This window comes from Metallosphaera sedula DSM 5348, assembly GCF_000016605.1.
Lineage (GTDB): Archaea > Thermoproteota > Thermoprotei_A > Sulfolobales > Sulfolobaceae > Metallosphaera > Metallosphaera sedula.
Map to the genome: position 1 here is coordinate 2,105,304 of NC_009440.1, position 55,915 is coordinate 2,161,218.

Consider the following 55,915-nt stretch of genomic DNA (forward strand, 5'->3'; position numbering starts at 1 on the left):
AATCATTAATGGACTCAGTACCTCCTCCGTAGGGTATATAGAAGGACTGAGAGCCAGAGACCTCGTTAGATGTCGGAGTTATGGTTAGATTGCCAGCGTTCCATGTCCTTCCCACCGTGTAATTTGCCAGGCCGAGACTGTCATGTGTCGTTATCTTATAGGAATTCGTGAACGGGAGGGAGCTCCAGATCGTATACCAGGGAGTTACCTGGAAATTGTTGAGGCCAGTATTGTATGAGTAGGACTTGCCAACTATCGAGGTAGAGGGGGAGGTCCCGTTGTACACCTCTATCCTGAGAGGTAGGCTCACGTTGTACTCGTACCAGGTGTCGCTCACCGTATCCGCGATGGAGTGTATCGAAGGATAGTACGTGTTTACCGTGTAAGTGTAATGGCACTCGTGTCTCACCCAATAGCATCGAGTTATTGTTGTGTTTCCCTCGTGATAGTGATGACACACACGCGTATAGTAAACGTACACTCCCGATCCGCTGGATACCGAGTGTCCGGGGCTCCAGGAGAGGCCTACAGTAGCGCTCACGGTTTCAGGTACTCCAGGAGGAACTGTCACCGTGTCTGAAGCGGTGTGAGAGATCTGTCCGCTGCTGTCGTAGGAGAGCGATAGAGTTCCCTTGTATTGGTCTAGAAACGTAGTGGTTCCGTTCTGGTCCACGAAGTATCTGAAATTGTAGTTCACTTGATCATCGTAGTATTGATAATATGTGACGTGGCCCGAACAGAAGCTCCCTGTACTATATGAGTTCACCAGTTGCTGACTAACGGATATAATAGGATCGACCTGAGTGTTCACGTTGTAAGAGTTTATGATACTGTAATTCATACCATAGTTGAGATTATCCGAAGGCGGATAACTCCATCCCCTCTGAAAGCTATTAGGAACCTCGAAGTTTTTAGCGTACTTTACAATTATCTCAGCTTTACTATAATTCTCTGTATCGTTCTGATTAAGCGGAAACGGTTGTAAAGTAGTATTACCGTAATTGATAATGTTAACATATGCTGAAGATCCAACGCTGAGCAAAGCCCCATATGGACCTGGTGCTATTTGGCTCGCGTTCCAGGCCAATGCGTTAAGCAACAGCTGTAGCATATTACTTGATGGAGTTGAGAAGTTGAATAAGATGTAAGCTTCTGGGGAAATATTGTAGTAGGGTGCTAGAAGATTACTATAGCTTCCCCTAACGTAAGCTAAGTCTTGAATATCTGGAGCTAATGTTATTGTTTTATTGTAAATATATTTATACGGTATAGTTTCAGTGTATTGCTCGTTCTGCGTCGATGTCCCAACTTGAACAGAAGTGTTCTGCTGAGGTGTTTTTATATTTGCAAAACTTGCTACAAATGATAGAATTATTATTATCGCTATGAAGAGAACGCTAAATCTCTTTATGTCCATTCCGAAGACGTTACTCACTTCTTTTCCCCATCATTTGCTTTTTAAAAAGCAGAATCTCAGGTGGAAAAATGATCCCATTCGAGGTCTTAATAAAGATAATGTTATTGATTCCTTCGATAGTTTTCCTGTTCTATAGCGCAGTGTATATTCTGCTATTCGAGCTCAACGTGCAACCGAGTCTATCTAAGACATATAGAAACCTTTCAATTATTCTTATAGGAGGTGGGGCGATATTACTTTCGATATATTTGATAGTGTAGAATCGATAATGCTGACCATCCTAGCTAATGCCGACATGAAAACAGCAAGAGAAATTTCAAATGAGACCGGAATTAAGGAGGAACTCGTATATCACGTCCTGGAGGTTCTGAGACGTTTCGAGCTCGTTCAGGTAGTTGATGGAAAATATTACTCGGAGTATTCTGAAGTCGCGAAGTTACTCCTGGATTTGAAAAATCTTCCTGACGGTTATACAATAACGAATTAGTATTTCCTCAGCGCATCGAGAAGGTCCTTAAGCAGCTCAACCCCGGAATTCACCTCGTTTTCCAGTGATCTTTTGAGAGGAAGTATCCTGGTGGTCTCAAACGTGAGATGTACACCCGTATCGTCGTCTACCGTATATAGAAATACCTTAATTTTGTCCCTCAACTTATCGTTTTTCGAGTAGACCTCCCAAATTATGTCGGTATTACTAAAGTAAACTATGGCGTTGTACTTCTTGTTAACTAGATAACTCAGGTGTCCAGTCTTCTCCAGGCTTTTAACGTCGTAGAAGAGCCTGAGGACCCCCTGGGTGAGGAAGAAGGCCCTTATCTTCCTAGGGTGGATGGGGAGTACAGTGTGGAGTTGGATGGTCTTCATCAACTTTTGGGTTTTTAAAAAGCGCATCTGCCGATGAGACTGGTCACCCATTACGTCTTCACTATGGGGTTGCTTTCCCTGATTATGAGTATGTTCACACCTTACTACTTGGTTTTGTCTGGAGTGGTAGCAATTGCAGGGAACTTGATCATAGACGGGCTGGGGCACAAGGAGGTACAAACCAGGAGAGGTATTACAATACCTACAAGGACTCCGTTGACTCACACCTATCCCCGTTCAGTGGTGTGGGGCTTCCTGCCCGTGATACCCTTCCTAGCCTTTGGGTTCATGTACGGGGACTTCCCGTGGTGGCTCCTCCTAGCAGGCGTCCTAGTGGGTCCTTCTCACATGTTCTTAGATATGTTCACTGAGGCAGGGGTATACGTGAGAAGGAGAGGGAAGTGGAGGAGGTACGCTTTAGCTCACTTCAGGTATAACAACCCTCTAGCTAACGGGGTGGCTATCCTCCTGGGGTTCCTCATGTTGGTCCTTTCCCTGCATGGAAGCTATCATTATTATCATCATTATGAGTATCATGATTACGACTGGCCTTTTTAAAAGGCCATAGTTTGAGGTGAAGTGATTTGGAACCAATCGTAATTGGTAAAAACGAAGATGAGAATCCAGTTTTTTTAGATCTTGAAAGACATGCCATCTTAATGGGAGAGACTGGAGTCGGAAAAACGATAGCATTAAAAACAATCGTAAAAAAGGCACAAAATAAAGCGAAAATAATAATCGATGCTGACGGCGATATAATCAAAGAAAACGGCAATAAATACCCAGTCGTAACGATGACGGAAGAAGAATTAGAAAGTCTAAATGAAAAATTGAAAAAGGCGTATATAGAAGGCAATGTTCCAGACCTGGAGGAAAAGGTAGGAAAGCTGAACGGCATAATTTTAGTAGATGCTTCGACGGAAGGGAGAGGATTTACGTTCTCTGAGAAGCTAATAGAACTCTGGACAAAATGGGTTATAGAATACGCTTTCTGGAATAAAATCAGAGGAATATTATTGGCAATAGATACAGTCAGATATATCGATAATAAAGGTGATTTAGAAGAAATGGTCATGGCTAGGAAGGCTGGAGTTAATGTAGTTTTAACAACGAGAGAGTTTGAAGTGTTTAAAGAAATACACATTGACTTCGGGACTAACATACTAATGAGAACAGACAATAGGGCTTATCGTTACGTGGCTGATTATTTCCACGAATTCAAAAATACATTACCTAATATATTATCAGAATTGAAACCTAGAGAAGCTGTAGTCGTTAAACTGCAGCAGAGAGAATATGAGTATGTGAAGGTTGATAAGGAGGAGTTATAATGGAGCCCTTCTATTTCAAATCGTATAACAAAGTAATAGGAGTCGCTCATGATGTAAAAGAATTGGAAAAAGAGATAGAAAGACTGTCTAAAGAGGATCCTGCCGCACTTCAATACCACTTGAAAGAAGGACATATAGTATCCTGGCTGAATTACCTGGGTGAAAACGGTCTTGCAGAGATGCTGAAAGGAGTAACTGAACCCGAAGAGGCTTTAGCGAGGATAAAGGAGTACGAGGTGCTGAAGAATTCAGCACAACCAATTAAAACTAAGGCAAAAAGATCTAGAAGAAAGAAATAGCAGAACTATTATTCCTAATGCGATATTAAACTAAAAGAGAAAGATTTTTAAATATACATTCTATTTCTTTTATTGTGTTTTGCAAGAAGTGGGAGATAAAGTTCATGATGAGGAAAGTTAAGGAAGCTAGAGATTTAGCTAAATTCGTTGCTAGAGAATTTTCTAATTTAGAATATTTGATGCTAATTGTTGATAAACTAGAATTGTTAAAAGAAGACCCCGTTATAGGGGGCGGGCATGAGGTAATATCATGGAAGTGCTAACTGTTAACGAGGTAACCCTCTACGTCCCAATAAGGGAGCTCGTAGAGGGACCTGGGAAGATATCCCTCACGCTCGTCCCCAAGATATTACCCGATGACGCGTTAAACAAATCGGTCCGGGAGATCGAGAGGATGGCCTTGGAGGCTGAGAGGGTGAGTCCCAACTACGAGAGGGATAAGGAGGTGAGGAGGAAGGGTTACACGAGATATAGGTTCCTGAAGGGGTTCAAGATCGTGATGGACGGGAGGGAGACTAGGTACGAGTTGGAGTGGATCTCGGTGAAGCTGCCGGTGCTTTACGGGAAAGGGAGGGTGAGGACGCAGGTCTAGGAGGCATTGCCGAGGGAGGAGAGGAAGGTCTTCGCGTCCTTGATGCTGATCTACTCGGTTAAGGGAGGTAAGTTGAACGCTAAGCTCTGGATGCCCGAGATTGAAACGGGCGGCGACTTCAAGTACGTGATAGTTGACGGGAAGTACGTGAAGCTCAAGAGGCGAAAGGCAGTGCTCTTGGTTATTGGCGTGACCCAGGAAGGAAACAGGGCGGTCCTCGAGGTCATCATGAGCGAGGCTGAGGACGCAATCTATTGGAGTCTCCTGGTCAGGGTCTGGAAGAAGACGAGCTTCGTCCTGGTCGTGGCTGACGGGATTAAGGCTTTGGATAAGGCGATCTCCCTCGCTGAACTTCGCGTGGAAAGGCAGGGCTGCCTGGTCCACCTCAAGCGTCGCGCGACCAAGGAGGAAAGGGAGGCTTTAGACGCGATCACCTCGTCAGCGGAGCTCGGAAAGATCAAGCCAGAGACCAACCCAACCCTTCTAAGCTACCTCATCGCCGACAAGAAGCTCTGGAAATGGCTCAAGTCCAACAACCTGGTCGAGTCCTTCAACTCCCTCCTGGAGAGGAGGAGGTTCGGGTTGTTTCACTCTCCCTGGAGGATACTCCAGATCGCGCGGGCAATAGCCCTCTACTACAACCTATTAACCTGTTTTCTCGTTACTGTAATAATATTACAGTCTCCTTCATCACTCTCACTTTCATCGAAATATACCCAATAATTTATACATTGGATAAATGTAATTCAGAGCTCGAAAATACAATTCGCAATTGACTCCTGAGCCGCCCTAATCCTGCCTGGATCCCCGATTTTTTCGTAGAAAGAGCTGGCTCTTGCGATAATGACGACAAACCTAACACTTTGTTAATCCTGATATACCCGGGTCAGGAAGCCAATTTTTGAGTCCTTCAATGGAGGTAACACTTTGTTAAGCCTAGTTAAGGTTTAATAAGGAGAAATTTCCAATACAATTTTATGGAGAGCAAGATTGAGAAACACAAGAAACGCTTCACAATCACACAGATCGTTTTGATGGTAATGGCAAAAGCCCCGGGGAGTTGCTGCAGTTTGGAGTATCTCAGTGAGAAAACGTCTGTAGACAAGGACGAGTTGTTGGTCTATCTATCCAGGTTGGCACAGAGGGGGATAATAGAGAGGAAGTGGCATAAGGGAAGGGCAGGGAAAGAGAGGATGTATTGCTTAAAGTATAAGGATGAGTTGTTATGAGTGCATACAAGAATCCACTGCAAATTGACATCATGCGAGTTTCTAGTGGAGCAAGAGGTTTCCTTATCTCTTTAGCTTTCAAAAACACGGATCGACGCAACAGTATTGAGATATGGTTTCCTATAGATGGATATCTTGACCTACAAAGAAACGAGAAAAATGGATATATAAGGAATGAGTACGTTTGCAGGATTTTAGAAACCAACTCTAATATCAAAAAGATAGAATTAGACGATTATCTCTTAGCACCGAACCAGATCAAATACAGTACTTTCCTTTGTAATGTTGAACCTCATATTGTCCATAGGCTGTATAATTATACTAATAACATCAATATGAACAATATCACCTTTAATTTAAGGCTCCTCTTCAGTGCTTTAATCAACGCAGGTACACCTTATCAAAAAACGAAGAAAGTGATGTCATCTATTCCTTTTAGCTTTAAAAAGAATGCACTTAGAGGTTTTATTAATCAATGGTATACGTCTTATATGGAAGCTGAAAATCTACCCGGTAATATTCCTTCCGATATAGCTGATAACTATTTCGAAGCAGTTAGGAGCTTTAATGCTAATGCGTATAGAGCATCTGTAGTAATGGCTAGGAGAACCTTAGAATTAGCATTGCTTAGAAAAGGATTAATAAAAGAAAAAGAGGCTATAGCAAGTTTTATACAAGGTGAAAAGGAAAAGAAAAAGTCTTCTGAGCAAAGGGTACTTAGTGATAAAGTGTTTGATCTATTAAATGCTATTAGGGTGTTCGGTAATTATGGAGCACATGTGTCTGATGACATGCTGAATGATATAACTGAAGAAGATGCAATACTAACAATAGTAATCTCAAAGAAGGCCCTAAGTGAGCTATTCAGTAAATAATAGTATCTATTGCGTAAACCGGGGAGTTAACTTGAAACGCCTAACGTATTCTACTACTTCACTATTCTACTTTTCTTTTATAGTTTGATTCTATTTCTGCTTCTACGTGCAACATAAAACGATTCTGATAGTCGTTTCATTGAAACAGTAACTAGCCTTTCGAGCCCGTGACCCGGGTTCAAATCCCGGCCGCGGCATTGATTTTATTTCTGGATCTATAAGACTTACAACCTCTTACGAAATTCAGAGTTTGGAATAAAGTTCATAGGTTAGACGGACTTCTCGCTATTAGGCCTTTACTGTTCTGGAGAATTAAATAGATATATTTCTCTTGATAGAATTTGCTCATGTCCAGTGTTTCTTCTTTTTTAAAATATAAATCTCCAAAGCAAGTAAACCTTAAAAAGGTTCAAAATGAGTAAAACGTGATTGATATGTATAAAGCCAAAAGGATTAAATTCTCAAGAGCTCTTTCAAGAACTGCGGCTATAGCTATTGCAATTATCATCATTATTGCAGCGATAGCGGGAATATATCTTCTCACTTCCACGCATAAAAGTGTTACTGTCCAAGCAATTTCCCTTGCTCCTACGAGCTTTGCTAGTGAACAAGGCAACACAATAACCTTTACTATATACGGAGTAACTCCTGGTTCCAACGTAGTTCTATACCTTGGTGATGGTCACGAGATTAACGAAACTGCGACATCTAACACCCTTGAGGTCTCTTATACATACAACCAGCCTGGAACATACCTGGTTTACGCGGTTGAATACCTCAATGGGAAACCTGTACAAAACACAAGTACCTCTCTTCTACAGATTCAGGTTCTAGGCGTCCTAAACTCCACTGCGACCCAATTTCTCTCTATTCCGGTAATCTCCTTTGACACTGCCAAGAACCCCTCAGCACCTATTGTTCAAGCTGGAACCCCAGTGTTTTTCTACGGCGGTTATCTACAACCCCCCTCCGGACAAAACATAACCATCTCAAAGTACATATGGAACTTTGGAAATGGCCAGACCCTCACCGTGAATGCTAATTCTTCGACCTTAGACCCTGAGATCAACCCTGTCAACACCACCTACACTACCCCAGGTCTCTACACGGTTACCCTTACCCTAGTTACTCAGAACACTTCCTCTGGTACTACATACGAGTACACCACATATCAATCAATAGCAGTCACAGGTTCAGGTGTCTCCTTTGCCCTTAAACTCTTTAATGGTACCGTGCCAAATCCAGGTGTTATAACAGTTGCTGAAAACGTACCAGGAGGTCCTTATTCCTTCGATCCTCAGATTGACTATGAGAGCGTCGGATTTGAAGTGGTATCAAATATTTTCATGACACTCGTACTGTACAACGGCTCTAGCACAACTTCCTTTATACCCTTTGCTGCCACAGAAATTCCCACGGTGCAAAACGGAGGAATCCAGGACAACTACACAGTATACACATTCCACATCAGGAGTGGACTCCATTTCAGCAACGGTGATAATCTAACCGCCTACGATGTCTGGTACTCCACGATAAGGGCCTTACTCTTCGTTGGAGGATCTCCAGGCACTCCTGATTGGATCTTGGCCCAATATCTAGTACCAGGAGCTACCATAGGCGTACCCATAGTCACATCGTCCAACATGAATCAGACCTTCCAGGAAATCATGAACGCTGTTACCTACAATAACCAAACCAACACAGTCACGTTCCATCTAGTTAAGCCCACTCCACCTCAGTTATTCTTCACTGCGGTGGCTGACCCACTAGGCTCAGGTATAGTTGATGCCAAGTGGCTAGAACAGGTAGGTGCTGGGATCACATTCACACCCCAAGGGTTCCTTCAATATGAACAATACGCAAACGAGGGTAACTATAACACACAGGTTCAGAATAATCCCGTCGCATCCGGTCCCTACATGATAAAGACCTATGTCCCTGGACAATACATTGTTCTAGTACCAAACCCATACTTCCATGGTGTTCCTGGAGTTCCTGCACCTAATGACACTGTCATCATCAACTGGGTCAAGGATCCGCAGACTGCTTACGAATTATTCACTTCCGGAAAGGCTGACATAGTCACAGAGCTTCCTACCAACTACTTCCCCTCCCTGAAACAGCTTGAGGCCCAAGGACAGGCTAACATTTATCAGTTCCCGACTCTGTCCGAGTTCTTCTTCGTATTTAACATCAATATCAGCAACTCAAGCCTTAAGACCTTGGGATCTCAGTATCATATTCCCTCAGATTACTTTGCGAACTTATACGTGAGAGAAGCCTTCGCGTATGCCTTCAATTACACAAACTACATTGACAATATAGTAGGGAACGAGAAGTACGGGTTTGATTTCGCATCGCCCTACGCCGGCGTAATAATACCGGGTTTACCCTACTACGTGCCACCCAGCGAGCTAAGTAATGTACCGACTTTCAATTTAACATATGCTAAGGAGCTGCTAATCAAGTCTGGCATGTATAATGTATCAATTAATATTCCAATAATAGTCTCATCAGGAGACACTGTAGATTACGCGGCAGCCCAAATGTGGGCACAGGCGCTAAACCAGATAGATCCCAACATACAGGCCCAACCACTTTACCTACCGTTCTCTGAAATTATAGGTCTTGAAGTTCCTGGGCAAAACCCAATGCCCATCTATTACCTAGGATGGATAGCAGACTATCCATATCCCTCAGACTTCGTTAATGCCATGTACCTTGAGAACGGGACCTATCCAGCACCAGACGGATGGACAGTTCAATACCTGCAATCATTGGGTCACACTAACCAGGCCCGCCTATACCAAGAACTTAACACTTACATAGAGGAGGCCGACAACACTGCAAATGCGACTCAGGCAGCTTACTACTACAAACAGGCAGAACAGATAGCAATAGATCTGTATATGTACGTATATACCCAACAGCCCAACGCGTTCTGGGTTGTTAAGCCATACATGACAGGATATCAAGGTCATATTTCGTATGAAGAGAACCCCATGATTGGAGGGGCTGGAGACAGCCTATACTTCTGGTGGGTTAAGGGATAAGTTATTTTTTAATTTTATTTTCTTACTATTCTTAAGAGGTGATAATTATCAAACTATGGATGTTCGTTTTGAGAAGGATTGCTATCCTTATCCCGACATTGATCGGACTTACCCTTCTTGTGTTCGTACTAATCCATCTTCAGGGTAATAATTTAATTCTTTCTGAATATCTAAATCCTAGATTAACCGGTCAGGCAAGAGAACTCGCTATTCAAAGATTAACTCAAGAATTTCACCTGAATCAACCGGTGTATATACAGTACTTTTATTGGTTAGCGCAAGTTTTTAGCGGGAACTTTGGCTACACCAACACTCCCATATTTAGCGGACCAGTCTCGACTGCAATTGTACTTTTCCTCCCAAACACGGTAATATTATCCCTCTTTGCTGCCCTGCTGATCTGGCTGATTGGGATTCCCCTTGGCGTATTCTCGGCAGTGAATAGGGACTCGGCAGCTGATCAGGGAATAAGAGTTTTCTCCTTCACTCTCTACTCTATGCCAATTTACTTGATCGCTATTGCCCTAATCCTTATCCTTGGGGTGTATACGGGTATATTACCCTTCAGCGGAGAAGTCTCTCCTCAACTTGTTTCCGGTCTACCCTGGTACGTTAACGGAATATCTTATCCCACCCATGTCCTTCTAATTGACGCAATCATACACGGGGATTTCGCAGTAGCATGGAACGCATTCCTACATCTAATAATGCCAGCCCTTACATTAGCCTTGGCGGTTATGGCTGGGATTATCAGAATATTGAGAGCCAGCATGCTTGAAACTCTAGAGCAGGACTACATTAAACTGGCCAGAGCTAAGGGTGTGCCTGAAAAGGTCGTTAACAATCTTCACGCAAGAAAGAGCGCAATGCTTCCAGTAGTTACGTCGTTTGGATACACAGTCGCAGGGTTACTGGGAGGGGTAGTAGTGGTTGAGACGGTATTCGATTTTCCTGGAATCGGGTATTGGACAACGCAAGCATTGTTGAACGATGACGTAGGCGGCGTCATGGCATCAACCCTAATATTCGGTATAATACTGGTAGTAACGACTTTAGTGCTGGACATCATCTACGCAATCATAGATCCAAGGATTAGATATTGAGGTGAATCACATGGAAAAACAGATCCAAGAGGAAGAGGAGAAGAGATTTTACAACTTGAAATTATCATTAAAGGTCTTCTTTTCCAATAGGACCGCTGTAGCTGGCTTAATTATCTTCCTAGGTTATGTTGCTGACGCTCTACTGATGCAGTTTTACCCTGAGATTGTGGGCGTTAGAAATCCAAATACCTTGATTTACAACTTCATTAATCCTGTTCCCCAACCGCCTTCGGCTAAGTATCCCCTTGGAACAACTTATCCTGGTGTAAATCTACTGCAGGCAATAATGGAGGCCATAAGGATAGATCTAGGATTCTCGTTGCTGATTGTGGTTAGCGGTGCATTAATCGGAGCAGTCATAGGAGTACTAGCGGCGTACGTGGGAGGGTACTTGGATGAGGTTCTAATGAGAATCACTGATATTTTCTTTAGCGTACCCTTCCTAGTCTTGGCTCTCGCGGTAGGCTTTGTTCTAGGACGCAGTCTAAACAGCATGGTAATAGCACTGATCATAGTATGGTGGCCCATTTACGCTAGATATTCCAGGAGTCTTACTCTGAGCCTCAGGGAGAGCATGTTCATTGAGGCTGCTAAGGCGTCAGGTGCCAGTAACGCTAGAATTATGTTCAGGCATATCCTTCCCAACACCTTACCACCAATCCTAGTACAGATCTCGTTAGATCTAGGATCAGTTGTGGGCATATTCGCCACTCTCGCGTTTATAGGGTTCATCCCAAACGCAAACATACCTGAACTTGGATACCTGACAAGTTTAGGCCTAAACTACATACAATCTGCTCCCTGGACTGTGATATTTCCAGGATTAGCCATAACCTTATTCGCTCTCTCTGTGAATCTAATGGGAGATGGTCTTAGAGACGTCATAGATCCCAGGAGGAGAAGCTGATGTCTCAAGTAAAAACTAGGGAAAAGGTACTAGAGGTCCAGAACCTCAGGTTGAGCTTTTACACGAGAAGAGGAGTCTACAAGGCACTGAGGGGGCCTACCCTTAATCTCTACTCAGGAGAAGTACTTGGGATTGCAGGTGAAAGCGGATCTGGTAAATCCACACTGGGACTGGCAATAATGGGGCTTCTACCGAGAAACGCTAGGGTAGAGGATGGAACAGTTCTTCTAGATGGAATGGACATGATTAAGCCCCTAAGGGACTACGGTTCTCAAGGCTCTAGGTTTAGCGTAAAGAAAAATGAGAAAATTATCAAGAGGCTCAACAAGACACTCCAAACCGTAAGGGGAAAGAAGATATCCATGGTATTTCAGGAGCCGTTAACAGCACTTAACCCAGTACTGCCCGTTGGATATCAGATAGCTGAAGCCGTTTACTTCCACGATCCAGAAAGGCTAATCAGAAGGGCATTGAGCAGGCAGAAGGTTACTCATGAGGAACTTCGTGAGCTCTTGAACGTTCTTAAGGCTCAAGGAGAGGAGAGATTGCTAGAGGAAATTGAGAGGAAAGGCTTACAGGGATTAGATGAGCAAATTCTCTCCATCTGGAGACGCAGGGATATACATGAAGCCAGAAAAGAGAAAATGATCCTAAACCTAGCTAACGTAAAGTTATCCAGGACGGACTTGATGGGTATCTCCCTTTATCAAAGAAACATGGGGAAGTTTCCACTAGCGTCTAGGTTCGCAAAAAATGCACTAATTAGGGAAGGTTACAGACTAGCTGTCGAATTGTTAACATTTCTAGGTATACCTCACCCCGAGAAAGTAGTGAGACTATATCCTCACGAGTTATCAGGCGGAATGAGACAGAGGATAGTTATTGCTATAGCTCTTGCCAACAACCCGAAAGTCGTGATAATGGACGAACCCACAAGCGCCCTAGACGTCACAATACAGGCTCAGATCTTGGATCTGGTGAAGGATCTGAAATCCGATTTCAATACCTCATTCATATTTATATCCCATGACCTATCCGTCCTCGCTGAAGTTTCAGACAGAATTGGGATCATGTATGCTGGACAAATAGTCGAGATCGGTTCAGCAAAGGAAATCTTCCAGGAGCCTCTTCATCCTTACACTAAGATGCTGATGGAGGCCATACCAACCATGGATAAGACTGTCCTGAAAACAGTTCCAGGCTCAGTCCCAGACATGAGAAATCCACCTCCAGGTTGTGCCTTCTCACCAAGGTGTCCCTTTGCCATGGAGGAATGCAGGACAAACGAGCCAAGAATGGTGGAGGTAAATGATGAGCACTCCGTGGCGTGTTTCCTTGTGAGGAAGGGTGATAAGAAGTGATTGGGGCATTCAATCTAAAGAAATACTTTCCTGTGAGAGGTTCTGCCCTAAAGAGCCTCTACGTTAAGGCTGTAGATAATGTCTCCATAAAAGTAAACAGGGGTGAGGTCCTAGGAATAGTTGGGGAAAGTGGTTCAGGCAAATCGACCCTGGGAAGATTACTCATACGCTTACTAGAACCGACTGCCGGAGAGATACTCTTCGATGCACCAGAAGAAGAATTGAAAAGATACGAGGATGCTCTCCTAACTAACGACGAAAAAACCATGAAGGAGATATCTACCCGGTATTCCCTTCTATCGAAAAAGGGGTCAGAACTCAGAAAACTAAGAACAAGAATGAACATGGTTTTTCAGGATCCCTATTCGTCAATAGACCCCAGATATAGGATTCTTGACGTGATAATGGAGCCCATGATATCAACCGGATACCTTAAAGGGGAAGAAGCAAGGAGAAAGGTCTATGACCTTCTAGAGGAAGTTGGTCTACCTAGAAACTTTGCCATGAGATACCCGCACGAACTATCGGGAGGACAAAGACAAAGAGTTGCTATAGCCCGTGCTCTTGCCACCGATCCTGACCTACTCATTCTTGATGAACCCACAAGTGCCTTAGATGTATCGGTTCAAGCTCAGATACTGAACCTACTCAACGAGTTAAGGAGGAAGAAAAACATAACCATGGTCCTAATAACGCATAACATCGCTGTAGTAAGTTACATGGCAAATAGGGTTGCAGTCATGTACTCTGGACGACTTATGGAGATTGGGGATAAGGAGAGCGTATTAAACAACCCGAAGCACCCTTACACGATGGCACTTATCTCCTCTGTCCCAAGGCCTGAGCCAGGATCCACTAGAAAAAGAATAATTCTGAAGGGAGATCCACCCAACCTAATAAATCCACCAAGAGGATGCGTCTTTCACCCTAGATGTCCCATGGCATTTGAGAAGTGTGGATGGAGCGTCGACGAGATAATGGAAGATATGAACTACCTTCTACAAGGAAAGTATTATAACCTGTTTGAGAAGGCTAGCGTCATTATCGAGGGGACTAAGATGTACGTAAGAAACGCAAATATTGAACTGCTAAGGAAAGTCATTAATGAGGAAAAGGACAAAATAAGATCTCTTACCTCTATCGTAGATGTGACGGAAGACGGAGAAGTGAGGATATCTGAGTTCGAGGAACCTAAGCTCTTCAAGGAAAACGATAACAGGGAAGTAGCTTGCCTCCTTTTCAAGTAGCTAGGGTACAAGATACCCTGCTACCCTAGGTTTTCCCTGTTTTATGTTCACATTTAAAATCACTACCCTTTTAGGTATGGGAATAGGCTGATTAAGTATCACCCTGAATTCCTCTCCATTTCTTTGCAATGAACCAGTAACTGAGACGCCATACGCTACGAAATGAAACTGGCCCTCAGATGCCTGACTCCAAGGAAACATTGCCCCTTTACCTGTAAATTCTTTCTGAACCTTCAAGCCAGGTTTCACCATAAGGTATGAATCCTTTACCTCCTCTTCCTTTACGTTCCTCAATGCTAACCCAACCCTGACACCAGGACCCACGGCCTCCTGATCTTCATCCAAAACCTGAATACTCTTGACCTCGGTTTCCTTCATTGATGGAAGGAGTAATAGCTTGTCGTGGACCTTTATACCTGTCATGGAAAATCCAGTTACAACAACACCCACTCCCTTCACTACGAAGGCCTTGTCTATGTACACGACTCCACTATCTTCCATAACATTTTCCTCATCTGCGGGTTCCTGAACTATGGGTGAAGTTTCAAGAGAAGTACCCTTGAAAATCTTCCTAATTTCCGCCTCCTGTCTATTCGTTACAATGGAGGTAGGTAAGCCTGAGGCCGTGGATAGGAGAGCTAACTCGCCTTCAACCCAGGATAGATTTTCCCCTATATACACGAAGAGCTTGGAGGAAAGGGTTACTATCTCAGCAATGTTCAACACCTTTTCAGGGTATTCTGTAGACGATAGAACCGATCTAATATAATCTCCATTTCTCCTATAGAATATCCTTATTTTCCCATCTTCATGAAGTTTTCCCAATTTCTCAGCGATGCTCCTTGCCGTCTCCTTATTCCCAGCTAGAACGGACATAATGTTGCCCTTGTACAAGTTTAGTCACCAATATTAGGGAGATCAGTGAGTCTGATATTATGAGGTTAACCATTGCGGGGATTATTCTAATCTTTGCCGGATTCATTTTGCTCTTTGCAAGCGCATTTTCGTCTACTCAACCGTCAAATACCACTGTGGGTGGCATTGTTCTGATAGGCCCTGTTCCCATAATATTTGGAAAAGGTTATTCAAGCGAGCTTGTCCCACTAATGATAATAGGTGTGATCTTCACTATTATCGCTATTATATTCTTCTTTGGATCCATTCTCCTGTTCAGAAGGCCAAGGAGCGAAACTTAATTACAAGAAATCTCGATACCATCTCTCTTTACATAGACGGCTTACAAGGTCGCCCTTCTATCAAGTACGTACTTATAGAAAAGCTTATATAGTAGTGAAAGTAAAATTTATAAATGCTTTTGTCTCGGTTCAGGTTTTCCACATGGTGAACCTCATGAGTAAGGAAAATTCATCTGATACTCAATGCCCCCCTGATAAAATAATTTTCGACGCTGACAGGGGGGAGTACATATGCTCTGAAACTGGTGAAGTTATAGAGGAAAGGATAGTAGACCAAGGTCCAGAGTGGAGAGCCTTCACTCCGGAGGAAAAGGAGAAAAGGAGCAGGGTTGGTGGACCCCTCAATCAGACCATACATGATCGCGGGTTGTCCACACTGATTGACTGGAAGGATAAGGATGCCATAGGAAGAAACCTTGACCCAAAGAGGAGATTGGAAGTACTGAGATGGAGAAAGTGGCAGATTAGGGCCAGGATTCAGAGTTCCATAGATAGGAACCTCGCCCAAGCCATGAATGAGCTGGAAAGGATTGGCAACCTGCTAGGTCTTCCAAAATCCGTAAAGGATGAGGGCGCTCTCATTTACAGGAAGGCAGTTGAGAAGGGTCTAGTCAGAGGAAGATCAATAGAGAGCGTCGTAGCTGCGGCAATCTACGCTTCCTGTAGACGTATGAAAATTGCTAGAACTTTGGATGAAATAGCGCAATACACAAAGGCAAACAGAAAGGAAGTGGCCAGGTGTTATAGGCTTCTATTGAGGGAACTTAACGTTGATGTTCCAGTTAGTGATCCAAAGGACTACGTTACCAGAATAGGATCCTTACTTGGGCTCAGCGGAGCATCCATGAAGCTTGCCGCAGAGATATTGGAGAAGGCCAAGAATGTTGGGTTAACAGCTGGAAAAGATCCAGCAGGACTGGCTGCAGCTGCAATTTACATTGCTGCACTCCTCAACGAGGAGAGAAGAACCCAGAAAGAGATAGCTCAGGTCGCTGGAGTAACCGAAGTGACTGTCAGAAACAGATACAAAGAACTTATCCAAGAGCTAAAGATTGAAATACAAAATCAATAATTCTTTTTTCTTTCTTATTGTTTAGTAGCTTATTCTATTACCATTATGTTAGACTCTGGGAAACCTAACTTTACCAGAAGATCTCTCGCCCTTTCCCTATGATCTCCTTGTATCTCTATGCGTCCATTTTTGACAGTACCTCCTGCAGCCAGTTTAGACTTAAGTTCAGAAGCGATTTTCTTCAGATCAGCATCGTCCCCTAAACCCTCTATAACAGTTACCTCTTTTCCATACCTTCTCTTTTCCAGTTTTATCTTAATAAACTGTTCTTCTTTATTTAACTGCTCACATACTTCCGGTGGAAGTCCTCCACACAAATTGTCTGCCATTTTGTAACTTCATATTATGAAAGGGCCTTTTTAGGCTTTTCTATCGAGGATAAGATTTAAAACGCCGTAGTAAAATCTGAACTGGACTGAAATGGGAGATCTGTTTAGATGTGGTAAATGTTGGAAAACCTTCGATAGCGATAAGCTCAGAGTACTACCTGGAGTAAGGTGCCCCTATTGCGGATATAACATTATTTACATGATTAGGAAGCCAACTATCAAGGCAGTTAAGGCAATTTAGTTTTCAATTTTGCAGCAGTCTCTAGTATTAATTTTGCTCCAAGTACTGAGGTTATTTCAGACGGGTCGTAAGAAGGGGATACCTCAACTACGTCAAATCCCACTACCCTTCTGTCCACTACAAGGTTCATTATGTCCAAGACCGTCGATGGATCAAGACCCTCGGGTTCAGGCGTCGCAACTCCTGGTGCATAGGCGGGATCTATTGCATCCATATCATACGTAATATATATCCTGTTACAGGGCTTAAGGAAGTTTATAGCTCTCATTGCAACTTCCCTGGGACCTAGTAGCTTTACCTCGTGTGACGTTATGAAGGGAACGTTACTGGCCTTAGCATACTCTATTTCATCTCTTCCCATAGCTCTATTTCCTATTTCCATTATTTTTACGCCTCTTTCGCTCAACCTTCTTTGGACGCATGCATGATCGTACTTGTATCCCATATACTCGTCCCTAAGATCTAGGTGAGCGTCGAAACTGAGCACGCAATCGGCTCTAGCTCCAATAACAGTCCCTACAGTGACCGTATGCTCACCACCTATGGATACAACGATCTTACCTTGATCAGAAATGTAGCTCACTACCTGAGATATTCTCTCCACATTTTCCTCGACGTCCGATGGATGCAATATCACGTCGCCATAGTCTTGGAATCCTATCTCTGACATATCCACGCCAGACCTTATGGAAAGAAACTCAATGAATTGAGACACATGCCTTATTTTCTGTGGTGCGAATCTGCTCCCTGGCCTAAAACTGCTGGTTATATCCATGGGAATTCCCAGGATAGCGAATGGGGAGTTAGCCTTGAAGACACCAAATTTTTGCACAGTCTCGTTTAAATATAGCAACCTTGGGTCGGACATAACTAAAGGATAACTAAGGAAGTTTATAAGCTCGGCTTTATGAAAAGGTCCCATGCCAGAGTCTGACAAAGTGATCGAGTTAGCGAAGAGGAGAGGGATATTCTGGCCCTCCTATGAGATATATGGTGGAGTAGCTGGGTTGTATGATATAGGACCTGTTGGTGCAAGAATTAAGAACAAAATAATTAATACTTGGAGGAAAATATTTGTTGAAGAGAACAGCGAATTTGTTGTAGAAATTGAAACTCCCATGATAACTCCATCTAAAGTGCTTGAGGCCAGCGGACATGTGGAGAACTTCACTGACCCCATAGTGGAGTGTACTAAGTGTCACAAAATATACAGGGCCGACCATTTGGTGGAGGAAATGTTAAAGATCAATGTGGAGAGACTTAAACCATCTGAGCTGACTTCCCTCATATCTGAGAAGGGACTTAAGTGTCCATCATGCGGAGGCGATTTAGGAGAAGTTAGAAGTTTCAATCTTCTCTTTGCGACCAACATAGGTCCCTACTCTGGTACGACCGGATATCTAAGGCCAGAGACAGCTCAGGGCATGTTTACCTCCTTTAAGAGGGTTTATGAGGCTACGAGGCAGAGGTTACCCCTTGGGATAGCCCAAGTGGGAAGGGTAGCTAGGAACGAGATCTCCCCGAGGCAAGGTTTAGTTAGAATGAGGGAGTTTACCATCATGGAGGTGGAATTTTTCATTGACCCCGATGACAGGAATGTTCCCTGGTTAGATAGATACTACAATGAGGAGTTTAGAGTTCTATTTGGGGATGCTAAGGTAAAGGGTCTGAAACCGGCTACGATGAAGGTAAAGGAAATGATTGAGGAGGGTCTGCTCGTAAATCCGTGGATGGGCTTTTGGATGGCATCAGCGTCCAGGTTTGTCCAGGCACTGGGTATATCTAAGGATAGTTTCTATTTCGAAGAGAAATTACCTGAGGAAAGGGCTCACTACTCATCGCAAACCTTTGATCAGATAGTCGAGATCATGGGGGAGAAGGTGGAAATATCGGGGCATGCGTACAGGGGAAACTATGACCTGAGCAGGCACTCAAAGTTCAGTAACGAAGATCTAACTGTTTTCAAGAAGTTCGATCAACCTAGGACAGTGGTAAAGAAGACCGTCATAGTGAACAGGGATAGGTTCAAGGATAATCCAGAACTTCAGAAGGAAGTCATGATGCTGGTGTCTGGAAAATCGCCAGAGCAAGTTGAGGAGTTGCTAAATAAACAGGTCCAGGTTGCTGGAAGACCGCTGTCTGAGTTTGTCCGGATTATGAACAGGGAAGAGAAGGAACACGGAATTAAGTTCTACCCACATGTGGTTGAACCGTCATTTGGGGTAGAAAGATGTCTCTACCTAAGCGTGCTTTCAGCTTACAGAGAGAAGAAGGATCGAGTGGTATTGGCCTTACCTAAGGATTTAGCTCCCTATCAAGTCGCAGTATTTCCGCTTTTAGAGAGGGATGAACTCATAAAGAAGGCTAGGGAGATATATAATCTCCTTTCCGGGAAGTATGAGGTCCTATTTGATGACGCAGGAAGCATAGGAAAGAGATATGCAAGAGTGGATGAGATTGGTGTACCATACGCAGTCACGGTTGACCCACAGACATTGTCTGATGATTCTGTGACCATTAGGGACAGGGACTCTTGGAGCCAAATTAGAATCAAAACATCCGATCTGGAATCTGTTATGGACAAGTTATTTAGTGGGCAAGATTTTAGTATGTTAACAGGAGAGGCGAAAAGATGAATCCGGAGAATTCGGAGGAAGAGAAGAAACCGGACATTAAGTCCCTAGTCAATATAATTCCTCCGGCTTCAGCCCTAAGGGGTAGAGAAAAGGAAACTATCAAAGAGAAGAGGGTCAAGGTCAGGAAAAGACCTGAGGTGAAAAGTGGTACTGTTCTTGTGTCCTCAAAGCTTGTCAAGGACATGGGGATAAAGGGGGAAGTAGAGATATCAGTGAAGGGAAAGAGAGCTAGGTTCAAGGCACTCACGCAGGACAGTCTGCCCGAGATCGAGATATGGGCTAGTCCAGAGGACATGTTGAAATTGGGAATCGAGGATAATAGCACAGTGACCATGAGGTCTGTATAATGGATGGAGAGCAGAAAATTAGGGATGTACTGGTTAAGTTCGAAGAGATCATTGAAAATCACTCGAATAATCTCAATCAATTAGAGAATTTGGTTGCAATAAACCGACCGGATATAGAGAGATGCCATAGAATAGTCAAGCGGATAAGAAGAACGCGCAAGGAGTTATATGATGGTCTCAAGATAATAATTGAATATTACCCTTCTTTGAAGGACGAAAAAGTAAAACAGGAAACGTTAGGGATAGTGAGTTACCTTAATCTAATCGGGTTTACGGACGAAATGCAACTTCTCAAAAGCGCGGAGGATCTTTTAAAAAGGGCAGGGGTTTCATTGGATATAGAGACAGACTTAACACAGTTAGAAGAGTTAGTGAAGATGACTTCCAAGCTTAGTTTTTAAACCATTATTACACTAACATGTCAATGAGTATCGCCCACATGAACCTTGAGGAGAGACTACAACAGATATCGCTTAAGGTCATTGATCAGGTCAGAATACTTTATGAATTAATGAAATCCGAGGATAATGTTACGCCGATGCAGGTTTACTCCAAGATTAACGGAATAAAGAATAGTGTTGAGACTGATAAATTCATGCTAGGGGAGTATATTATCAGGGTAAAGGAAGGGATACAGGATAAGGAACTTTACATTGATATTTTGAACAACCTGGAAAAGATTTCCCAGAATCTGGACGCTGCCTCCTACAGGCTTAGCGTTCTGATCTCCAGAGGAACTCAGATTGATGAATTGATGTATAAATTGATTACTGTTATAGCGGAGAAGCTTCTCGCGTCATTAATGCATTTAGTGGAATCGCTTAGGTTACTTTCAGTTAATGCACAAAAATCAGTTGAGGCTGCAAGAAATATAATAAAACTGGAGGAGGAAGTAGACGATTTGTACAGAAGCCTGGAACTTAAGCTATTTGAGAAAAAGTATGATGACCTGATCTACGTTATGTTAATGAAGGATGTAGCTGATAGACTAGAGGATAGCGAGGACATGGTGAGGGATTCGGCGACTTCTATAACCTATATAGCCTTCGGGAGAATATAATGAAAATTTCTGGAGAGTTGTTGGGAGATAAAATAGTAATTTTCAACTTAGATGAGGCAAGAACCCTTTACCAGATGGGTTTCTATGGGAAACCATTAACCATTTCCAAACCTAAGTCTGCCAAGGATATAAACAAACCACTGGAACTTTCATTGATTGAGGGCTTATACTTATCTGAGCAGGGGATTCTAGAGGTTAGACACTTAGGTGAAGTTCTAGATATAGCGCGACTGGAGAATTACGCTACCTCTGTTGTAGCTAAGTTCAAACCCATTTATCTGGTTTACAAGGATCTGAAGAGAAGAGGTTTCATAGTCAGATCTGGCATAAAGTTTGGTTCAGATTTCGCAATTTACACCTTAGGACCTGGAGTGGAACATGCACCATTTGTAGTATCTGTAATAGACTCGTCTGAGAGACTTTCTGTAAACGAACTGATGAGTTATGGAAGAGTTTCACACAGCACGAGGAAAAAATTGGTGTTAGCTATTGTCAACACTCAACTAAATGAGATCAAGTACATAATGTTTAAATGGGTGAAGCTATGAAATTAAATGTGTAATCACGACTATTGGGGGTTCAGCTACTTTGAGGGATGATTTTGAACAAAGGAGGGAACAGCCCAGGGATAGGAGGAGTAGACCGACTGATGGTGAGCCTAGACCACTTCCCCTTGGGGATAAATGTAACTACTTGTGCCCCTATTTCAGGTGCAACAAGAGAGCCCTAATGATCCAGACAAGATACGTGAAGGGTAATCCACAGAAGGTAGGTTTCTGTAGATGGGTTGGAGATACCTGCATTACCGGCGAATGCCAGTACGCATATTGTGAGAAAAGGGCTCTATTGCCTGGAAATAAGTGCGCTTTTGCTATCAACAGGAACAATGGGGGAGATGATGTGGAGAGGGATCTTAAACAGGACGAACTATATGAGGACGATAAGGTTAAGGAGATAATTTCCAAGAAATTTGGCAAGAGGGATCTGGATCTTATCTAGTCCATCGCCTGTAAATATCATGCTCTATCTCCAAGGCATCTAAGGTTTTTCCCACTACGAAGTTTATCATGTCCTCTATGGTCTTAGGTTTTGTGTAAAATCCTGGAGATGCAGGTAGAATTATGCCACCAGCAACAGAGACTTTGAGAGCATTTTCTAATTCTATGGTTCCAAGCGGCGTCTCTCTCACGACCAAAACTAGCCTTTTCTTGAGTCTAAGCATGTTTATGGCAGTTCTGGAGACCAAGTTTGAGGATATCCCCGCAGCAATCTGTGCCAATGTTCTGATACTACAAGGTATAATAGCCATTCCCAGAGTCTTCACTAACGCACTAGAACTTGATGGAGGAGCATCCATCTCGTTTTCGAGGTAAACTTCCTTGGCTATGTCCCTTACCGCACCGATCAGATCTATTCCTTGCTCCGCTTTAGCTACCTTCAGAGCGCCCTTACTAACTATAACAACAGGTTCAAGTCCCAAGGAAACGAGGATTTTAATCATTGATATTCCGTAGATGACCCCGCTTGCACCCGTGACACCAACTACAACTTTCCTTTTTGCCTTGTCTGCTCCTGTTTCCTTAGCCAATCTCTCATCCATATAGTGTAACACCTGTTGCTACAGAATGTCCATGGTCTATTATTACAACATGTTTTAACCACTATTGGTTTAGTCTTTATAATCGCATTACAAACGTCGCATCGCAGCGACCTAGTTGCGGTATTTAACTCGAGTGGCATAGGTAAGTTTTACAAATAACTTTAATATCGATTCTCATCGTCACCTATTTATAACTTAGTTTATAAGTGAGTTAAATGAAGATTTTGTCATGAACATAAAGCAAGTAGATGAGATCAAAATAACAAGATATATTCTAAAGGCCACATTTGAGGATTGGATGGATTTTTCAGTTAATGATGTAGTAATTGTAGGAGCAGGTCCCTCTGGGCTAGCTGCTGCATATTATTCAGCCAAGGCTGGGCTAAAAACTACGGTGTTTGAGAGAAGGCTTAGTTTTGGTGGGGGTATCGGAGGAGGGGCAATGTTATTCCATAAGATAGTGATTGAAAGTCCTGCAGACGAGATATTGAGGGAAATAGGAGTGAAATTACAAAAGTTTGAGGAAGGTGTTTACGTTGTGGATAGCTCTGAATTTATGGCTAAACTAGCGGCAGCTACTATTGATGCAGGAGCTAAAATTATTCACGGGGTAACAGTAGATGATGTGATATTCAGGGAAAATCCCCTTAGGGTGACAGGTGTAGCCGTGGAATGGACAGCTACTCAGATGGCAAGTCTTCACGTAGATCCTCTTTTCATATCTGCCAAGGCAGTGGTAGACGCCACTGGACATGACGCTGAAGTAATATCTGTCGCATCAAGGAAAATCCCCGAACTTGGAATAGTTATACCTGGCGAGAAATCAGCTTACAGCGAAATCGCTGAGCAACTAACTGTGGAGCAGTCTGGCGAAGTCGCGCCTGGACTCTATGCAGCCGGTATGGCTGTAACGGAAATTAAGGCAATACCTAGAATGGGGCCCATATTTGGTGCCATGCTACTTTCAGGGAAAAAGGTTGCCGAGGATATAATAAAGAATCTTCAGGCCAACTCCGCAACACTTAAATCCGTCCAAAAAGAGTAAGGAGAGATGTCGCAGGCACAACAGATCAAGGTCTCTGACAAGGCTGAAGCCTTAGTTGAGAATTTGAAGGAGAATAAGGTAATCGGGAGAAAAGAGATCAAGATAAAGGTTTACCACATAGGTAGTCCAACTCCCTCTAGGGCTGATATAAGGAAAGCCATTTCAAGTTTCATAGGGGCCAAGGAGGATTTGGTGGTTATTAGGAAAATAAATACTGGTTATGGAGCCGGAATAAGTGAGGCTACTATACACGTATACTCCGAGAAGGACGTACTAAGTAAATTTGAGCCAGCTCATCTAGTTAATAGAGGCAATAAAGCCAAGACTCAAGGTGAGGCCAGTGGCTAAGGGAGAACAGAAGGCATCAGCTAGGTTATATTACGAGATTGTGGATGGGAAAATAAAGCTGAAGAACAAGAAGTGCCCAAAGTGTGGAAGTGTCATGGCTCACCACATGAAGCCAAGGGAAAGATGGTCATGTGGTAGGTGCGGATATACTGAATTTGCGGGTAAATCTAAGGCATGATAGTTTTAGGTATTGAGTCAACAGCTCACACTTTTGGAGTAGGCGTTGCGCAGGATCAAGTTCCCTTTATTCTAGCTAACGAGAGGCACACGTTTGTACCTCAAACTGGAGGGATGAAGCCAAGCGAAGCAGCGAGGCATCATACCTTAGTGGCTCATGAAATTCTAAGAGGAGCGTTAGATCGAGCAAGAATATCAATTAGGGACGTGGATGGAATAGCAGTAGCTCTTGGACCTGGTATGGGTCCAACTCTTCGTGTTGGAGCCGTGGTAGCACGCGCCCTCTCCCTTAGATTTAACAAGAAACTCGTTCCCGTGAACCATGGAATAGGTCACATCGAGATAGGATATCTCACGACTGAGGCTAAGGACCCACTTATCCTCTACCTATCTGGAGGGAACACTATAATCACCACATATTATAGGAGAAGGTTCAGAATATTTGGTGAGACCCTCGACATAGCGCTTGGCAATATGATGGACACTTTCGTTAGAGAGGTAGGTCTCGCTCCGCCTTATATAGTGGATGGTAAACATAAGATAGATATATGCGCTGAGCAAGGCTCCAGTATAATCGATCTACCATATACTGTGAAAGGAGAAGATATGTCATTCTCTGGGTTACTTACTGCCGCCCTTAGGGCAGTTAAGAAGCATAACCTTCACGATGTGTGCTTGAGCCTTAGGGAGATCGCATATGGCATGCTTTTAGAGGCTACAGAGAGAGCACTAGCCCTAACAGAGAAGGGAGAAATCATGATTGTTGGAGGAGTTGCAGCTAGTGGAAGCCTGAGGTCAAAGCTCGAAAAGTTGAGCAATGATTGGGGTGTTGGACTTAAGGTTGTGCCTACGTCTTTTGCAGGAGATAACGGTGCCATGATAGCCTATGCCGGCTTGCTGGCCTTGAAGCATGGGGTTCACATAGACGTGAAAGATTCTACTATTCGACCACGTTGGCGCATAGATGAGGTTGATATTCCATGGAGGGATTAACGCTTATCAAGCGGGGCGCCGAGTCCTTAATTTATCACGGCAGATTTCTGGGCATAGAGGCAATATACAAGGTGAGGGTCTCGAAGAGCTATAGACATCCTCTTTTAGACCGTAGGATAAACATGGAGAGGACGATCTCAGAGGCAAAGATCATGCTATCTGCCCTCACAAGTGGAGTTAATGTGCCTGCCCTCCTTTACGTTGATGTCGATAAATTCACAATAATCATGGAGTTTCTTGAAGGTAAGACCATAAAGGATGCCGTCAACGTCAATGGATTGGAAATATTCAAGGAAATAGGGACAATGACGGGAAAGATGCACTTGAATGAAATCATACACGGGGATCTTACCACAAACAACATGATATTTCATGACGATCAAGTATTTTTCATTGATTTCGGTTTATCTAAAAGATCAAGGGAACTGGAAGATAAGGCTACTGAAGTTCACGTATTCCTCAGATCCCTAGAGAGCGTACATCCTGACATAAAAGACCAAGCCTTCTCCCTCTTTCTTGAAGGATATGACGAGGTAACTGGAATGGGGAAAGAGATAATGGAAAAGGTGGAGGAAATTAGAATGAGAGGTAGATACGTGGATGAAAGGAGAAATAAAGTTAGTAACAGGGAATAATTACAAGTTCATGGAATTTCGGGATCTTGCCAAGGATAAGATATCACTGATCAAGGTTGATGCCCCTAAAATAGAGATACAGGCTGATAGCTTGGAAGAGATAGTCCGATACTCGGCGGTAACATTTTTCTCCCTTTTCAAGTCGCCGTTGATAGTTGAGGATAGTGGATTGTTCGTTGAGGCTTTGAAGGGCTTTCCTGGTCCATACACAAACTATGTAAAAAGGACACTCGATTGTGAAGGGATCCTCAAACTTATGGAAGGGGAAAGTAATAGAAGAGCATTCTTCAAGTCCGTGATAGCATATATAGACCAGGAGAGATTGGCCCTCTTTAAGGGAGAGATATTTGGTAAAATAGCTGAGAATGTGAGGGGGAATAAAGGATTTGGCTTCGATCCGATATTCGTTCCAGATGGATATGGGATTACATTTGGAGAAATGGAGCTAAGCGAGAAGAACGTCATATCCCATAGGGGCAGAGCCTTTTCAAACTTCTTGAAATATTATGAGAGTATCCAGAACTAGACTTCGTGGAATACTCTATACTTCATGCAAGTAGACTATACTTCAAGAAAATTTTCTTCATTTGTAAGCTTGCGTTTCTTTAATACTCTCTTCGTTAAGGTCCCTATAATTCCTCTCGTAATAGTCCATAAGGAAATTCACGTCATCGTTGTTCAAAACAAATTCTGTGGATTTCACAAACTCTTCCAATTCCCTGACCGTAGTGATGTTGGGAATTACTGTTGAAACCCTTTTGTGGGACAGCACGAAACTTAAGGCTAGCTGGCTTAGCGTAACTCCAAGCTTACTAGCGTAGTCCAGTAGACCCTTAGTCCTATCCACTGCAGTATTTATCCATTGCTGACTCTTGAAGTGTCTGTGCAACTTCGGATCGTAGTTCAGGGGCCACTTTGATTCGTTTAGCACGTCAGATGCATGTGGTACCCTAACTATATGGCCCACATCAAACTCTAGAAACCTTAACCCTGGATATAGCTCGATTAGATTGAATATGTGTTCCAGGGCCTCATACCCCATCTCTATGGCCTTCAACCCTTCATCTTCCCAACCCAATGTGGGGCCCAACGCCACCCCAACTGCCCTCGCAATCCCATCTGATTTAAGTGACCTCATAAAATCTAACAGATCCCTCCTGGTTATGTCCTTCATCTTCGGATTATGTATCATGAGAATGTCGACATAGTTAGTTGAGAGTCTTTTCAGCGATCTATCCACAGCGGTCCTGAGATAATCTAGATCGAACCTTTGTCTAGGCCTTTGCGGTGACGAATAGAAATCGTAACCCACCTTAGTTAGGATTACTACCTTGTCCCTCTTAGATCCTAGGGATCTTCCCAGTACCTCCTCTGCCCTTCCGTTGCCATACATATCTGCCGTGTCAAAGAAGTTAATTCCTAGCTCAATAGCGCGCCGAACTATCTCCTGTGCTTTATCTGGTTCACCCCACCAATCTGTAACCAATGTCCACATTCCAATTCCCAGCTCTGAAGTCTTTATGCCAGTATGACCCAAGTCCCTGAGCAACATGTCATACTACCTCTTTTTAACAGGTAGGATTTTATCCTAATAAGGTGATTTCCATTTTATGCAGGTAAGAATGGGTGAAAGGGAATTTGATAAAGTTCTATCTGCCCTAAAGTCCCTTGTTTATGACTACAACACGAAGATAAGGGAGCATGGAGTTTACCTAAAGCCCTTCCATGTGGTGTATAAGAAGGGAAAGAGATATATCTATATAGGGAAATACTGGTACAGATTGGAGAAACTGAATGGAAAACTAAAATGGATATACCTTGGTAAAACAAAACCCGTGGAGCAACTTCCTGATCCTCCCTCCATACCTGAAATTACCATAGTGAGGGAGGACTCCGAGTACGTGTTTGATGACTCTCTTTTAAACCAGTTGAAAAGATACAGAGGACTTTAGTTTTTCTGGCATGACCCCAAGTTTCATCCCATTAACCAAGGTAATCAGGTCTTCTGTGTCAAGCTTAATAAGTTCACAAACCCCCATGGCCACTATTGGATTGAACGGTGAACCCATGAAAACTCCTAAAGCCCCAAACCTAGCATTGCTTCTAGCAATATTATTGAAAGACGCTAACGCGTTGTATACTCCGGATAGGTCTAGATTCTTAGAGTAAGTAGTCCTTCTGAGTACATTCAATATATCCTCTGGAGTTTTTGCTGAAGCTAGATCCCTGATATCATCTTCACTCATATGACATGTAGGCCCGAATGCAAGTTTCTGCCTGACTGCCAAGCTAGCGGAGTAATAATCTTTATACCCGCACAAGATACTGTTTGCAGATACTTTCCAATCTCCTTTCAATCCCTCAGTCAATGTGGACATGTAATGAATGAAGAAGTATTCTAGTAGGGAATTGAATTGGGATAAGTCCTTAGGTGATTTAGATTGTGCGAACCCCAAAGCCTGCCCGTATATGGTTCCTTGAAGCGTGGAATTCAGTTCTTCCAGGGTTGAAGGCATTTGATCCAGTTTGGTTTTGAAATAGATCAGCCTAGATGTATCTCCCTTTACCTTGTTCCAGATAGTTGAGACAATATACGTTAGCTCGTCCAGCGTCATTCTGTAGATATATCCCTGTACTATGTCCCTCGCAAGTTTCAATGAATTAGACAAGTTGTAAAGTTCCTGTAACTGATCTAAAGCCCTCTTCTTAAGTAGAAGTTCGGCCTTATCCACAGAATCAGGAGTTTCCTCAAGAATTCCCTTTTCCTTCAAAATCCCAAGAAGTTCCTTCCAATCCCTTGACGAGAAGAGCTCGTTAATAGTCCCTTTAGTCAGAGTTGTCGCCTTGAATAGCCTAGATACGGAGGAAATATAGGCGGAAGTCGAGCTCACTTATAAGCCCCCTCTAAGGCCTTTATGGTCTCCTCGATGGCCTGCTCCAGATTCTTTTCGGCTCTTTGCCTTATCTGGGCTAAAAGTGACTCCTTTTCTTCGTTAAACTTTTTCCTCAAAGCGTCGATAGTTGCCTGTTTCTCGCCTTCTATAGACTTCTCAGCCTCGTCAAGGGTAGCCTCTGCCACTTTCTCCAGCTCAGAGGAGAGACTCTGAGCCTTTAGAATGAGTGCCTTTGCGTTATCTGAGGTGTCATGTTTTGCTTTCTTTACTTCCTCCTCAAACTCCACTATAGCCTTGGTCAAAATGTTAAGCTTAGCCTCGCTCATTACGACTCACTCACCTATTTCAGAACTCCCTTTTATGGATTTTCTACCTGTTATGATAAAACCAGTGTGAGTTACCCCGATACTCCTGGGCCGAGTTGCGTTCTCCTTCACTTGATATTCTCTAAGTATAAGTTCAACAGCTTCTACATCCACAAAGCCGTTCTTTCTCAAGTAGAGAAAAGTCTTCTCTATTTGACTTACTGTGGGAACAAAAACCACCACGGTGCCAGAGGGTTTAAGGGCTTTATAAACATTCTCTGCAGCTAACCATGGATCTGGCATATCAAGGAAAATGGCATCTACGCCAGTCTCCTCAATTTTCTCCCTTACATCTCCCAGTTTAAATACAACCCTATCCACGAGCCCCACTAACTCCAGGTTCTTCTTGGCACGCTCTTGCATATCCTCCCTTATATCATAGGTTATTACTTTCCCGCTGGCTCCTAGGAAATGTGAAAGCGAGATCGTAAGGAAACCGGACCCAGTACCAGCCTCTACCACAGTATCCCCAGGCTTTATCCCCGACTTGAAAATCATGTACCCTATATCTTTAGGATATAGGACCTGAGACGGTCTATGGAGCCCATCATAGATGTAATCTAAACTGGGATACATGAGAAATGCCTTTCCTTTACTAATCTCGACGTAGTCTCCATACTCTTTACCTATAACACTGTCAAATGATAGTGAACCCCTATCGGTATCAAGTTTCTTTCCCTTTTCTAGCTTTACTAGGTAAACGCGCCTTGGGTCTATCCAAACTACCACTAAGTCTCCTTCCCGTAAAACCACGATGGTTAGAGAGGACTATTGCGTAAAAAATCTTGTCTTGTCAGAATTGGTGTCTCAAGTCACCAATCATGAATACCAGCCTTCATCATCAATCTTTAATCCATAACTCCTTTCTAATAAAGTCCCCTATAGCGGCCCTTATTACCTCACTCCTCGTCTCATATCTACCCGTATTTACTAACTCATCCATAGCTTCTAGAAATTGTTCTGGCAGTTTTACCGTAATTATTTTCATTTGACCTCGATATAGATCATAACCTCGCGTTTTCTTTTAAGGGTTTGTGCCTATAGGCGAAGCCTGCTCCCAAAGATGGTTGAAATACACCTGGGCTATGTCCACAAGATATCTGTGATTGGAAATTATACCTGACAAGCTTTCATGGGATTTGATCACAAGCAAAACCGATGAGGAGGTAACTATCCCACTCCCGAACATATTATCCAGGACCTTTAGCTGGATGCTTACCTTTTCAGGTATTTTAATCCCCCTTTGAATTATAACCCTTACTTCGGAGGTGAAGGATTTTCCATTAATTATCTGATAAACCTCGTCATCCAGCAGTTCTTGAGATGAAATAGCTATCAGATACTGCTTGCTGGGCTCGTTGAGGACGTCGATTAATGTCTTCTTCAGATTGGCTGATGGAACCACGACTACGGTATAGGCCGAAGAGGAATCTATCATAGTGGAGAGAGGTTCAATAAACTCTCTTTCAAACTGAGAAACCCTCAGTTCAAGTAATTTCTTGATATTAGACCATAGATCCCTTAGTGAGACAGCCTCGTACCTAACTGGTCTCTTTCCTACCTTTTTTATCCAACCCCTCTCCTCGAGCCTGTTTAAAATAGAGTAAATCTTTGTATAGGAAATATTTAACTTATCTGAAAGGTCCCTAGCACTACTCTGTCCCTCAAGGAGAAGGGTAGAGTAAATTTTCAATTCGCTTCTAGAGATGCCCAAGATCGATGCAAATCGGCTAACCCTAGATAGGAGATCGTCCAGTAGATCCTGATCCATTAAAGATTATTATCCCTGTCTCCATTAATGAATAAAACGGGTGAATGGATTGGGTGGAGCCTCAAAAAAGCCTATTAGTAATATCGAGAAGAGAATAAAGAAGGAAGCTGAAGCTCAGCAGAAGAAGGAGAAGAAAAAGGTAAGCAAAACAGGGAACGAAGTTATCTCCAAGAACATCACCATAAGCGACGAGATGATAAAGAGAGTACAAGAGGAGATAAAGAAGGAGAAGATAATTACACCTTACACGTTAGCGACGAAGGCCAACATAACACTTAGCGTGGCAAAGAGGATACTGAAGGATCTGAACGAGCAAGGAACCATAAAGGAAGCTTTCAGAAATAGAAGAACGGCTATTTACGTAGCTGCATGATCCTTAATTGGTTGAACGTTATTTGCAGTCTTAGCTCTTTTTACACTCTTACATAACCCAGTTATAATCGATTCTAGGTCGCCCGCCTTTGACATTAAGTTATCATGGTTCGTGGTTATCATCGTACTTTCCACCAGCACAATGGAGTCCTCCTCATTGGCCTCCTTATAAATCAGGGAGTCAGGAGTGGTAATAAAAGTAGGTGAATAGCCCACTATATCTCCCTCCTCGTTCTCTATTATCTCCCCATTAATTAGATATGACATATCGTTCTCCAATGTCCTTGCTATGGCCAAATGTTTCACAGAGTCTTGCTTTCTTGGATAGGCCTTCATTGTTCCTATAACTGCCTGCGAACCCCCAAAGTAGAGAAGCCTGTTTATCTCAGGCGACATAAGATCATCCTCTGCTATAAGGCCATACTTCTTGTCGAGGAGTACGTGCATTGGTTCCTTACCATTAGATATTCCCAACCTGATATCCTTCTCTGATGACGCTACCTTCCTATATTTACCAATTATTTCACCATCAGGAGATATAACAAGTGTTGTCAAAAATACCTTAGGACCTGCCTGTTCCAATAAAGGACCAGCTATCACATGCACCTGTCCTTCCATAGCCAATTTTATTACGATTTCTGAAGTATTACCTGGTATCTTCTCGGCCAAGTTCTTCACAACACTTCTCATCTTCTTCTCGTTATCATATACCTCAAATCCATTGCCCACAGGAAAGAGAGAAGGTAAAACCACAAGCTTTGCTCCTCTTTCCTTTGCAGTCTTAACCAGCCTTTTCGCTTTCTCTATATTATGCTTCTTTGCCATTTCCTTGAGCTTTAAGTGTGTGAGCGAGATCAGCATAATTATTTCACCTTATGTCCTGTATTTCGTTGTACAATTGCTTTAATACTTGCCTATAATCCTCCTTCCCTTCCTCAATGAGATCCATTCTTTCAAGGAGTGATCTTGTTCTGTCCTCTGAGACGAAATTAGAATACCTAGAGTTCAGGAATTCATAAACGTGCTGACCTAACTTAGAGGGTATCAGTCTCTTCACCTTCATGGTCTCAAAGACGTAACCTCTTTTTAGGAGAGTAGAGATAATAAATGCGTAAGTGCTGGGTCTCCCAATTTTTCTTTGCTTCATCAAGGATACTAATTCACCCTGAGTATAAAGTGCATGATCGCTTTTCTGGAAGGAGCTCGTTATAACTGCGTCAATTTCTGCTGGAAGTTTATCCTTAATTTGTGTAAGGAGAGTTTCCCCAATAGATCTGAAAGGAATGTAGAGGATCTCGGAAGGAATTGGAACATCCTTGGAAAGTCTGACATTGGTCACAATTTCAAGGGTATCACTCTCTAATTTCAAAGTCTCATCACCCTTTTTAGCGGATATCTGCAATATTTCCTTCTCTACGACTAGTGGAACAAGTTGGCTTGATAGGAATCTCCTGAATATCATGTCATATAATCTGTAATGGTTATAAGTAAGGCGTTTCGATGGCTCTATTTCACCTTGCTCTACCATGGCCCTCAACTGTTCCCCGTTTAAAGGTCTTGTCGGTCTTATCGCCTCATGTGCTCCCCCCTCTCCCCAACTCCTGGGTACAAATATCTCCCTATACCTTTCACCCAAGAGATCCTTGAGATAGGACTCAGCAATACCTATACCTACATTGGATATCCTAGTGCTGTCTGTTCTATGATATGTTATGAGACCGTTCTCGAAGAGATCTTGGGCTATACGCATGGCCTCTTGGGCAGAAATGAAGAAGAACCCAGAAGCGTCAGATAAATAGGTATCAGTAGTATAGGCCGGAAATGGACCTAGAGTATCCTGTTTTCTCTCAGCTGATTGGATTACTATCTTTATTTTGGAATTTTTCCTTATACCCTGTTGCTTAGGTATGAGAATGTTAAGGTTACCAGCCTTTGCCACATACATTGTCCTCTTTGTTCTGAGATACTCCTCATACCTGGAAATGACCCAACCTAAAACGGGTGTTTGAACCCTGCCTGCGCTGAGGTTCCTATTCTCAGTATCACAGTCCTTATTACCCAACGTCTTGGTACAATACTCTTTCCAAAATTCCTCTTTGAGTTTATTTGACAATTTGAAACCTATCCACCTGTCTTCTATTCTCCTGACCAACTGGGAACGTAACATGTTGATAGAGAAAGTTCTGGGCGAGTTCAACGCCTCAGTTATGGCCCTTCTGGTCACCTCATGAAACTCGGCCCTAAATATATTCGAGTTGAAGGGCTTAAGGTTAAGGTATAGATCCCATGCAATCTTCTCTCCTTCCACATCTGGATCTGTTCCTATGAGAACTTCGTCGGCTTCAAGCACTAGCCTTCTTAGAACATTTATGGCCGATCTCTTATCTCTCACGTTAGTTGACATACAGATTGGACATTTACCTCCCTCAGCGTATTCGGTGAATTGATGACCATTTTCACATCGCTTCAATGTGTTATAGAAGGGAATAACATTAACATCCCCGTTACTTTTTACTTCAACTCCGTAGACTCCAAGATCCTTCGTGGTAAGGTCATATACATGACCACCGCTTGAAGTTACCATCAATATCTTATCCCCAATTACAGTTTCATATACACGTAATCCATCAAAATCCCTTATACTTGGCCTGGAAAAGAAATTGGAAATAGTTTTGGCCTTATTCGGAGATTCAACAATTAATAACACGGTCTTAATTTTCTCCATTGGCATGGAAATTGGCTCTATCTTCCTTCTTCTTATGATCTCTGCCCTCTCCTTATCTATCTGCTTCACTATTTCCTGAAGATCTCTATCTCCAATTTTTTGACTATCTAGGTCCAAGGGATTCCACTTCATGTCATCCAGAATAAAGGATAGCTTCTTTTTCAAGAGATCAAAGAGGATCATATCATCCACAAGAAGAACAGATAAGCCTGTAGTTAGGTGTCCCCCATAAAGTCTTGATGTTCTCCCGCTGGCTTGTATATAGGTAAGATAATCTGGAATAGAAATATAATCTCCGGAAAATGAAATATCGCCAAACTTGGATATGGCCTCAACAATCCTTTTGTCCTTCAGATAAGTATTTACTATCTCATATGCCCTTATCATGGTTCTATCCTCTAAAGCTCCGTCCTTAACTGCCTTAGCTAACATGGCTAAAGCCGCAGTTGAGGTCCTCCTTAGTCTATATTTCACGAATCTGAGGATCCTAGTTATCTCAGGGTCCTTAAGAACAACAGAAAGTAGGGTAAGTATTCTCAACATAGCCAGCGGATGCATTGTCTCTCCAAGTTTGAATCTGAACTTAGGTATCCCAGCGAAGATAGCATATCTAACTCTCCAGGGAATATCTATTCCCCTGACTAGGAGTCCATAATGGGTAGCTACCCCAATTAATACATCAATTGAGCCCTGTTCGAATTCTTCTAATTTCTTGGTGGTATTGGAAGAAACCACAGAAGCCTTGAGGAAATCAATCTTCTGAGATATTTCTCTGGCGAAGTTTAAGCCTTTATCCACTGGGACAAAGACCAGGCCCCCAGGCCCTAATCTTTTTACCAATTCGACTGTTTGAGACACTATGTCCGTTCCTATGATATATGAATCTATAACGTTCCGGAGATAGATTGTTGCACCGCCGGGCTTGAACCCCATTAGGGAAGTGAAAACCGGGTTACTTCTTGTAATTGTTGCAGACGAAAATATAGCTACCCTGTCCTTGGCGAATCTTTCTCGAATTTTTCTTATCTCATCAAATGATGAAGTATTATCTCTAGATGTCTTCAATAACTCCCTTACCTTTGTTACATTTTCGTCGCTGAAGCCCATCAATTTCAGGATAGTGAGCGAACTCTTGCCCGACTTTAGAACTGCATCAACATCGTCAACAAACAGATACTTATAATTGATCTTGTTTATCTCATCCAGATGCTGAATTACGTAACGTGAGGTAGAGATAAAAATATCAAAATCCTCCTCGGCCAACGATTTACTCAATTCATCCTTTTTAGATTGGGTTAGTCCACTTACGTAATATACTAATCTAGGAGTGAAGTCCAGAGACTTTCCCATTTCCTGAATCTTTTGGACCACTTGGGAAACCAAAGTCCTTGTTGGAAAAATCATCAAAGACTTCTCTGACCTTGAGGCGTAATACAATGACATGACTATGCCAAATGTAGTTTTCCCAAGTCCCGGAGGAGCAATTATGGGAAAGCTCTCACCTCGGAGTGCCCTAATAATCCAAGATCGCTGAGGGCCCAACGGTTCTGAGCCAATCACGCGTTTGAATAGATCTATTACCTTTCTCTCCTCTTCAAGGATGTTCTTCTCTCTCAATAGTGATTTTATGGTGCCTGCATTTTGTAGTATTTCAACCAGTTGTTGCAAACTCCCTATATCAATTTCCTCTCCCAAACACCTTTCACATACACTCCCTTTCCCTAGGCGAACTGACGTTATGTCAGAACCACAATTGGGGCAAGAGCCCATATACACTACGTCTGGAAGTCGTTCATCAGCATTCATTATCTACCATGTCAAAAAGACTTATTTAAATGGTTATACTAGATTCAGATATGTCGTCGAATCTGAGATTGAGAATATTGGAGGCGAGACAGAAGGACGTGGGTCGTAAGATAGCGCGAATGACGGAGCATACTATGAGAAGACTAGGAATTGAAACAGGGGACTACATTGAGCTTACAGGGCCTAGTGGCACCGCCCTGTTGCAGGCGATGCCGGCTTATGATATAAGCGACGGTGAAATAAGAGTAGACGGTTACGTTAGAAAGACCATAGGAGTTTCCATTGGAGACGAAGTGACAGTAAAGAAGGCTAAGGTGGATCCAGCCACAAAAGTTACTCTTGCTCCAACACAGCCTATTCGGTTTGATCAGACATTTGTAGATTATGTAAAGGAATACTTAATGTATAAGCCCCTTATCAAGGGAGAGACAATCTCAATTCCCATCTACACCGGTACAATAGATCTAGTCGTATCCAACACACAACCCAGCAACTATGTCTTTGTTACTAATAGTACAGAGATTACGATAAAGGAGGAACCAGTTAGGGAAGCCCAGGTGTATCCGAGAGTAACATGGGAGGACATTGGAGACCTAGACGAGGTTAAGGAGAAGTTAAGGGAGATGATAGAGCTTCCTATGAAACACCCAGAGTTATTTCAACACCTAGGCATAGAACCACCTAAGGGTGTGCTACTTTATGGACCTCCTGGAGTTGGGAAAACCTTACTTGCTAGAGCCTTGGCCAACGAGATAGGCGCTTACTTTGTCACTATTAACGGACCGGAAATAATGAGTAAATTCTATGGTGAAAGTGAGCAGAGACTTAGGGAGATCTTTGATGACGCCGACAAAAATGCACCTTCAATAATCTTCATCGACGAAATAGACGCCATTGCCCCGAAGAGAGAAGAGGTTACTGGAGAAGTTGAGAAGAGGGTGGTCTCACAATTACTAACGCTCATGGACGGAATAAAGGGACGCGGGAGAATTGTGGTCATAGGGGCTACAAATAGGCCAGATGCTGTGGATCAAGCGCTTAGAAGACCTGGTAGATTTGATAGGGAAATAGAGATTAGGCCCCCAGACACTAAGGCTAGAAAGGAAATACTTCAGGTTCACACCAGGAATATGCCCTTAGCTGATGACGTAAACTTGGACGTAATTGCAGAGATGACCAACGGTTACACGGGAGCGGATATAGCAGCGTTAGCCAAGGAGGCTGCCATGCATGCCCTGAGGAGATTCATCAACACGGGAGACAGAAAGAAACTACTGGAGCAAGAAAGGCTGTCCCCTGAAGTTCTTAAGGAACTCAAAGTCACCATGGACGACTTCATGAATGCCATGAAATTTGTTCAGCCCACCTTACTTAGGGAAGTATATGTGGAAGTACCAAGGGTTAGATGGTCAGAGATTGGTGGGTTGGAGAACGTAAAACAGCAATTACGAGAAGCAATAGAGTGGCCCATGAGATTTCCAGAGGTTTTCAATAAAGCTGGGATAAGGCCACCCAAGGGTGTACTCCTGTTTGGCCCCCCTGGAACTGGAAAAACCATGCTTGCCAAGGCTGTTGCAACGGAGAGTGGTGCAAACTTCATCGCAGTTAGAGGACCAGAGGTTTTATCCAAGTGGGTTGGGGAGAGCGAGAAGGCCATTAGGGAGATCTTCAAGAGGGCCAGACAGACTGCACCCACTGTGGTGTTCTTTGACGAGATTGATTCAATAGCACCCATGAGAGGAATGGGACATGATAGCGGTGTTACCGAGAGAATGGTTAATCAATTGCTCTCTGAAATGGATGGAATAGTGCCCCTGAGTAAGGTAGTGGTGATTGCGGCAACCAATAGACCCGATATAATAGATCCTGCATTGCTTAGACCTGGAAGATTTGATAGGCTAATTTACGTTCCTCCACCAGACAAGCAGGCTAGATTAGAGATCCTGAAGGTACACACTAAATCCGTGCCCCTTAGTCCAGATGTTAATCTCGAGGCCCTAGCTGAGAAAACCGAGGGCTACACTGGGGCTGATCTAGAGGCGCTTGTTAGAGAGGCTACAATGATATCTTTAAGGGAGATTTACTCTAAGTGTAACACCTCCGCGGAGAAGGAATGCAAGAATGCTAAGGGAGATGGAGCTACCGAGTGCTACAATAGAGTAATTAAATCCTGCATTGATTCCAATGCTCCCAATGTAACCTCAGCTCATTTTGAGGAGGCCATGAAAGTTGTGACGCCCAGCTTGACTAAGGCCCAGATTGAGAGATATGAAAGAATGGCTAAGGAACTGAAGAGGAGTGCCCTAGGATGAAAAAGTATAAGATTCTCCTTGTCATAGGTGATGGGCTAGGTGATAGACAAGTAGCGTCACTAAACGGGAGAACACCCCTAGAGAATGCCGACAAACCCACGATTGCATCCCTTCTTCGATCTTCCTTGGTCGGATTGATGGACCCCATAGGCCCGGGCATAGTGCCTGGTAGTGATACCTCTCATTTGGCTATTTTTGGATTGGATCCAAAAAAATACTATAAGGGAAGAGGTAGTTTTGAGGCTCTCGGCGCAGGAGCTATTCTAACCGAAGGAGATATCGCCTTCAGAGGGAACTTTGCCACCGTAGATTCAAACTTAGTAGTTATAGACAGGAGAGCTGGAAGAAAAATTGAAGAAGCAGAGGATCTGGTTAAGGAACTAAATGATAAGATCCAGGAAATTGACGGGGTCAAGGTTAGATTCTATCATGGGACTGAGCATAGGGTCTCAGTGGTGTTATCAGGGGATAACCTAAGCGACAAGGTATCAGACACCGATCCTCATGAGGTAGGTAAGCGGATATTAAATAGTGAACCTACCGACGATGCCCTGAGTTCAAAAAGGACTGCAAATATAATAAACGCACTCACAAGGAGGATCTACGAAGTTCTTTCTAATTCACAACTAAACGATAAAAGGGTTAGAGAAGGGTTACCGCCAGCTAATATAGTTCTATTGAGAGGTGCATCCATTCATACTGAACTACCGAAACTCAAGGATTATACTGGTCTAAGTGGAGCTGCCGTGTCAGCAACTGCACTAATCAAGGGAGTGTGCAAGTCTCTAGGGATGGAAGTGGTGACACCACCAGGTGCCACTGGTGGAATAGACACGGACTACATGGCGAAAGCCGAAGCTGCAGCCAAATTACTAGAGGACCATGACCTAGTGTTTCTTCATATCAAAGCCACCGATGCTGCCTCTCATGATGGTAAGGTGTCTGAGAAAGTTAAGGCAATAGAAATGATTGATAGATCCATAGGAAGAGTTTTGGATAGATATGGTTCTGAACTTGTAGTTCTTTTCACAGGAGATCATGCTACGCCAGTGGAACTGAGGGAACATTCAGGTGACCCTGTACCACTGATGCTCTATGTTCCAACAAACATCATCCCGGATAACGTGGGGGACTTCAACGAAAGGCAGGCTAGAAAAGGTTCACTCAAGATCACTGGATTAAATATAATAGATTTGCTTTTGAACTTCTCTAACAGGGCTACTAAATACGGAGCATGATTGATGAAGCTCGAAAGGTCGGATAGGTGAAGAACTCGCGCAGGTCTGATTAGCAGAGCTCTGCCGTGAACTTGGAAAAGATGTCCATTACCCTCCATCTTGAGCCTTCCCAATTTTCTAGACAAACCGCCCCAGCATTTGGTTGCCCATAAACAACTAGGTCTCCATTTTTTCCATATAATATGATGGGTATTACCATCATGTCATCCTCGCCGTTAACGAAGAGGGATCTAGGCTCTCTCCCATACATTATCTCCTTTATCTTGGACATGGCGCTAAATCTAAGAATCCCCGCTTCATTGGTAATTACCTCGCTTGATCTCTCTCCGGAAATTGATACGTTTCTCCTCGTCTTTCCATCTACAACTGAAAGGAAAGGTCTTATCCCTGATCTAGTCACTAGGCTTGTTACAACATCTCCCACTGTAATTATCCTTTCGAATTGACCTAGATAGGATAGTAACTTCGCGTTATTTGAGAAAAGAATACCATAAGGTCTGGATAGTTCTGCCCTAACGGTTCTAGGAGGTCTGAAACACAGATCTACTTTACGTTTATAGCGTACCTCCAAGGTTTAGACTCACCTATTGTCTCTGCAAGCTCCGATTTCTCGCTCAGGAGTATAACCATGCCCTCCCACTCATCACTAAACGTTGTGCCGTTGCATATGGGACATTGCTGGACCTCTTTGCTAACCAATGCCTTGCACGACCTACAAGCCTTGAGGGTCTTGGCCGACATCTCAGTTCCTCCTCTCCACCTTTCCTAGACCCATCTGTCTCATGGTCAATCCAATCCTTGGTAGCCTATTGCTAGCAGTGGAGGAAATGGTCATTATTCTAGCCCTAACCATATCCCCCTTTTGAAAAGTCTTTTTTGATTTCTCCCCAATTAAAATTCCCCTAACAGAATCAAATTTGTAATTATCATCCCCGATTTGAGATACATGCACGAGACCGTCCATGGGACCCATGTTTACATATATCCCGTAATTATCTACTTGAGTAATGTCGCCCTCTATAACTTCCTGAATCATGGGCGAGAAAGTCAGGAGCTCAAATTCCACCTCATGATAAGTTGCCCCGTCACCGAATATAATCATCCCCTCTTCATTTACGTCAGCCCTAATAACAGACAGAACTAGACCTAAATCTTTAAATAACCTTTCCTTATATTCATTATTAAGTATCTCAATGGCTGTTTTGTTTAAGGGTTCGCCAAAGAGTTCGGGTGGTATTCTAACAACTCCTCTGGCCTTTACAACTTTAAACATAAAGAATCGGGGCTAAATAGTGCGAAAGGATTTTATAATTTTACCCTGTCTTCCCATGAAAATTATTTCAACGTTATGCTCTAAAGCCTTCCTTCTTAGCTCCTCATCGTTGGTAAAAAGGATTAACCCTAGATCTCTCGCTGTGGCAATGAGAGCCTCGTCCGTTGGGAGATTAGAGTGAATATCCACTAATTTCCACCAACTCCTATAGACCTCTAGATACTGCCTTGCTAATGATATCCTTGATTCCATCTTCGTGGAATTTTTATATTTCCTACTTAGTATATCTAGCTCCTGTAAGACAAGTTTATGAATATAGAATATGGGTTTATATTCAAAATACTCTATTATCCTGTTAAACGGATCCACTTTATCATATACATACATGAGAATGTTAGTGTCGACCAAAATTCCTACAGAACCACCTGTCCCCATCCTACCAATCTCCATCTTCCACCAATTTGCCTGCTAATTACTAGCCTAGCCTTCTTATCCCATATTGCAAGAGGTCTCTTGAGCTCCATCTCTATCTCGTCTGATTTTGCTCTAGTGACAACACCTAGACTAGTAGCAGAGCCTAAAGTGATGAGAAGCGTCTCCTTCGGTCTGATAGGATCCACCTTGGTCATTTCCTTACTTCCAACCACTCTCTCCAGAAGGTTATAGGTAGTGGTAATTTTCCAGAGAACTGGAATGTCCACGTTAGCCCCGGTCACGATGCTACCTATGAGACTATCAGCCTTAGTTATCGAAGGGTCCAGATAGGTACCCATGGCCACTAGTCCTCCAGGTCTTGCCTCTTGAAACTCCAAGTCCCCGAAACGCAAAGATGAAACGCGGGTATAGAGGGGCTTATACGTGATTTTTCCCTTCTCTTCTAACCTAATTCCTGGAAGGACCTTAATCTCCTGGTCTACCTTAAACATTCCCTGTATTATACTCCCTCCCACTACGCCTCCCTTCAACTCAGTGGATGGAGTACCAGGCTTATTCACGTCAAAGCTCCTTATGACTAACATGATGGGGTCCAGACTCATATCTCTTTTAGGTGTGGGAATCCTTCTTTCCAGCGCCTCTATCAGAGCGTCAATATTTATTTTATGAAGTGCACTAACTGGTATTATCTCTGCCTCACTGGCCCACGTATCTTTTATGAACTCTTTTATCTGGTTAAATTGGGCTAGGGCTGCATCCTTAGATACCACATCTACCTTATTTTGCACAATTATCAGCTTATTTATTCCAGCTATTCCCAAGGCCACAAAATGCTCCCTAGTTTGAGGCTGAGGAAATGGCTCATTGGCTGCCACAACTAGGATAGCACCATCAAGTATGGCAGTTCCTGAGAGCATAGTCGCCATTAATACCTCATGCCCTGGAGCATCAACAAACGAAACTCTTCTCAAGAATTCAGGTTCCTCGTCGCTTCCGCAGGAATTACACGATGGCTCATTTACGTACCCATCGGGCTTTCTACAGGATTTGCATAGACCAAAGGATGCCTCAGCATATCCTAGCCTAATGGTCATACCTCTCTTTAGTTCTTCGGAATGTTTAGATGTCCAAACTCCAGTGAGAGCTTGAACTAGAGTAGTTTTACCATGATCCACGTGTCCAACAACGCCTATGTTGACTTCTGGCTGTACAACTGGCCAGGGCAAAAAATCACCTTACAATTACACAGTTAATCTGAACATTTTCTGCACTGATAACGTTTCCTCTCACTATCTTCCTTCTTCTCTCCCCATCTTCTGTTGGTATGAATCCTGGTGGACCAGCCAAAAGTATCCTTCGTTTAGCTGCCCCCTGAACATCGGGTCTCATAGGGAAACCAGTATTATCTGATCCCCCCGTTATTGCGAGATTAAGGGCTATTCCTCCTACTGACAGCGTGAAATTGTCGCCTATTTTGGATCCGACCAGATTCACCTGTCCTTGATCCACATTTAACTGGAAAGACTTAGTCCTGTATGCTACTGCTTCAAACTCTTCTGCCCCAAATTTCTCCGTAAGTCCTTTACTAGCATGAATCTCGCCTTCTGGAACTTCAGCTGATTCCCTAGCAATGAAATGAACTTTTACCTTAACCTTCTTGTCCCCTTCCTGTTTTTGTATTTCAACTGTAATGAATTGATCTGCCCCTAACTTCTCTTTGGTCTTCGGATTGACAAGACATACTGGTAAAGTGCGTCCTTCTTTTTCCCCTTCTTCCGATTGTACATTATCAACTAGCTTGACCTTCACCTTAGCTGGAACGACCTTCTTTGATGCAGGATCAGATATAACAATCTTGAAGTCAGCCAATTCGTCTTTCCCCTTTTCACAAAGGTATAATGACACGAGTATATAAACTCAGGGTTATGGTTATAGATATGAAAATAGGAATTCTGCTTGTGCTTCATGGAAGTAGAGTAAATGAGTGGAAAGAGGTGGCAATAAATTACAAGGACCTTCTCAAGAACTATTTTGAATTAGTAGAGTTTGGATTTATAGAATTTAATCAACCTACTCTCAGAGAGGCCGTTGAAGCCTTGGTTAAAATGGGAGCTACGGAAATAGTAGCGGTTCCACTTTTATTCGCAGCTGGAGCCCATTTCTATAGGGACATTCCCAGACTAATTGGCATCGACGAAAACGGAAACGTGACGGTGAATGAGAAAAGCGTGAAAGTAATAATTGCTAGGCCCATAGGCATTGATAAAAGGGTTGCTGAAGTACTAAAGGAAAGGGTAGAACAGGCTCTTGAAAGCCCTTGGCAGATTTGACGGTTTATGCGAACCAAAAAATCCAGGTGGAATAGCCACATTCGGCTATGTCATCTACATTAACGGGAACGTAATAGAGGGAATGGGACTAGCCTCTGAACCTTGGAGCGTGAACTCCACTAATAACGTTGCTGAGTACACCGGTTTGATATGCTTGTTAAAAAAGATGCTGACGCTAGGTGTCACAGAGGCTAGGGTAGAAGGGGATAGTCAATTAGTGATAAGGCAACTCAAAGGGGAATACTCTGTGAAATCAAAGAGAATTATCCCCCTCTACGAGAAGGCTAAGGAGCTTCTTGCAAAATTCTCGTCAGTTGAGATTGAGTGGATACCCAGAGAAGAAAACAAGGAGGCAGATAGAATCACTAGGATAGCTTTCAAAAAGGTGTTAAACGGGGAATTAAAGAAAATAGGATGTGATTAGCCAAGTTAAGAAGACGCGCTTACCAATAGCTCTGCCTTCGCTGGATCGTACGTCCAGTCCTGAGGTAACTTCTCTACCCTCTTGTAGTATCTAGATAGCCTCCTTATCTTGGATTCTATCTCTTCAAGGCCTTTCTTAGCTGTCTTATCCCCAGGGTACTCGTTAAGATGTCTCCTCACATTAACAGCCCTTCTGATTAGGTTAAAGAGGTCTTCAGGTATCTGGGAAGCCAGTCCCTTATCCTTTAGGAACTGATTAACCTTCTTACCAATTATGGGTTTTGCTAGAGGTATTCCGTATTGATCCCTTAATACTATCCCTATCATGGATGGAGTATATCCTTTTTTTGCTAACTCCTCTATGAGCATCTCCACTTCTTCCCTTGAGAATCTAACCCACTTTGGCGATCCAGTCCTTACAGGCCTAGTTGAGTGAGAACTGCCGTTGGCTCTTCTCTTGTTCAAACGTAATCACCACTTGCTTATTTTCCTACTATACCGCTCTTTTTAAGTTCTTCCCTAACCATCTGAACTCCTTTCACCATTGACACCATCTTAGAGAAGGCTATATTTCTTGGAAGTAACTTTAACCCACAATCTGGATTTATCCATATCTTTTCTAGCGGGAAGTACTCCATAAGTCTCTTGATATCCTTATAGACTTCCTCTGGGGATTCTACGTTTCTGCTATGAACGTCTATAACGCCCGCACCTATTTCTTTTTCATACCCGTGTTCCTTAAACAATTTGAGAGGCTTATAGTTATATATCTTTAATGCGAAATTTATTTGATCTACCTTGAAGTCATTTAGATATGGTGCGACTATTTTATAATCACCGTAGCATATATGCAACATGAGTTTCGCATTAATTCCCTTCACTGATTCGTTTACAGCTTCAACTGCCCATTCAACCTCCTCAGCGCTAGAGTGTATAGCAGGTTCATCTACCTGAATCACGGGTGCTCCAGCCTCAACTAGGTTCCTTATTTCAGCGTTTATCGCCTTGGCAAGATCGAAGGCCATCTCCCTCCTGTCCTTATAATATTCATTGTAGGACCAGTAGGCCATGGTGTATGGACCAGTAATTGTCACCTTGAAGTAAGGAGTGTAAGTTATACTCTTAGTAAATTCAACTTCGTCTACAAGCATTGGTCTATTATACTCTATCTTCGACACTACTGAGGGTTTCCTATAATAGGCCGTTCCCCATACCCTCACAGGTCCATAAAATCTAAAACCCTTCAGTCTTTCTGCGAAGAATTCTACCATCTCATCCCTTTTTACTTCTCCATCTGTGGGAACATCAATCCCAGCAACTTGGTGATCTCTCATGACGGTAATAGCTGCGTCGTTAAACGCTTCCTGTAGATCCTCTCGCGATAGCCTTCCGTTCTTTGCCAAGGTTATGGCTTCCCTTAACCATTTGGGCCTAGGATAGCTACCTATAACTGTTGTTGGAAGAGGTGGAAGATTCATGACTTATCACCCAACTTCTTGAGAAGTTTTAACTTTCTTACGGCAATTATCTCAGGTATAAAATCCATTGGTGCTGCATTTCCCACAATTATCTGTGTAGCTCCTTTCTGATAACCCTTGTTAACTATCCTCCTGATGGTTGACAATCTCTCCAGTTTCGTATTCCTCGTGTTAAGTACTCCAAAGAATACCCTTTTCTTGGCGATCCTAGCGTAGACCTGAGCCAGTAGGTTCATGTTCTCTACTACATCCAATCCATGAACGTCTACTGGAAGCTTAAAGAACGTATCTAGTTTCGAGGGGTTTATGGTAAAATATGTGACAAGGTGTTTTTCTTGATTCACGCCCTTTACCATCTCTGAATATGCGTCCACAAGCCTAGATATCGTTGAGGTCTTGATTCCCTTCTCAAAGAAAGATGGCTCGTGAATTTCTATGGCAAGTCCGCTTGGGATGGCCTTCATCACAGAGTTGACTTCCTTTGCGTAGGCAAAGACCAGTTCTTCATCGTCATAATGTCTGTTATCGCTGAGGAGAGTATACGTTAGGGGACCCACGAGTACAGCCTTCAGCTTGCCTGTATATCCTACCTTCTTTGCTATCTCCATATCCTCCTGGAGAGACTTCAGATACTCATCCGGTTGAGCTTTAATATCGCCTTTAATCACCGGTTTTCTATAATAGAAATTATTATCATAAAAACGCATTAACTCGCCCTTTGTTGGACCGGAGATGTAAGAAAATGTTATATCCATCAAGTCGTCCCATCTCAAGAGCCCGTCAGTAGTATAACTAGCGCCCACATCCTTAACTAAAGACATGAAACTTGTTGTCCTCTTAATGATCTCCTTATCTAAAACCTCCTTACTTATCTTGCCTGATCTATATCTCGAAAAAACTTTTCCAAGTGATATTGCCCTAGGATAACTTCCAACTATACTTATCGTGAACTTTATCACCCCACATTGGGAGCTAGCAGGTACACTACACTACCGCCATTATCCATATTAAATTCTAACTGTAGTGGTTTCTGTTCCGAGAAAAGGAGGTTAAGGAAACCTGAGAGTCTAGTTAGAACTAGGACATCCTCAAGGTAATCTGATGGATAGCTTGAGACTGATGGTTTCTTCACCTCTATTTCCTGCAACCCCCCCATCTCCTTCGAAAACTCCACCTCTATCTCGGTAGACTCCTTAGATCTTAGCTTGATTTCCATCTCCGTAGCATCTATTTCTACCGAATCGCTTACTGTTGCTATTTCCGAAACGGCCTTCTTGAAGCCTCCAGATGTTATCTTAGCCTTTACATCAAAATCTAGCTTTAACTCGGGTAACTCCTGAATTGGTACTTCTATATTTCTGATAGTGAATTCCCTAGGAGGTTCTCCTAGCATTCTGATAACTATCTCTGACTCTTCCCTAGACTCCATCTCTATCTTTTCCTTTCTCTTAGCACTAGCCATGACCTTTAGCATGTACTGGGTATTGAAACCAAATCTGAATTGATCCTCAACATCGAATTCCTCAAAGGCTTCCTTGGGGAAATGTAATTTGATTAGTGAAATATGAGCCCTATCCACAGCAACTACGTCTAGCCCAGAGGAGGTGAACGTAAAGGTAACCTCGTCAATTAGCTTAGAGAGTGCCTCTATGACGGTCTTAAAGTCCATCGCGTTCGCATAGGCTATTCTCATGATCTCATTATGAAGTTCTAATTCCCCGCTTTAAGTTATACCTCTCGGGGCCTCTAAGGAAAAACGATACGGCTTTGTCCGGTATTTCAACTCCTAGATAACGACATAGCGGAAAACTTTTATGGGCAAAGGAGAAGTGATTCATGTCCCACCGTAGCTCAGCCCGGTTCAGAGCGCCCGGCTGTAGATAAAGGGCAGTTACCGGGTGGTCCGGGGTTCAAGTCCCCGCGGTGGGACTCTTTAGGTCATGTTTCTGTGTCGATGCGTGAATTTCACGTTGTAAGGAGCCACTCAATTTATAAACGAGACTGAGCCCTAGTCATAATAGGTGTTTCACTTCATGGCAGAAACTGCGCACAAACTACTCGCAGAGTCTGTTGGTAGTCTAGTGCTAGTTAAATTAAAGGGAAATAAGGAAGTGAGAGGGCTTCTTAAGAGTTATGATCAACACATGAACTTGGTTTTGTCGGATTCTGAAGAAATCCAAAGCGATGGCGAAGGGAAGAAGATGGGAACCATAGTAATAAGAGGGGATAATGTAATTCTCATCTCTCCGATTCAACAATAGGTGAGATGAATGAAGGGAACTCCGTCCTTTGGAAAAATGAATAAAGGAGGTAGCCATATTAGATGCAGACGATGTGGTAGAAATTCATATAACCCTACTAAGCATAAGTGCGCTGCATGTGGTTTTGGAAAATCAAAAAGAATTACAAGATATAGTTGGAAAACCAAAAAGGTAAATGGGGTAAGGTTAAAGTAATGGAATTCGGTTGGAGCTGGCATATAGAGTGGCAATCCTCCTATGAATTTCATGGTCATCACATAGACCAAGTATTGGAAGATGTTACTACCCAGTTTCAAAGGGTAATGGTTGCTAAGTTAACTAGGTTTGGGAAGTCGCTTATTATAGATGGGAAAGTTCAATCCACCGTATCTGACGAGTATATATATCACGAAACTCTAGTCCATCCCCTTCTTCTCTCCCTAGACAAACCTAAGAGTGTGCTAATACTAGGTGGAGGCGAAGGGGCCACATTACGTGAGGTGCTCAAGCATGAGTCTGTGAATAGGGCAGTCATGGTGGATATAGACCAGGCGGTCATAGACTTCGCGAGGAAACACCTTACTGAGTGGCATACCGGATCCTTTGATGATCCTAGGACTACGCTGGTTATTGATGATGCTCTGAGATATGTGGAAAAAACACAGGAAAAGTTTGATGCTATTGTTCTAGATCTTACGGATCCTATAATGGGTAACTCATCGTATAAATTATACACGAAAGAGTTTTATGAAAAACTTTCCAGACTGGTTGGTGATGACGGAGGTATCGTAACCCAAGCCACTTCGCCATCCTTTAGTCTGGACACGTTCTCTGTAATATATAACACACTTAGATCTATATTCAGGAAGGTTTCAGCATCGATAACCTACGTTCCATCATTCGATGGACTCTGGGGATTCGTTTATGCATCCAATAAGGTTACGCCAAGCCAACTGTCTCCTGAGAGTATAAACTCACTGATAGCGCAGAGAATAAGGGGAAAACTAAGGTACTACGATGGGGAAACCCACTCGATGCTGTTTAGCATTCCCAAGAACATAAGGGAAAAGTTATCTTCAGAGAAAAGGATATCGACGGAGTCTAACCCAGTTACTGTCCCTGCTTGATTTTTTAAGTAAAAACTCTTATCTAATTATGCCGGGGTGCCCGAGCGGACCAAGGGGGTAGGCTCGAGACCTTTCCAGCGTTAAAGCGTGCGACCTACTGTCTCTCCGAGACACGCGGGTTCAAATCCCGCCCCCGGCGCATTAACCGTGATTTTTTAAATCAGACATGAGGTTAGATAAATGTGCGGGGGTGCCCGAGCTAGGTCAAAGGGGGTAGGCTCAGGACCATTAGGTGAGACCCCTACTGGAGTAGTCCTGCGCGGGTTCAAATCCCGCCCCCCGCATGATATATACGATTTCAATCTCTGCTAAGCTTTATAGAAAGCTAAATTCTTCGTGGCATCATTTGAACAAGGAAGTATGGGCCCGCTGGGATTTGAACCCAGGACCTCCGCTGTGTCAGAGCGGCATCCTAACCAGGCTAGACGACGGGCCCTCAAGTTCTAACTCCTTGCATGCTTAAAAAATTTAGGCTCTGGCCTTCAAATCCTTCAAGACTTTCCTTCTAGGATCTAGGAAGTCTTGTCCAACCTGATGCTATCAAGAATTGCTGGGGAATAGATATTCGCTGATCTCAAGCCAAGTCTCTCCCTTTCTCTAAAGTTTTCTATGTTTTTCTTGAATTCTCTAATAGCTGAAGCCTCTCCATGATTTAATATAATATTCCTGGGTTTGGGCGTTAAATCCTCTAGGAATTTCAGTAGTTGTCTCCTGTCTGAATGTCCTGAAAATCCGTCTATGGGTGTAGTCTCTAGATTAACCTTTATGTTATCTACTCTTCCGTCCCTTCCTATAATCTGTATCTCCCTAGCCCCGTCTCTAACCTTTCTACCCAGGGTTCCCTCAGCCTGATAACTAACGAAAATTAAACTGTTCTTTGGATCGGGAGCTAACTGTTTAAAGAACTCAACTGCCGGTCCACCGTTCAACATACCGGAAGTTGCAAGAATTATACTGGGCTCACCCTCTGCGATATCCTCCCTGTATCCTTCTATTCTCTTGAAGAACTCAGAAGTGAACGGGTTCTCATCCCTGAACAAGATTGAATCTCTCACTTCTTTGCCTAGCCACTCAGGATATGCGGTGTGTATTGCTGTAACCTCGTCGAAGAGCCCTGTAACATAAACTGGAACTTCTGGTATGAGTTTTCTCTTCATTGCGTCATTTATCACCAACATGATTTCCTGTCCTCTCCCCACAGCTAACACAGGTATGAGAACCTTGCCACCCCTATTTAGGGTCTTGTTTATTACATCAATCAACTGCTTCTCCGATTCATCCCTATTGGTCTGCAACTGTGCACCATAGGTGGTCTCCATTATTAGGGTATCCACCCTAGGGAACTCGGAAACGGCTCTGTCCAACAATCTCGTTCTAGCGTATTTGAAATCTCCAGTGTAGACAAGGTTGTGCACACCATCTCCTATGTGAAGATGGGCCATTGCTGAACCGATGATATGCCCTGCATTATAGAAGGTGAGCCTTATATCCGGAGCTATATCCGTAACTTCCTCGTAATCTAGGGTAATGGTATGGAGTAACTCCTTTCTAACTTCCTTAGCGGAATATGGCAGAGGTCTTCCTTCCTTATCTGCCACGTCAAGTAGATCCAACTGCATTAAGGCCATTATGTCTCTAGTGGGCTGAGTTGTGTACACCGGACCGTCATATCCGTACTTGAAAAGAAATGGGATCATTCCGCTGTGATCCAGGTGGGCATGGGTCAATACCACAGCGTCCAGGTCCTCCAATCTCAACTGGTCAATATCCAGCTTCGGAAACATCCTTTCTCCAAAGTTCACGCTCGGATTCACTCCCACGTCCATCAACACCCTGCTTTCAGGGGTCTCCACCAGAACTGCTGATCTCCCAACCTCTTGGAAGGCTCCCAGGGCAGTTACCCTCACGTATCTGTCCTTAAATAGTATCTCCCTGTGTATCCTCTCTCCAAAGGTCTTGAGCATCTTCGCCCTATACTCAGTTTCGTTGTATATGTGGGTGAGAACTCCCTCTACGGTTCTGGACTTGATGGGTGGTTCTCTTATGATTACAGGCCTCCAGTAAGTATCCATGAAAATCTTCTGTTGGATTAGACCTCTTTTACCTATTACCAGTCCAGGCTTCTTTGCCTTTATGAGAACCTCTCCTAGTTCATCGTCAAACTTTATATCAGAAATTTGAGCTTCTGCTGGAACAAAATTCTTTATTATTTCTATCGTCTCCTTTTTATCCTTTCTGACACTGTTATCAGCTTTGATTACAATCCTTTTCTTTATTTCCTTTACTATCTTCTTTATTAGGTCCATTTTATCGCTAAGAACTGACGGATTCTTAACATACACTGCGATTTCTGGACCCTCGAACTCAATTCTTGTGATTTGAGCCTCCTTTGGAATTCCATTGTATATGGACGATATTATACCTAACCTAAAATTGGACACTTATCTCACCAAAAACAAAGAAATCTAACAGGCATAGGTAACTCTTTATTATATTTAAATCTTCTTTCATAGTATGGAGATTCATGAGCATATCATTGAGCTCCCAAAGAAGGTCTACGTAGGCAACGGAATCCTGTCAAAACTCAGGGACTATCTCTTTCAGCTTAACGTGTTAGAACCAGTCCTAGTCGTTACTGGACCCAATGTAAGGAAAATTGTAATTGATGAGGTTGCAAAAGGGCTGAACGAAATAGGTAAAATAGAATTTATTGAGGTATTGGATTCCTCTATCGACGAGGTCAACAGAGTAGAGGAAAAGGCTAAGCAACTCAACCCTAAGTTTGTCCTGGGCATTGGAGGTGGGAAGACCATAGATGTAGCGAAGTATGTGGCGTATAAACTAAACGTAAATTTCATCAGTATTCCCACAGCCCCTTCCCATGATGGGATAACCTCTCCCTTTGCATCAATAAAGGGGCTTGGAAAGCCTGTCTCAGTTAAGGCAAAAATGCCCTATGCAATCATTGCTGACATAAATGTTCTCAGTTCTGCACCTAGGAGGCTCATAAACTCTGGAATTGGAGATACTATTGGAAAGCTGGTTGCTGTTAGGGATTGGAAGCTCGCATCAAAGTTGACGGGAGAATATTACGGAGATTACACTGCGTCATTGGCTCTGCTCTCGGCCAAGCACGCACTAAGTTGTACCAGAATAATACATAGGGATTTGAAGTATAGCGTTAGCCTGCTAACTGAGGCCCTCATAAGTAGCGGAGTCGCAATGGGTATGGCCGGAAGCACTAGGCCAGCTAGCGGGTCTGAACATCTGTTTGCGCATGCTGTAGATCTACTTCAACCAAATGCTGCATTACACGGCGAGCTTGTCGGAATGGGTTCCATTATAATGGCATATATTCATGGAATAAATTGGAGAGAAATAAGGAATGCCCTAGACAGGATTGGGGCGCCGACAACTGCTAAGCAGCTGGGAATTCCCAACGACGTAATCATAAAGGCTCTTACCATAGCTCACACCATAAGGCCTGAAAGATATACGATACTAGGTGATAGGGGATTGACTTGGGCATCTGCTGAAAAAGTAGCAAGAGACACCGGAGTTATTGAGTGAGAAAAGCCTTAGTATAGGACTCCTGATACACCACCACAACGTCCTCCAGAACATACTTGATGATGTCCCTGGCCAGAAGTAGTTTTCTGGTTTGCAGGTCTTCTAGTAGAAATATCTTTTCGGGTATGGTGATCTTCAATGTCTTCTGATCTTCAGACAGTTCAGCCGAGGGTAGCTCTACACCCGAAAACCATCTATTGATCAATGCCTGTATCTTTTCCTTAACATCGGTCACCTGTTTCACTACTTTTACCTTGTACACTAGGGTCTTTCCAGCAAGGGGATGATTGAGATCTATGTAAACTCTACCTCCACTCACGCTCTTTATTGTCCCGACTGAACCGTCAGAGAATCTCACAGGCATGCCTGGGTAGGGGGTTATCCCCTGCTTTCTAACCTCCCCCAGGGGCATAACCTTAACCTTGGAGGGGTCCCTCTGGCCGTAGGCATTCTCGGGTGGTATTTCTATTTCTTTCTCCTCATTTAGCTCAAAATTGTATAGGCTATCCTCAAGACCTTTAATTAACCTATGTTCTCCTAAGATGACCAGCTGGGGTTCATATTTCTTGCCTTCGCTGTATATGTTAGCTTTTTTTGCCTCTTCCTCTATTGTAGTATCTACGAGCTCTCCTGTATTTTTAACTTTTCCCGTGTAATCTATGTAAATAAAGTCCTTCTCTTTGAACATGATAACCAATGCTCATAAGGCAGTGAAATTTTAAAATTAGTTCCCGCATCAATATCTCGGAATAATATGGTTATATTAAATATTATTTGAGAGAGTCAAAAATATGGAGGTTAGGTTATGATCTTTGACGTAACGCCTTTGGAAAGACTATGATGATAAAATTCAGATTTTGCTATTTCGTGGGCCCGGAGGGATTTGAACCCTCGACCACGCGGTTATGAGCCGCGCGCTCTACCTAGCTGAGCTACGGGCCCACTTCACCCTAATAGGGCATTTTGACTTTTAAGGCTTACGACCGGGTAAATCGCGGACATGCATTGCTTTCTAAGCCTTTACTTTGCGCCCTATAGATAAGTAGTAATTGAAGTAAAAATCCATTTTTCCTCATCAAGGAAGAGTCAAAAATTAGCTTGGAAAGGTAGTTCTGATAATTATTAGTCATGCTCTTTCGAAGAAGAAATGGCATACAAATTTATACTATACTGTATCGTTGATCTCATGAATTATCGTATTAAGGATATATCCCTTGCGGATCAGGGTCAAGCCCAACTAGAGTGGGCAGAACTGCATATGCCAGCTCTCATGAGCATACAAAGGGAATTAGAGAGAACGAAACCTCTAAAAGGAGTAAGAATTGCAGCAGTATTACATGTTACCAAGGAAACTGGAGTTCTAATGAAGACCCTTAAACTTGCTGGTGCAGAGGTATCCCTAGCAGCTAGCAATCCCCTGTCCACTCAAGATGACATAGCTGCTGCGCTGGTGAAAAAATATGAGATCAACGTGTTTGCATGGAAAGGAGAAAACGAGCAGGACTACTATGACAACATAAGGTCAATTGTGGAGACTAAACCGCAAATAGTAATGGATGATGGTGGAGATCTACATGCTTACTTACACGAGAATAACCTTTACAGTAACGTGATAGGTGGCACCGAGGAGACGACTACTGGCGTGGTTAGGCTAAAGGCCATGGAAGAGGATGGTGTTCTGAAGTATCCAGTTATTGCCGTAAATAACGCGTTCACCAAATATCTCTTTGACAATAGATTCGGTACTGGACAGAGCGCAATTGACGGAGTTCTTAGGGCAACTAACATTCTAATAGCCGGAAAGATATGCGTGGTTGCAGGCTACGGTTGGGTAGGTAGGGGAATAGCTTCTAGACTCAGGGGGCTTGGGGGTAGAGTAATAGTGGTAGAAGCTAACCCATTAAGGGCATTAGAGGCCGTGATGGAAGGATTCGAAGTGATGACCATGAAAGAGGCATCTAAGATAGGAGACTTATTTATCACGGCCACAGGTAATATTAGGGCAATATCTAAGGAGCACATCCTTAATATGAAGGACGGAGCGATCCTTGCCAATGCGGGTCATTTCAACGTGGAAATAGATGTCGATGGGCTAAGAAAGATGGCTAAGAGCAGGAGGATCATTAGGCCATATACCGAGGAAAATGTATTGTCCGATGGAAGGAGAATATACCTTCTGGCAGATGGAAGATTAGTGAATTTAGCTGCGGGTGAAGGACATCCCAGCGAGGTTATGGACCTTAGTTTCTCGAACCAGGCTCTATCTGTACTTTACATCTACCAGAACAGAGGGTCCCTAATGCCAAAAGTCTATGATGTTCCCCAGGATATCGATGAGAGAGTAGCTAAATTAAAACTAGACTCGATGGGAATACAAGTGGAGCAACTAACAAAGGAACAGGTTGAATATTCTAAACAATGGAGATATGGTACCTAAACCTTTTTAACTATAAATGATTATTTCAATGTATTATTAATCTAGAATTAAGACCTTAATCAAAACATTAATCTTGATCGTCGCAATTAGTAGATACATGACATGGGAACTCTCCTGTCGAAAATTATAAGTACTATTCATATGAGGATTGATTGGTGCTTGCGTTGATGGAAGAGGAATGGGAAGACATAGAGGAAGAGGAATGGGAAGACATAGAGGAAGAGGAAGATTGGGAAGAGGATGAATGGTAAAGTAAAAGAGAGATAATTTTTGTTTTTTGCGGGAGGTGTGCTACTTGAGGGTTGCAGTCATTAATTATGACTCCTGTAAACCCGATAAATGCTCGATAGAATGTGTTAGGTTCTGTCCCATAAATAGGGCTGGGAGCAAGGCCATAGAGATAGATCAAAGCAAGCTAGGTAAACCCGTTGTCTATGAGGAAACGTGTATTGGATGTAACATCTGCGTAAAGAAGTGTCCCTTTGAGGCGATATCCATAGTAAATGTACCAGATAATTTTAGTAAAGAAATTATCCATAGATATGGAACTAATGGATTTGAACTCTTTGGTCTTCCCATTTTAAAGAGCGGCTACGTTATAGGCCTCTTGGGCAAAAATGGAGCAGGTAAAACTACCATACTGAAGATATTGAGCGGCGAGATAATACCTAATTTTGGGGAAGTCGAGAAACAACCTAGTATAGATACAGTCCTTCAAAAATTTAAGGGAAAAGAATTATTTTCCTATTTTTATGATTTATATAATAAAAAATTAAGAGTAGTCCATAAAATTCAGTATGTGGAATATGCCTCCCGCTTGCTAAAGGGAGAGGTTTCTCAACTTCTGAGGAAGGTAGATGAGCGAGGTAAACTAGACGAGATAAGAGAACTGCTCTTCATGAATTCCATTTGGAATAAGGAAATTTCGACCCTCAGTGGAGGAGAACTACAGAAAACGCTGATTGCGGCCGCCTTGGCCAGAGAGGCGAACGTTTATGCCATAGACGAGCCATCTTCCTATCTAGATGTCAGGGAAAGGATTAACGTAGCTAAGGGAATAAGGGAACTCACGAAGGGAAAATACGTAGTTACCGTAGATCATGATTTAATAGTCCTTGATTATATTGCAGATTTTGTCTCAATTATTTATGGTGAAAGTGGA

65 protein-coding genes, 5 tRNA genes and 1 pseudogene (2 of these 71 only partly in view) are annotated in these 55,915 nt (G+C 43.0%); 43 read left to right on the plus strand and 28 right to left on the minus strand.

Annotated elements, in window-relative coordinates; translation table 11 throughout:
- Positions 1–1,435: the 5' portion of a hypothetical protein gene (locus MSED_RS11225; protein ID WP_012022119.1), read on the minus strand. The gene continues 704 nt to the left of window position 1, outside the view; 1,435 of the gene's 2,139 nt are visible here — the first part of the coding sequence; the start codon lies at positions 1,433–1,435; its stop codon lies beyond the left edge, outside the window.
- 277 nt (positions 1,436–1,712) lie between these two features.
- Between MSED_RS11225 and MSED_RS11235 the strand changes: the two genes are divergently transcribed.
- Complete coding sequence (locus tag MSED_RS11235) at positions 1,713–1,904, plus strand: helix-turn-helix domain-containing protein (RefSeq protein ID WP_230842356.1); 192 nt, start codon at positions 1,713–1,715, stop codon at positions 1,902–1,904.
- Here the strand turns inward: MSED_RS11235 and MSED_RS11240 are convergent.
- Entirely contained in the window at positions 1,901–2,281 is a 381-nt protein-coding gene (locus MSED_RS11240; RefSeq protein WP_012022122.1) for a hypothetical protein, read from the minus strand. The genes MSED_RS11235 and MSED_RS11240 overlap by 4 nt on opposite strands.
- Positions 2,282–2,314: 33 nt before the next feature.
- Between MSED_RS11240 and MSED_RS11245 the strand changes: the two genes are divergently transcribed.
- From MSED_RS11245 to MSED_RS11300, 12 genes and pseudogenes are all read left to right on the plus strand, one after another.
- A complete protein-coding gene (locus MSED_RS11245) occupies positions 2,315–2,839 on the plus strand; it encodes a DUF1286 domain-containing protein (RefSeq protein ID WP_012022123.1) in 525 nt (174 codons plus the stop codon).
- Positions 2,840–2,865: 26 nt separating this feature from the next.
- Positions 2,866–3,612, plus strand: coding sequence for a type IV secretion system DNA-binding domain-containing protein (locus MSED_RS11250; protein ID WP_012022124.1), 747 nt, complete (start codon positions 2,866–2,868; stop codon positions 3,610–3,612).
- Positions 3,612–3,911 carry a hypothetical protein gene (locus tag MSED_RS11255; RefSeq protein ID WP_012022125.1) on the plus strand — a complete coding sequence of 100 codons (300 nt, stop codon included), beginning with the start codon at positions 3,612–3,614 and terminating at the stop codon, positions 3,909–3,911. The genes MSED_RS11250 and MSED_RS11255 overlap by 1 nt, the downstream gene beginning before the upstream one ends.
- A 74-nt stretch (positions 3,912–3,985) precedes the next feature.
- On the plus strand, positions 3,986–4,174 hold the full coding sequence (locus MSED_RS12560; protein ID WP_230842359.1) for a hypothetical protein: 189 nt from the start codon (positions 3,986–3,988) through the stop codon (positions 4,172–4,174).
- A pseudogene (locus MSED_RS11265) lies at positions 4,162–5,226 on the plus strand (transposase). Before MSED_RS12560 ends, MSED_RS11265 begins: the two are co-directional and overlap by 13 nt.
- 254 nt (positions 5,227–5,480) lie before the next feature.
- Positions 5,481–5,732 (plus strand): plasmid regulator, encoded by a 252-nt coding sequence (locus tag MSED_RS11270; protein ID WP_012022126.1) that lies wholly within the window; start codon positions 5,481–5,483, stop codon positions 5,730–5,732.
- Positions 5,729–6,607: a DUF4145 domain-containing protein gene (locus tag MSED_RS11275; protein ID WP_012022127.1), complete on the plus strand. Its 879-nt coding sequence runs from the start codon at positions 5,729–5,731 to the stop codon at positions 6,605–6,607. The genes MSED_RS11270 and MSED_RS11275 overlap by 4 nt, the downstream gene beginning before the upstream one ends.
- A gap of 434 nt (positions 6,608–7,041) precedes the next feature.
- Complete coding sequence (locus MSED_RS11280) at positions 7,042–9,660, plus strand: ABC transporter substrate-binding protein (RefSeq protein ID WP_012022128.1); 2,619 nt, start codon at positions 7,042–7,044, stop codon at positions 9,658–9,660.
- Positions 9,661–9,719: 59 nt separating this feature from the next.
- Entirely contained in the window at positions 9,720–10,763 is a 1,044-nt protein-coding gene (locus tag MSED_RS11285; protein WP_012022129.1) for an ABC transporter permease, read from the plus strand.
- Between the two features lie 10 nt (positions 10,764–10,773).
- Positions 10,774–11,670: an ABC transporter permease gene (locus MSED_RS11290; protein WP_012022130.1), complete on the plus strand. Its 897-nt coding sequence runs from the start codon at positions 10,774–10,776 to the stop codon at positions 11,668–11,670.
- Positions 11,670–13,031 carry an ABC transporter ATP-binding protein gene (locus tag MSED_RS11295; RefSeq protein ID WP_012022131.1) on the plus strand — a complete coding sequence of 454 codons (1,362 nt, stop codon included), beginning with the start codon at positions 11,670–11,672 and terminating at the stop codon, positions 13,029–13,031. The genes MSED_RS11290 and MSED_RS11295 overlap by 1 nt, the downstream gene beginning before the upstream one ends.
- Positions 13,028–14,278, plus strand: coding sequence for an ABC transporter ATP-binding protein (locus MSED_RS11300; RefSeq protein WP_012022132.1), 1,251 nt, complete (start codon positions 13,028–13,030; stop codon positions 14,276–14,278). The genes MSED_RS11295 and MSED_RS11300 overlap by 4 nt, the downstream gene beginning before the upstream one ends.
- On the opposite strand, the gene MSED_RS11305 is transcribed toward MSED_RS11300, so the two are convergent.
- Complete coding sequence (locus MSED_RS11305) at positions 14,279–15,172, minus strand: translation elongation factor (protein ID WP_048060196.1); 894 nt, start codon at positions 15,170–15,172, stop codon at positions 14,279–14,281.
- A 41-nt stretch (positions 15,173–15,213) separates the two neighbouring features.
- Here MSED_RS11305 and MSED_RS11310 point away from each other — a divergent pair, with 41 nt between their 5' ends.
- Both MSED_RS11310 and MSED_RS11315 read left to right on the plus strand, forming a co-directional pair.
- Complete coding sequence (locus MSED_RS11310; RefSeq protein ID WP_048060197.1) at positions 15,214–15,474, plus strand: TIGR00304 family membrane protein; 261 nt, start codon at positions 15,214–15,216, stop codon at positions 15,472–15,474.
- Between the two features lie 154 nt (positions 15,475–15,628).
- Entirely contained in the window at positions 15,629–16,546 is a 918-nt protein-coding gene (locus MSED_RS11315; RefSeq protein WP_012022134.1) for a transcription initiation factor IIB, read from the plus strand.
- A gap of 29 nt (positions 16,547–16,575) precedes the next feature.
- On the opposite strand, the gene yciH is transcribed toward MSED_RS11315, so the two are convergent.
- Entirely contained in the window at positions 16,576–16,875 is a 300-nt protein-coding gene (gene yciH, locus MSED_RS11320; RefSeq protein ID WP_012022135.1) for a translation initiation factor, read from the minus strand.
- Positions 16,876–16,966: 91 nt separating this feature from the next.
- Here yciH and MSED_RS12095 point away from each other — a divergent pair, with 91 nt between their 5' ends.
- On the plus strand, positions 16,967–17,116 hold the full coding sequence (locus MSED_RS12095; RefSeq protein WP_012022136.1) for a DNA-directed RNA polymerase subunit P: 150 nt from the start codon (positions 16,967–16,969) through the stop codon (positions 17,114–17,116).
- Here MSED_RS12095 and speB read toward each other — a convergent pair.
- Positions 17,103–17,984, minus strand: a complete 882-nt coding sequence (speB, locus tag MSED_RS11325) for an agmatinase (protein WP_012022137.1) — start codon at positions 17,982–17,984, stop codon at positions 17,103–17,105. The two genes, MSED_RS12095 and speB, sit on opposite strands and share 14 nt — an antisense overlap.
- A 52-nt stretch (positions 17,985–18,036) precedes the next feature.
- Between speB and glyS the strand changes: the two genes are divergently transcribed.
- From glyS to MSED_RS11355, 6 genes are read left to right on the plus strand one after another with little or no spacing between them, the layout of a single operon-like run.
- Positions 18,037–19,752 (plus strand): glycine--tRNA ligase, encoded by a 1,716-nt coding sequence (glyS, locus tag MSED_RS11330; protein WP_012022138.1) that lies wholly within the window; start codon positions 18,037–18,039, stop codon positions 19,750–19,752.
- Positions 19,749–20,099 carry a hypothetical protein gene (locus MSED_RS11335; RefSeq protein ID WP_012022139.1) on the plus strand — a complete coding sequence of 117 codons (351 nt, stop codon included), beginning with the start codon at positions 19,749–19,751 and terminating at the stop codon, positions 20,097–20,099. Before glyS ends, MSED_RS11335 begins: the two co-directional genes overlap by 4 nt.
- Positions 20,099–20,500 carry a hypothetical protein gene (locus tag MSED_RS11340; RefSeq protein ID WP_012022140.1) on the plus strand — a complete coding sequence of 134 codons (402 nt, stop codon included), beginning with the start codon at positions 20,099–20,101 and terminating at the stop codon, positions 20,498–20,500. The genes MSED_RS11335 and MSED_RS11340 overlap by 1 nt, the downstream gene beginning before the upstream one ends.
- A gap of 17 nt (positions 20,501–20,517) precedes the next feature.
- Positions 20,518–21,159, plus strand: a complete 642-nt coding sequence (locus MSED_RS11345) for a hypothetical protein (protein ID WP_012022141.1) — start codon at positions 20,518–20,520, stop codon at positions 21,157–21,159.
- Positions 21,159–21,707, plus strand: a complete 549-nt coding sequence (gene endA / locus MSED_RS11350) for a tRNA-intron lyase (protein ID WP_012022142.1) — start codon at positions 21,159–21,161, stop codon at positions 21,705–21,707. The genes MSED_RS11345 and endA overlap by 1 nt, the downstream gene beginning before the upstream one ends.
- Positions 21,708–21,747: 40 nt before the next feature.
- On the plus strand, positions 21,748–22,158 hold the full coding sequence (locus tag MSED_RS11355) for a hypothetical protein (RefSeq protein WP_012022143.1): 411 nt from the start codon (positions 21,748–21,750) through the stop codon (positions 22,156–22,158).
- On the opposite strand, the gene MSED_RS11360 is transcribed toward MSED_RS11355, so the two are convergent.
- Entirely contained in the window at positions 22,151–22,759 is a 609-nt protein-coding gene (locus MSED_RS11360) for a UbiX family flavin prenyltransferase (RefSeq protein ID WP_012022144.1), read from the minus strand. The genes MSED_RS11355 and MSED_RS11360 overlap by 8 nt on opposite strands.
- Before the next feature lie 229 nt (positions 22,760–22,988).
- Here MSED_RS11360 and MSED_RS11365 point away from each other — a divergent pair, with 229 nt between their 5' ends.
- The 6 genes from MSED_RS11365 to MSED_RS11390 are packed head-to-tail and all read left to right on the plus strand — an operon-like array spanning position 22,989 to position 26,483.
- Entirely contained in the window at positions 22,989–23,804 is an 816-nt protein-coding gene (locus MSED_RS11365; protein WP_012022146.1) for a sulfide-dependent adenosine diphosphate thiazole synthase, read from the plus strand.
- 6 nt (positions 23,805–23,810) lie between these two features.
- Entirely contained in the window at positions 23,811–24,152 is a 342-nt protein-coding gene (locus tag MSED_RS11370) for a 30S ribosomal protein S24e (RefSeq protein ID WP_012022147.1), read from the plus strand.
- Complete coding sequence (locus MSED_RS11375) at positions 24,145–24,330, plus strand: 30S ribosomal protein S27ae (RefSeq protein ID WP_012022148.1); 186 nt, start codon at positions 24,145–24,147, stop codon at positions 24,328–24,330. Before MSED_RS11370 ends, MSED_RS11375 begins: the two co-directional genes overlap by 8 nt.
- Positions 24,327–25,322, plus strand: coding sequence for a KEOPS complex N(6)-L-threonylcarbamoyladenine synthase Kae1 (kae1, locus tag MSED_RS11380; RefSeq protein ID WP_012022149.1), 996 nt, complete (start codon positions 24,327–24,329; stop codon positions 25,320–25,322). The genes MSED_RS11375 and kae1 overlap by 4 nt, the downstream gene beginning before the upstream one ends.
- Positions 25,310–25,957 carry a Kae1-associated kinase Bud32 gene (locus MSED_RS11385; protein WP_012022150.1) on the plus strand — a complete coding sequence of 216 codons (648 nt, stop codon included), beginning with the start codon at positions 25,310–25,312 and terminating at the stop codon, positions 25,955–25,957. Before kae1 ends, MSED_RS11385 begins: the two co-directional genes overlap by 13 nt.
- Positions 25,923–26,483 carry an XTP/dITP diphosphatase gene (locus MSED_RS11390; RefSeq protein WP_012022151.1) on the plus strand — a complete coding sequence of 187 codons (561 nt, stop codon included), beginning with the start codon at positions 25,923–25,925 and terminating at the stop codon, positions 26,481–26,483. Before MSED_RS11385 ends, MSED_RS11390 begins: the two co-directional genes overlap by 35 nt.
- A 57-nt stretch (positions 26,484–26,540) precedes the next feature.
- On the opposite strand, the gene MSED_RS11395 is transcribed toward MSED_RS11390, so the two are convergent.
- Positions 26,541–27,509 carry an aldo/keto reductase gene (locus MSED_RS11395; protein ID WP_012022152.1) on the minus strand — a complete coding sequence of 323 codons (969 nt, stop codon included), beginning with the start codon at positions 27,507–27,509 and terminating at the stop codon, positions 26,541–26,543.
- A gap of 58 nt (positions 27,510–27,567) precedes the next feature.
- On the opposite strand from MSED_RS11395, the gene MSED_RS11400 reads away from it, so the two are divergent.
- Positions 27,568–27,909, plus strand: coding sequence for a hypothetical protein (locus MSED_RS11400; RefSeq protein ID WP_012022153.1), 342 nt, complete (start codon positions 27,568–27,570; stop codon positions 27,907–27,909).
- Here the strand turns inward: MSED_RS11400 and MSED_RS11405 are convergent.
- From MSED_RS11405 to MSED_RS11425, 5 genes are all read right to left on the minus strand, one after another.
- Positions 27,877–28,848, minus strand: coding sequence for a V0D/AC39 family V-type ATPase subunit (locus tag MSED_RS11405; RefSeq protein ID WP_012022154.1), 972 nt, complete (start codon positions 28,846–28,848; stop codon positions 27,877–27,879). The two genes, MSED_RS11400 and MSED_RS11405, sit on opposite strands and share 33 nt — an antisense overlap.
- Complete coding sequence (locus tag MSED_RS11410; RefSeq protein WP_012022155.1) at positions 28,845–29,177, minus strand: hypothetical protein; 333 nt, start codon at positions 29,175–29,177, stop codon at positions 28,845–28,847. Before MSED_RS11410 ends, MSED_RS11405 begins: the two co-directional genes overlap by 4 nt.
- A 6-nt stretch (positions 29,178–29,183) precedes the next feature.
- A complete protein-coding gene (locus MSED_RS11415; protein WP_048060200.1) occupies positions 29,184–29,969 on the minus strand; it encodes a tRNA (adenine-N1)-methyltransferase in 786 nt (261 codons plus the stop codon).
- A gap of 88 nt (positions 29,970–30,057) precedes the next feature.
- Positions 30,058–30,204, minus strand: a complete 147-nt coding sequence (locus MSED_RS11420) for a ribbon-helix-helix domain-containing protein (protein ID WP_012022157.1) — start codon at positions 30,202–30,204, stop codon at positions 30,058–30,060.
- A 36-nt stretch (positions 30,205–30,240) separates the two neighbouring features.
- The gene (locus MSED_RS11425) at positions 30,241–30,987 is read right to left on the minus strand and encodes a TrmB family transcriptional regulator (RefSeq protein WP_012022158.1); all 747 of its coding nucleotides are present in this window, start codon (positions 30,985–30,987) and stop codon (positions 30,241–30,243) included.
- Between the two features lie 49 nt (positions 30,988–31,036).
- Between MSED_RS11425 and MSED_RS11430 the strand changes: the two genes are divergently transcribed.
- Complete coding sequence (locus tag MSED_RS11430; RefSeq protein ID WP_012022159.1) at positions 31,037–31,360, plus strand: 30S ribosomal protein S25e; 324 nt, start codon at positions 31,037–31,039, stop codon at positions 31,358–31,360.
- Here the strand turns inward: MSED_RS11430 and MSED_RS11435 are convergent.
- On the minus strand, positions 31,345–32,220 hold the full coding sequence (locus MSED_RS11435; protein ID WP_012022160.1) for a carbon-nitrogen hydrolase family protein: 876 nt from the start codon (positions 32,218–32,220) through the stop codon (positions 31,345–31,347). The two genes, MSED_RS11430 and MSED_RS11435, sit on opposite strands and share 16 nt — an antisense overlap.
- 7 nt (positions 32,221–32,227) lie before the next feature.
- Positions 32,228–35,890 carry a reverse gyrase gene (gene rgy, locus MSED_RS11440; RefSeq protein WP_012022161.1) on the minus strand — a complete coding sequence of 1,221 codons (3,663 nt, stop codon included), beginning with the start codon at positions 35,888–35,890 and terminating at the stop codon, positions 32,228–32,230.
- 50 nt (positions 35,891–35,940) lie between these two features.
- Here rgy and MSED_RS11445 point away from each other — a divergent pair, with 50 nt between their 5' ends.
- The gene (locus MSED_RS11445) at positions 35,941–38,202 is read left to right on the plus strand and encodes a CDC48 family AAA ATPase (RefSeq protein ID WP_048060201.1); all 2,262 of its coding nucleotides are present in this window, start codon (positions 35,941–35,943) and stop codon (positions 38,200–38,202) included.
- Positions 38,199–39,440 carry a 2,3-bisphosphoglycerate-independent phosphoglycerate mutase gene (locus MSED_RS11450; RefSeq protein ID WP_012022163.1) on the plus strand — a complete coding sequence of 414 codons (1,242 nt, stop codon included), beginning with the start codon at positions 38,199–38,201 and terminating at the stop codon, positions 39,438–39,440. The genes MSED_RS11445 and MSED_RS11450 overlap by 4 nt, the downstream gene beginning before the upstream one ends.
- 49 nt (positions 39,441–39,489) lie before the next feature.
- Here the strand turns inward: MSED_RS11450 and MSED_RS11455 are convergent, their stop codons facing one another.
- Genes MSED_RS11455 through MSED_RS11475 form a run of 6 tightly spaced genes read right to left on the minus strand, consistent with a single transcriptional unit; the run spans position 39,490 to position 43,017 of the window.
- Positions 39,490–40,011, minus strand: a complete 522-nt coding sequence (locus tag MSED_RS11455; protein ID WP_012022164.1) for a GTP-dependent dephospho-CoA kinase family protein — start codon at positions 40,009–40,011, stop codon at positions 39,490–39,492.
- Complete coding sequence (spt4, locus tag MSED_RS12105; protein WP_012022165.1) at positions 39,984–40,181, minus strand: transcription elongation factor subunit Spt4; 198 nt, start codon at positions 40,179–40,181, stop codon at positions 39,984–39,986. The genes MSED_RS11455 and spt4 overlap by 28 nt, the downstream gene beginning before the upstream one ends.
- Before the next feature lies 1 nt (position 40,182).
- Complete coding sequence (locus tag MSED_RS11460; protein WP_012022166.1) at positions 40,183–40,713, minus strand: DNA-directed RNA polymerase; 531 nt, start codon at positions 40,711–40,713, stop codon at positions 40,183–40,185.
- Positions 40,714–40,725: 12 nt separating this feature from the next.
- Entirely contained in the window at positions 40,726–41,163 is a 438-nt protein-coding gene (locus MSED_RS11465) for a PIN domain-containing protein (RefSeq protein WP_144418794.1), read from the minus strand.
- Entirely contained in the window at positions 41,127–42,374 is a 1,248-nt protein-coding gene (locus MSED_RS11470) for a translation initiation factor IF-2 subunit gamma (protein WP_012022168.1), read from the minus strand. The genes MSED_RS11465 and MSED_RS11470 overlap by 37 nt, the downstream gene beginning before the upstream one ends.
- A gap of 4 nt (positions 42,375–42,378) precedes the next feature.
- Positions 42,379–43,017, minus strand: coding sequence for a 30S ribosomal protein S6e (locus MSED_RS11475; protein WP_012022169.1), 639 nt, complete (start codon positions 43,015–43,017; stop codon positions 42,379–42,381).
- Between the two features lie 68 nt (positions 43,018–43,085).
- On the opposite strand from MSED_RS11475, the gene MSED_RS11480 reads away from it, so the two are divergent.
- Positions 43,086–43,478 carry a CbiX/SirB N-terminal domain-containing protein gene (locus MSED_RS11480; protein WP_048060379.1) on the plus strand — a complete coding sequence of 131 codons (393 nt, stop codon included), beginning with the start codon at positions 43,086–43,088 and terminating at the stop codon, positions 43,476–43,478.
- Positions 43,456–43,902: a ribonuclease HI gene (rnhA, locus tag MSED_RS11485; protein WP_012022171.1), complete on the plus strand. Its 447-nt coding sequence runs from the start codon at positions 43,456–43,458 to the stop codon at positions 43,900–43,902. The genes MSED_RS11480 and rnhA overlap by 23 nt, the downstream gene beginning before the upstream one ends.
- A gap of 5 nt (positions 43,903–43,907) precedes the next feature.
- On the opposite strand, the gene MSED_RS11490 is transcribed toward rnhA, so the two are convergent.
- Genes MSED_RS11490 through pcn form a run of 4 tightly spaced genes read right to left on the minus strand, consistent with a single transcriptional unit; the run spans position 43,908 to position 47,072 of the window.
- A complete protein-coding gene (locus MSED_RS11490; RefSeq protein WP_012022172.1) occupies positions 43,908–44,366 on the minus strand; it encodes a 30S ribosomal protein S15 in 459 nt (152 codons plus the stop codon).
- A gap of 17 nt (positions 44,367–44,383) precedes the next feature.
- Complete coding sequence (locus tag MSED_RS11495; protein WP_012022173.1) at positions 44,384–45,379, minus strand: methionine synthase; 996 nt, start codon at positions 45,377–45,379, stop codon at positions 44,384–44,386.
- Positions 45,376–46,338, minus strand: a complete 963-nt coding sequence (locus tag MSED_RS11500; RefSeq protein WP_012022174.1) for a uroporphyrinogen decarboxylase/cobalamine-independent methonine synthase family protein — start codon at positions 46,336–46,338, stop codon at positions 45,376–45,378. Before MSED_RS11500 ends, MSED_RS11495 begins: the two co-directional genes overlap by 4 nt.
- Positions 46,335–47,072 (minus strand): proliferating cell nuclear antigen (pcna), encoded by a 738-nt coding sequence (pcn, locus tag MSED_RS11505; protein WP_012022175.1) that lies wholly within the window; start codon positions 47,070–47,072, stop codon positions 46,335–46,337. Before pcn ends, MSED_RS11500 begins: the two co-directional genes overlap by 4 nt.
- A gap of 147 nt (positions 47,073–47,219) precedes the next feature.
- On the opposite strand from pcn, the gene MSED_RS11510 reads away from it, so the two are divergent.
- The 6 genes from MSED_RS11510 (at position 47,220) to MSED_RS11530 (ending at position 49,030) form a co-directional block, all read left to right on the plus strand.
- A tRNA-Tyr gene (locus tag MSED_RS11510) sits at positions 47,220–47,308 on the plus strand.
- A 104-nt stretch (positions 47,309–47,412) separates the two neighbouring features.
- Positions 47,413–47,640, plus strand: a complete 228-nt coding sequence (locus tag MSED_RS11515) for an LSM domain-containing protein (RefSeq protein WP_012022176.1) — start codon at positions 47,413–47,415, stop codon at positions 47,638–47,640.
- Positions 47,641–47,649: 9 nt separating this feature from the next.
- Positions 47,650–47,835 (plus strand): 50S ribosomal protein L37e, encoded by a 186-nt coding sequence (locus MSED_RS12110; RefSeq protein ID WP_012022177.1) that lies wholly within the window; start codon positions 47,650–47,652, stop codon positions 47,833–47,835.
- Positions 47,835–48,746, plus strand: coding sequence for a polyamine aminopropyltransferase (gene speE / locus MSED_RS11520; RefSeq protein WP_012022178.1), 912 nt, complete (start codon positions 47,835–47,837; stop codon positions 48,744–48,746). The genes MSED_RS12110 and speE overlap by 1 nt, the downstream gene beginning before the upstream one ends.
- A gap of 30 nt (positions 48,747–48,776) precedes the next feature.
- Positions 48,777–48,885, plus strand: a tRNA-Ser gene (locus MSED_RS11525).
- A gap of 45 nt (positions 48,886–48,930) precedes the next feature.
- Positions 48,931–49,030: transfer RNA gene (locus MSED_RS11530), tRNA-Leu, on the plus strand.
- 77 nt (positions 49,031–49,107) lie between these two features.
- On the opposite strand, the gene MSED_RS11535 is transcribed toward MSED_RS11530, so the two are convergent.
- Both MSED_RS11535 and MSED_RS11540 read right to left on the minus strand, forming a co-directional pair.
- Positions 49,108–49,182: transfer RNA gene (locus MSED_RS11535), tRNA-Val, on the minus strand.
- Positions 49,183–49,258: 76 nt separating this feature from the next.
- Positions 49,259–51,187 carry a beta-CASP ribonuclease aCPSF1 gene (locus tag MSED_RS11540; RefSeq protein ID WP_012022179.1) on the minus strand — a complete coding sequence of 643 codons (1,929 nt, stop codon included), beginning with the start codon at positions 51,185–51,187 and terminating at the stop codon, positions 49,259–49,261.
- A 73-nt stretch (positions 51,188–51,260) separates the two neighbouring features.
- Here MSED_RS11540 and MSED_RS11545 point away from each other — a divergent pair, with 73 nt between their 5' ends.
- The gene (locus MSED_RS11545; RefSeq protein WP_012022180.1) at positions 51,261–52,316 is read left to right on the plus strand and encodes an NAD(P)-dependent glycerol-1-phosphate dehydrogenase; all 1,056 of its coding nucleotides are present in this window, start codon (positions 51,261–51,263) and stop codon (positions 52,314–52,316) included.
- On the opposite strand, the gene MSED_RS11550 is transcribed toward MSED_RS11545, so the two are convergent.
- Positions 52,306–53,004, minus strand: coding sequence for a peptidylprolyl isomerase (locus MSED_RS11550; protein ID WP_012022181.1), 699 nt, complete (start codon positions 53,002–53,004; stop codon positions 52,306–52,308). The two genes, MSED_RS11545 and MSED_RS11550, sit on opposite strands and share 11 nt — an antisense overlap.
- 180 nt (positions 53,005–53,184) lie before the next feature.
- Positions 53,185–53,258 (minus strand) — tRNA-Ile (locus MSED_RS11555).
- 244 nt (positions 53,259–53,502) lie between these two features.
- Between MSED_RS11555 and ahcY the strand changes: the two genes are divergently transcribed.
- Both ahcY and MSED_RS11565 read left to right on the plus strand, forming a co-directional pair.
- Positions 53,503–54,753, plus strand: a complete 1,251-nt coding sequence (ahcY, locus tag MSED_RS11560) for an adenosylhomocysteinase (RefSeq protein ID WP_048060202.1) — start codon at positions 53,503–53,505, stop codon at positions 54,751–54,753.
- Between the two features lie 295 nt (positions 54,754–55,048).
- A protein-coding gene (locus MSED_RS11565) for a ribosome biogenesis/translation initiation ATPase RLI (protein WP_012022183.1) crosses the window boundary here: on the plus strand, positions 55,049–55,915 show its start. 936 nt of this gene lie beyond the right edge of the window; the window shows 867 of its 1,803 coding nt (coding positions 1–867); its start codon is at positions 55,049–55,051; the stop codon falls past the right edge of the window.

Bases quoted from the DNA above. Each gene is read 5' to 3' on its own strand.
- pcn (WP_012022175.1), bottom strand. From the start codon at position 47,072: ATGAGAATAGCCTATGCGAACGCGATGGACTTTAAGACCGTCATAGAG.
- MSED_RS11410 (WP_012022155.1), bottom strand. From the start codon at position 29,177: ATGAGCGAGGCTAAGCTTAACATTTTGACCAAGGCTATAGTGGAGTTT.
- MSED_RS11545 (WP_012022180.1), top strand. From the start codon at position 51,261: ATGGAGATTCATGAGCATATCATTGAGCTCCCAAAGAAGGTCTACGTA.
- MSED_RS11480 (WP_048060379.1), top strand. From the start codon at position 43,086: ATGAAAATAGGAATTCTGCTTGTGCTTCATGGAAGTAGAGTAAATGAG.
- MSED_RS11390 (WP_012022151.1), top strand. From the start codon at position 25,923: ATGAAAGGAGAAATAAAGTTAGTAACAGGGAATAATTACAAGTTCATG.
- MSED_RS11340 (WP_012022140.1), top strand. From the start codon at position 20,099: ATGGATGGAGAGCAGAAAATTAGGGATGTACTGGTTAAGTTCGAAGAG.
- MSED_RS11280 (WP_012022128.1), top strand. From the start codon at position 7,042: ATGTATAAAGCCAAAAGGATTAAATTCTCAAGAGCTCTTTCAAGAACT.
- ahcY (WP_048060202.1), top strand. From the start codon at position 53,503: ATGAATTATCGTATTAAGGATATATCCCTTGCGGATCAGGGTCAAGCC.
- MSED_RS11550 (WP_012022181.1), bottom strand. From the start codon at position 53,004: ATGTTCAAAGAGAAGGACTTTATTTACATAGATTACACGGGAAAAGTT.
- yciH (WP_012022135.1), bottom strand. From the start codon at position 16,875: ATGGCAGACAATTTGTGTGGAGGACTTCCACCGGAAGTATGTGAGCAG.
- MSED_RS11450 (WP_012022163.1), top strand. From the start codon at position 38,199: ATGAAAAAGTATAAGATTCTCCTTGTCATAGGTGATGGGCTAGGTGAT.
- MSED_RS11255 (WP_012022125.1), top strand. From the start codon at position 3,612: ATGGAGCCCTTCTATTTCAAATCGTATAACAAAGTAATAGGAGTCGCT.
- MSED_RS11465 (WP_144418794.1), bottom strand. From the start codon at position 41,163: ATGGAGATTGGTAGGATGGGGACAGGTGGTTCTGTAGGAATTTTGGTC.
- MSED_RS11235 (WP_230842356.1), top strand. From the start codon at position 1,713: ATGAAAACAGCAAGAGAAATTTCAAATGAGACCGGAATTAAGGAGGAA.
- MSED_RS11515 (WP_012022176.1), top strand. From the start codon at position 47,413: ATGGCAGAAACTGCGCACAAACTACTCGCAGAGTCTGTTGGTAGTCTA.
- speE (WP_012022178.1), top strand. From the start codon at position 47,835: ATGGAATTCGGTTGGAGCTGGCATATAGAGTGGCAATCCTCCTATGAA.
- MSED_RS11245 (WP_012022123.1), top strand. From the start codon at position 2,315: ATGAGACTGGTCACCCATTACGTCTTCACTATGGGGTTGCTTTCCCTG.
- MSED_RS12095 (WP_012022136.1), top strand. From the start codon at position 16,967: ATGGGAGATCTGTTTAGATGTGGTAAATGTTGGAAAACCTTCGATAGC.
- MSED_RS11395 (WP_012022152.1), bottom strand. From the start codon at position 27,509: ATGTTGCTCAGGGACTTGGGTCATACTGGCATAAAGACTTCAGAGCTG.
- MSED_RS11360 (WP_012022144.1), bottom strand. From the start codon at position 22,759: ATGGATGAGAGATTGGCTAAGGAAACAGGAGCAGACAAGGCAAAAAGG.
- MSED_RS11460 (WP_012022166.1), bottom strand. From the start codon at position 40,713: ATGTTTAAAGTTGTAAAGGCCAGAGGAGTTGTTAGAATACCACCCGAA.
- MSED_RS11290 (WP_012022130.1), top strand. From the start codon at position 10,774: ATGGAAAAACAGATCCAAGAGGAAGAGGAGAAGAGATTTTACAACTTG.
- MSED_RS11435 (WP_012022160.1), bottom strand. From the start codon at position 32,220: ATGCTGATCTCGCTCACACACTTAAAGCTCAAGGAAATGGCAAAGAAG.
- kae1 (WP_012022149.1), top strand. From the start codon at position 24,327: ATGATAGTTTTAGGTATTGAGTCAACAGCTCACACTTTTGGAGTAGGC.
- spt4 (WP_012022165.1), bottom strand. From the start codon at position 40,181: ATGTCGGCCAAGACCCTCAAGGCTTGTAGGTCGTGCAAGGCATTGGTT.
- MSED_RS11335 (WP_012022139.1), top strand. From the start codon at position 19,749: ATGAATCCGGAGAATTCGGAGGAAGAGAAGAAACCGGACATTAAGTCC.
- MSED_RS11445 (WP_048060201.1), top strand. From the start codon at position 35,941: ATGTCGTCGAATCTGAGATTGAGAATATTGGAGGCGAGACAGAAGGAC.
- MSED_RS11425 (WP_012022158.1), bottom strand. From the start codon at position 30,987: ATGGATCAGGATCTACTGGACGATCTCCTATCTAGGGTTAGCCGATTT.
- MSED_RS11270 (WP_012022126.1), top strand. From the start codon at position 5,481: ATGGAGAGCAAGATTGAGAAACACAAGAAACGCTTCACAATCACACAG.
- glyS (WP_012022138.1), top strand. From the start codon at position 18,037: ATGCCAGAGTCTGACAAAGTGATCGAGTTAGCGAAGAGGAGAGGGATA.
- MSED_RS11345 (WP_012022141.1), top strand. From the start codon at position 20,518: ATGTCAATGAGTATCGCCCACATGAACCTTGAGGAGAGACTACAACAG.
- MSED_RS11400 (WP_012022153.1), top strand. From the start codon at position 27,568: ATGCAGGTAAGAATGGGTGAAAGGGAATTTGATAAAGTTCTATCTGCC.
- MSED_RS11365 (WP_012022146.1), top strand. From the start codon at position 22,989: ATGAACATAAAGCAAGTAGATGAGATCAAAATAACAAGATATATTCTA.
- MSED_RS11315 (WP_012022134.1), top strand. From the start codon at position 15,629: ATGAGTAAGGAAAATTCATCTGATACTCAATGCCCCCCTGATAAAATA.
- rgy (WP_012022161.1), bottom strand. From the start codon at position 35,890: ATGAATGCTGATGAACGACTTCCAGACGTAGTGTATATGGGCTCTTGC.
- MSED_RS11285 (WP_012022129.1), top strand. From the start codon at position 9,720: ATGTTCGTTTTGAGAAGGATTGCTATCCTTATCCCGACATTGATCGGA.
- MSED_RS11275 (WP_012022127.1), top strand. From the start codon at position 5,729: ATGAGTGCATACAAGAATCCACTGCAAATTGACATCATGCGAGTTTCT.
- MSED_RS11370 (WP_012022147.1), top strand. From the start codon at position 23,811: ATGTCGCAGGCACAACAGATCAAGGTCTCTGACAAGGCTGAAGCCTTA.
- MSED_RS11240 (WP_012022122.1), bottom strand. From the start codon at position 2,281: ATGAAGACCATCCAACTCCACACTGTACTCCCCATCCACCCTAGGAAG.
- MSED_RS11295 (WP_012022131.1), top strand. From the start codon at position 11,670: ATGTCTCAAGTAAAAACTAGGGAAAAGGTACTAGAGGTCCAGAACCTC.
- MSED_RS11310 (WP_048060197.1), top strand. From the start codon at position 15,214: ATGAGGTTAACCATTGCGGGGATTATTCTAATCTTTGCCGGATTCATT.
- MSED_RS11420 (WP_012022157.1), bottom strand. From the start codon at position 30,204: ATGAAAATAATTACGGTAAAACTGCCAGAACAATTTCTAGAAGCTATG.
- speB (WP_012022137.1), bottom strand. From the start codon at position 17,984: ATGTCCGACCCAAGGTTGCTATATTTAAACGAGACTGTGCAAAAATTT.
- MSED_RS12110 (WP_012022177.1), top strand. From the start codon at position 47,650: ATGAAGGGAACTCCGTCCTTTGGAAAAATGAATAAAGGAGGTAGCCAT.
- MSED_RS11495 (WP_012022173.1), bottom strand. From the start codon at position 45,379: ATGAATCTTCCACCTCTTCCAACAACAGTTATAGGTAGCTATCCTAGG.
- MSED_RS11385 (WP_012022150.1), top strand. From the start codon at position 25,310: ATGGAGGGATTAACGCTTATCAAGCGGGGCGCCGAGTCCTTAATTTAT.
- endA (WP_012022142.1), top strand. From the start codon at position 21,159: ATGAAAATTTCTGGAGAGTTGTTGGGAGATAAAATAGTAATTTTCAAC.